At 70.6% G+C, this 57,671-nt stretch carries 44 protein-coding genes and 1 rRNA gene (1 of these 45 running past the window's edge); 12 read left to right on the top strand and 33 right to left on the bottom strand.

Annotated elements, in window-relative coordinates:
* The 4 genes from ACZ63D_RS40530 to ACZ63D_RS40515 all read right to left on the bottom strand — a co-directional run.
* Window positions 1-953 carry the 5' portion of an aldehyde dehydrogenase (NADP(+)) gene (locus ACZ63D_RS40530; RefSeq protein WP_465359638.1) on the bottom strand. The gene continues 502 nt to the left of window position 1, outside the view, so the window shows 953 of its 1,455 coding nt (coding positions 1-953); its start codon is at window positions 951-953; its stop codon lies off the left edge, out of view.
* Between the two features lie 607 nt (window positions 954-1,560).
* The gene (locus ACZ63D_RS40525) at window positions 1,561-2,709 is read right to left on the bottom strand and encodes a hypothetical protein (RefSeq protein ID WP_465359637.1); all 1,149 of its coding nucleotides are present in this window, start codon (window positions 2,707-2,709) and stop codon (window positions 1,561-1,563) included.
* 4 nt (window positions 2,710-2,713) lie between these two features.
* The gene (locus tag ACZ63D_RS40520; RefSeq protein WP_465359636.1) at window positions 2,714-3,970 is read right to left on the bottom strand and encodes a glucarate dehydratase family protein; all 1,257 of its coding nucleotides are present in this window, start codon (window positions 3,968-3,970) and stop codon (window positions 2,714-2,716) included.
* On the bottom strand, window positions 3,970-4,896 hold the full coding sequence (locus ACZ63D_RS40515) for a 5-dehydro-4-deoxyglucarate dehydratase (RefSeq protein WP_465359635.1): 927 nt from the start codon (window positions 4,894-4,896) through the stop codon (window positions 3,970-3,972). The genes ACZ63D_RS40520 and ACZ63D_RS40515 overlap by 1 nt, the downstream gene beginning before the upstream one ends.
* Window positions 4,897-5,025: 129 nt before the next feature.
* Here ACZ63D_RS40515 and ACZ63D_RS40510 point away from each other — a divergent pair, with 129 nt between their 5' ends.
* The 5 genes from ACZ63D_RS40510 (at window position 5,026) to ACZ63D_RS40490 (ending at window position 11,357) form a co-directional block, all read left to right on the top strand.
* Window positions 5,026-5,823 carry an IclR family transcriptional regulator gene (locus ACZ63D_RS40510; RefSeq protein ID WP_465359634.1) on the top strand — a complete coding sequence of 266 codons (798 nt, stop codon included), beginning with the start codon at window positions 5,026-5,028 and terminating at the stop codon, window positions 5,821-5,823.
* Window positions 5,824-5,872: 49 nt separating this feature from the next.
* Window positions 5,873-6,697 carry an NAD-dependent epimerase/dehydratase family protein gene (locus ACZ63D_RS40505; protein ID WP_465359633.1) on the top strand — a complete coding sequence of 275 codons (825 nt, stop codon included), beginning with the start codon at window positions 5,873-5,875 and terminating at the stop codon, window positions 6,695-6,697.
* Between the two features lie 41 nt (window positions 6,698-6,738).
* On the top strand, window positions 6,739-7,620 hold the full coding sequence (locus ACZ63D_RS40500) for a helix-turn-helix domain-containing protein (protein WP_465359632.1): 882 nt from the start codon (window positions 6,739-6,741) through the stop codon (window positions 7,618-7,620).
* 94 nt (window positions 7,621-7,714) lie between these two features.
* Window positions 7,715-9,640 carry a maleylacetate reductase and hydroxyquinol 1,2-dioxygenase domain-containing protein gene (locus ACZ63D_RS40495; protein ID WP_465359631.1) on the top strand — a complete coding sequence of 642 codons (1,926 nt, stop codon included), beginning with the start codon at window positions 7,715-7,717 and terminating at the stop codon, window positions 9,638-9,640.
* The gene (locus tag ACZ63D_RS40490) at window positions 9,627-11,357 is read left to right on the top strand and encodes an FAD-dependent oxidoreductase (protein WP_465359630.1); all 1,731 of its coding nucleotides are present in this window, start codon (window positions 9,627-9,629) and stop codon (window positions 11,355-11,357) included. Before ACZ63D_RS40495 ends, ACZ63D_RS40490 begins: the two co-directional genes overlap by 14 nt.
* Window position 11,358: 1 nt before the next feature.
* On the opposite strand, the gene ACZ63D_RS40485 is transcribed toward ACZ63D_RS40490, so the two are convergent.
* The 7 genes from ACZ63D_RS40485 to cmk form a co-directional block, all read right to left on the bottom strand.
* Complete coding sequence (locus ACZ63D_RS40485) at window positions 11,359-13,647, bottom strand: glycosyl hydrolase family 95 catalytic domain-containing protein (protein WP_465359629.1); 2,289 nt, start codon at window positions 13,645-13,647, stop codon at window positions 11,359-11,361.
* A gap of 20 nt (window positions 13,648-13,667) precedes the next feature.
* A complete protein-coding gene (locus tag ACZ63D_RS40480; RefSeq protein ID WP_465359628.1) occupies window positions 13,668-15,962 on the bottom strand; it encodes a glycosyl hydrolase family 95 catalytic domain-containing protein in 2,295 nt (764 codons plus the stop codon).
* A gap of 631 nt (window positions 15,963-16,593) precedes the next feature.
* Window positions 16,594-17,949 carry a M1 family metallopeptidase gene (locus ACZ63D_RS40475; protein ID WP_465359665.1) on the bottom strand — a complete coding sequence of 452 codons (1,356 nt, stop codon included), beginning with the start codon at window positions 17,947-17,949 and terminating at the stop codon, window positions 16,594-16,596.
* An 82-nt stretch (window positions 17,950-18,031) separates the two neighbouring features.
* Window positions 18,032-21,883, bottom strand: coding sequence for a Pls/PosA family non-ribosomal peptide synthetase (locus ACZ63D_RS40470; RefSeq protein ID WP_465359664.1), 3,852 nt, complete (start codon window positions 21,881-21,883; stop codon window positions 18,032-18,034).
* 310 nt (window positions 21,884-22,193) lie between these two features.
* Window positions 22,194-23,675, bottom strand: coding sequence for a ribosome biogenesis GTPase Der (gene der / locus ACZ63D_RS40465; RefSeq protein ID WP_465359627.1), 1,482 nt, complete (start codon window positions 23,673-23,675; stop codon window positions 22,194-22,196).
* A gap of 15 nt (window positions 23,676-23,690) precedes the next feature.
* Window positions 23,691-24,347, bottom strand: coding sequence for a lysophospholipid acyltransferase family protein (locus ACZ63D_RS40460; RefSeq protein WP_465359626.1), 657 nt, complete (start codon window positions 24,345-24,347; stop codon window positions 23,691-23,693).
* Window positions 24,344-25,069, bottom strand: coding sequence for a (d)CMP kinase (gene cmk, locus ACZ63D_RS40455; protein ID WP_465359663.1), 726 nt, complete (start codon window positions 25,067-25,069; stop codon window positions 24,344-24,346). The genes ACZ63D_RS40460 and cmk overlap by 4 nt, the downstream gene beginning before the upstream one ends.
* 193 nt (window positions 25,070-25,262) lie before the next feature.
* Between cmk and ACZ63D_RS40450 the strand changes: the two genes are divergently transcribed.
* From ACZ63D_RS40450 to ACZ63D_RS40440, 3 genes are read left to right on the top strand one after another with little or no spacing between them, the layout of a single operon-like run.
* Window positions 25,263-25,631, top strand: coding sequence for a DUF4267 domain-containing protein (locus ACZ63D_RS40450; RefSeq protein WP_465359625.1), 369 nt, complete (start codon window positions 25,263-25,265; stop codon window positions 25,629-25,631).
* Between the two features lie 36 nt (window positions 25,632-25,667).
* On the top strand, window positions 25,668-26,150 hold the full coding sequence (locus ACZ63D_RS40445) for a cation:proton antiporter regulatory subunit (RefSeq protein WP_009079551.1): 483 nt from the start codon (window positions 25,668-25,670) through the stop codon (window positions 26,148-26,150).
* On the top strand, window positions 26,150-27,340 hold the full coding sequence (locus tag ACZ63D_RS40440; protein ID WP_465359624.1) for a cation:proton antiporter: 1,191 nt from the start codon (window positions 26,150-26,152) through the stop codon (window positions 27,338-27,340). Before ACZ63D_RS40445 ends, ACZ63D_RS40440 begins: the two co-directional genes overlap by 1 nt.
* A 154-nt stretch (window positions 27,341-27,494) precedes the next feature.
* Here ACZ63D_RS40440 and ACZ63D_RS40435 read toward each other — a convergent pair whose 3' ends face one another.
* The 9 genes from ACZ63D_RS40435 to ACZ63D_RS40395 all read right to left on the bottom strand — a co-directional run bounded on the left by ACZ63D_RS40435 (window position 27,495) and on the right by ACZ63D_RS40395 (window position 37,038).
* Window positions 27,495-29,399: a Xaa-Pro dipeptidyl-peptidase gene (locus ACZ63D_RS40435; RefSeq protein ID WP_465359623.1), complete on the bottom strand. Its 1,905-nt coding sequence runs from the start codon at window positions 29,397-29,399 to the stop codon at window positions 27,495-27,497.
* 88 nt (window positions 29,400-29,487) lie between these two features.
* Window positions 29,488-30,240: a pseudouridine synthase gene (locus ACZ63D_RS40430; protein ID WP_009079554.1), complete on the bottom strand. Its 753-nt coding sequence runs from the start codon at window positions 30,238-30,240 to the stop codon at window positions 29,488-29,490.
* On the bottom strand, window positions 30,230-31,147 hold the full coding sequence (gene scpB, locus ACZ63D_RS40425) for an SMC-Scp complex subunit ScpB (RefSeq protein ID WP_465359622.1): 918 nt from the start codon (window positions 31,145-31,147) through the stop codon (window positions 30,230-30,232). The genes ACZ63D_RS40430 and scpB overlap by 11 nt, the downstream gene beginning before the upstream one ends.
* Complete coding sequence (locus ACZ63D_RS40420; protein ID WP_465359662.1) at window positions 31,144-32,124, bottom strand: segregation and condensation protein A; 981 nt, start codon at window positions 32,122-32,124, stop codon at window positions 31,144-31,146. Before ACZ63D_RS40420 ends, scpB begins: the two co-directional genes overlap by 4 nt.
* 23 nt (window positions 32,125-32,147) lie before the next feature.
* Window positions 32,148-32,558, bottom strand: coding sequence for a cobyrinic acid a,c-diamide synthase (locus ACZ63D_RS40415; protein WP_465359621.1), 411 nt, complete (start codon window positions 32,556-32,558; stop codon window positions 32,148-32,150).
* A complete protein-coding gene (locus ACZ63D_RS40410) occupies window positions 32,555-33,604 on the bottom strand; it encodes a ParA family protein (protein WP_465359620.1) in 1,050 nt (349 codons plus the stop codon). Before ACZ63D_RS40410 ends, ACZ63D_RS40415 begins: the two co-directional genes overlap by 4 nt.
* Window positions 33,605-33,736: 132 nt before the next feature.
* The gene (gene xerD, locus ACZ63D_RS40405; RefSeq protein WP_465359619.1) at window positions 33,737-34,669 is read right to left on the bottom strand and encodes a site-specific tyrosine recombinase XerD; all 933 of its coding nucleotides are present in this window, start codon (window positions 34,667-34,669) and stop codon (window positions 33,737-33,739) included.
* A 39-nt stretch (window positions 34,670-34,708) separates the two neighbouring features.
* The gene (locus ACZ63D_RS40400) at window positions 34,709-35,341 is read right to left on the bottom strand and encodes an NUDIX domain-containing protein (RefSeq protein ID WP_465359618.1); all 633 of its coding nucleotides are present in this window, start codon (window positions 35,339-35,341) and stop codon (window positions 34,709-34,711) included.
* On the bottom strand, window positions 35,338-37,038 hold the full coding sequence (locus ACZ63D_RS40395; RefSeq protein ID WP_465359617.1) for a CTP synthase: 1,701 nt from the start codon (window positions 37,036-37,038) through the stop codon (window positions 35,338-35,340). Before ACZ63D_RS40395 ends, ACZ63D_RS40400 begins: the two co-directional genes overlap by 4 nt.
* 97 nt (window positions 37,039-37,135) lie before the next feature.
* On the opposite strand from ACZ63D_RS40395, the gene aroA reads away from it, so the two are divergent.
* Window positions 37,136-38,422, top strand: coding sequence for a 3-phosphoshikimate 1-carboxyvinyltransferase (gene aroA, locus ACZ63D_RS40390; RefSeq protein WP_465359616.1), 1,287 nt, complete (start codon window positions 37,136-37,138; stop codon window positions 38,420-38,422).
* On the opposite strand, the gene ACZ63D_RS40385 is transcribed toward aroA, so the two are convergent.
* A complete protein-coding gene (locus tag ACZ63D_RS40385; protein WP_465359615.1) occupies window positions 38,415-39,260 on the bottom strand; it encodes an alpha/beta fold hydrolase in 846 nt (281 codons plus the stop codon). The two genes, aroA and ACZ63D_RS40385, sit on opposite strands and share 8 nt — an antisense overlap.
* Window positions 39,261-39,360: 100 nt before the next feature.
* On the bottom strand, window positions 39,361-40,062 hold the full coding sequence (locus tag ACZ63D_RS40380) for a GntR family transcriptional regulator (protein ID WP_465359614.1): 702 nt from the start codon (window positions 40,060-40,062) through the stop codon (window positions 39,361-39,363).
* A gap of 115 nt (window positions 40,063-40,177) precedes the next feature.
* Between ACZ63D_RS40380 and ACZ63D_RS40375 the strand changes: the two genes are divergently transcribed.
* Both ACZ63D_RS40375 and ACZ63D_RS40370 read left to right on the top strand, forming a co-directional pair.
* Window positions 40,178-41,605 carry an NCS1 family nucleobase:cation symporter-1 gene (locus tag ACZ63D_RS40375; protein WP_465359613.1) on the top strand — a complete coding sequence of 476 codons (1,428 nt, stop codon included), beginning with the start codon at window positions 40,178-40,180 and terminating at the stop codon, window positions 41,603-41,605.
* Window positions 41,605-42,357, top strand: a complete 753-nt coding sequence (locus ACZ63D_RS40370) for an aspartate/glutamate racemase family protein (protein ID WP_465359612.1) — start codon at window positions 41,605-41,607, stop codon at window positions 42,355-42,357. The genes ACZ63D_RS40375 and ACZ63D_RS40370 overlap by 1 nt, the downstream gene beginning before the upstream one ends.
* Window positions 42,358-42,381: 24 nt before the next feature.
* Here ACZ63D_RS40370 and ACZ63D_RS40365 read toward each other — a convergent pair whose 3' ends face one another.
* Window positions 42,382-43,518 (bottom strand): acyltransferase, encoded by a 1,137-nt coding sequence (locus tag ACZ63D_RS40365; protein WP_465359611.1) that lies wholly within the window; start codon window positions 43,516-43,518, stop codon window positions 42,382-42,384.
* Window positions 43,519-43,909: 391 nt separating this feature from the next.
* On the opposite strand from ACZ63D_RS40365, the gene ACZ63D_RS40360 reads away from it, so the two are divergent.
* Window positions 43,910-45,811 carry a glycosyl hydrolase family 18 protein gene (locus ACZ63D_RS40360; protein WP_465359610.1) on the top strand — a complete coding sequence of 634 codons (1,902 nt, stop codon included), beginning with the start codon at window positions 43,910-43,912 and terminating at the stop codon, window positions 45,809-45,811.
* A 733-nt stretch (window positions 45,812-46,544) separates the two neighbouring features.
* Here ACZ63D_RS40360 and ACZ63D_RS40355 read toward each other — a convergent pair.
* The 10 genes from ACZ63D_RS40355 to rrf form a co-directional block, all read right to left on the bottom strand.
* On the bottom strand, window positions 46,545-47,492 hold the full coding sequence (locus tag ACZ63D_RS40355) for a copper transporter (RefSeq protein WP_465359609.1): 948 nt from the start codon (window positions 47,490-47,492) through the stop codon (window positions 46,545-46,547).
* A complete protein-coding gene (gene steA, locus ACZ63D_RS40350) occupies window positions 47,489-48,673 on the bottom strand; it encodes a putative cytokinetic ring protein SteA (RefSeq protein ID WP_465359608.1) in 1,185 nt (394 codons plus the stop codon). Before steA ends, ACZ63D_RS40355 begins: the two co-directional genes overlap by 4 nt.
* Window positions 48,674-48,775: 102 nt before the next feature.
* Window positions 48,776-49,924 carry a DUF1266 domain-containing protein gene (locus tag ACZ63D_RS40345; protein ID WP_465359607.1) on the bottom strand — a complete coding sequence of 383 codons (1,149 nt, stop codon included), beginning with the start codon at window positions 49,922-49,924 and terminating at the stop codon, window positions 48,776-48,778.
* A 10-nt stretch (window positions 49,925-49,934) separates the two neighbouring features.
* Window positions 49,935-51,719, bottom strand: coding sequence for a DNA repair protein RecN (gene recN, locus ACZ63D_RS40340; protein WP_465359606.1), 1,785 nt, complete (start codon window positions 51,717-51,719; stop codon window positions 49,935-49,937).
* Between the two features lie 96 nt (window positions 51,720-51,815).
* Window positions 51,816-52,736: an NAD kinase gene (locus ACZ63D_RS40335; RefSeq protein WP_465359605.1), complete on the bottom strand. Its 921-nt coding sequence runs from the start codon at window positions 52,734-52,736 to the stop codon at window positions 51,816-51,818.
* Window positions 52,733-53,560, bottom strand: a complete 828-nt coding sequence (locus ACZ63D_RS40330) for a TlyA family RNA methyltransferase (RefSeq protein WP_465359604.1) — start codon at window positions 53,558-53,560, stop codon at window positions 52,733-52,735. Before ACZ63D_RS40330 ends, ACZ63D_RS40335 begins: the two co-directional genes overlap by 4 nt.
* Window positions 53,561-53,565: 5 nt before the next feature.
* Window positions 53,566-53,772: a hypothetical protein gene (locus ACZ63D_RS40325; RefSeq protein WP_009079580.1), complete on the bottom strand. Its 207-nt coding sequence runs from the start codon at window positions 53,770-53,772 to the stop codon at window positions 53,566-53,568.
* Between the two features lie 16 nt (window positions 53,773-53,788).
* Window positions 53,789-54,766, bottom strand: a complete 978-nt coding sequence (locus ACZ63D_RS40320) for an HAD-IIA family hydrolase (RefSeq protein WP_465359603.1) — start codon at window positions 54,764-54,766, stop codon at window positions 53,789-53,791.
* Window positions 54,759-57,377 carry a tetratricopeptide repeat protein gene (locus ACZ63D_RS40315; protein WP_465359602.1) on the bottom strand — a complete coding sequence of 873 codons (2,619 nt, stop codon included), beginning with the start codon at window positions 57,375-57,377 and terminating at the stop codon, window positions 54,759-54,761. Before ACZ63D_RS40315 ends, ACZ63D_RS40320 begins: the two co-directional genes overlap by 8 nt.
* A 208-nt stretch (window positions 57,378-57,585) precedes the next feature.
* Window positions 57,586-57,671 (bottom strand): 5S ribosomal RNA (rrf, locus tag ACZ63D_RS40310); the annotation flags it as partial.

The following is a 57,671-nucleotide window of genomic DNA, read 5'->3' as shown; positions in this document are numbered from 1 at the left end:
CCCGACACCGCGCGCAGGTCCGCGAGCTTCCGCGCGAACCCGGCCGCGATGCGGTCGTTCAGCATTTCCTGCTGCGCCACCGCGCCGACCGCCTCGCGCAGAGCGTCGTCCAAGCCGTGCCCCTCGGGCAGGAACAGCAGACCCGGCTTGGTGCAGAACTGACCCGCGCCGAGGCTGAACGACCCCGCGTAGCCCTTCGCCACCGCCTCGCCGCGCGCGGCCACCGCACCCGGCGTGACGACGACCGGGTTCACGCTGCCCAGCTCGCCGTAGAACGGAATCGGCGTCGGCCGCGACACCGCGATGTCGAACAGCGCCCGCCCGCCGGGCACGGAACCGGTGAACGCGGCGGCGGAAATTCGCGGGTCCTTGAGCGCCGTGACGCCCTGCTCGACTCCGTGGATCACCGCGAACGCACCCTCTGGCGCACCGGCGGCGACCAGCGCCCGGGCGACGATCTCGCCGGTCCGCGTCGAGAGTTCTTCGTGCCCGGGGTGCGCTTTGAGCACCACCGGACATCCGGCCGCCAGTGCCGAAGCGGTGTCGCCGCCCGCGACGCTGAACGCGAACGGGAAGTTGCTCGCGGCGAACACGAGCACCGGCCCGATCGGAACCAGCACGCGACGCAGGTCCGGCCGCGCGCCCATCGGCCAGTCCGGGTCGGCGTGGTCGACGGTCGCGCCCAGGAACTCTCCGTCCCGCAGCACTTCGCCGAACAGCCGCAGCTGGAACGTGGTCCGCGCGAGTTCGCCCTTCAACCGCGGCGCGGCGGGAAGGCGGGTTTCCTGGTGCGCCAGCGGAATCAGCTCGTCGGCGGCCGCGTCGAGCGCGTCCGCGGCGGCGGTCAGCCACTCAGCCCGCTCGGCTGGCGTGCTTTCGGCGAACGGCCGGGCGGCTGCCGCGGCGGCGGCCAGGACGCTTTCCAGTTCCGTGGCGGAAGTTTCGCGGCTCAATGGATCTCCTCGTCAAACAGATTTCAGGACGCCGAGCGTGCGGTGGCCGACAGCCACCTGGCCCGCTCGGCACGCGTGCATACAGCGAGCAGCCGAGTGACAGCCAGCACGCCTTCCCACTCCAGAGCGGAAGATTCGCGACTCAACGCATCTCCCCATCAAACAGGCTCCCGGACACCGACCGCACAGCAACCGACAACCACCCGACCCGCCCGACACGCACGCATACAGCGAGCAGCCGAGGGACAGCCAGCACGCCTTCCCACTCCAGGGCAGAAGATTCGCGACTCAACGCACCTCTCCATCAAACAGAGTCCCGGACGCCAAGCGCTCAGCAACCGACAGCCACCCGACCCGCTCAACACGCACGCATCCAGCGAACAGCCGGGCAACAGCCAGCACGCCTTCCCACTCCAGAGCGGAAGATTCGCGACTCAACACATCTCCCCATCAAACAGGCTCCCGGACGCCAAGCGCTCAGCAGCCGACAACCACCCGACCCGCCCGACACGCGCGCATCCAGCGAACAGCCGAGCGACAGCCAGCACCCTTCCCCACTCCGAAACGGAAGTCACGCGGCTCAACGCATCTCCTCGTCAAACAGCTCTCAGGACACCGACCGCGCAGCAGCGGCAGCAGCGCGCAGGTCCGGCCACCGCGCGGGCCCGGCGAGGCCCAAGTGGTACAGGTGCAGTTCGGCCGCACCGGCTTTGGCCAGCTCGGTCACGTACGCCTCGATGTCCGGCACCGCGTTCGCCGCGACCGCGGTGATGTAGCTGCCGATCGCGACCCGTTCCGGCAACGCCTGCCGGGCGGCCGCGACCGCGTCGACGCTGCCCTGGCCCGGTGCCCAGTTCTGCAGCACCACCGTCTCCGCGTCCTCGGCGGCCGTCGGGGTCAAGCCCGGCAGCGCGCCGGTGACCCACGGGTCGAGCGCGCCGTGCAACACGATCCGCGTGCCCGGCTCCAGTACGGCCAGAACTGCGGCACGCAAAGCATCGGTCGACCGCTGCCGTCCGGAAAGCAGTTTTTCCTTCAACTCATCCGGAAGTCTATCCTCGGCCACCGACAAATCCGCCGTCGCGATCAACCGCCGCACCTCAGCACGCAGGGTTTCCCGGACGTCCGACGGATCGAGACCTGTCCAGCCCTCCGCGCAGGCATCGCAGCAGCAGATCGACAACAGCCGCGCAGTAGCCGGGGCCCACACGCCGTCGGTCTTCTCGTGCTGATGCTGGTGCACCCCGCCGAGCGGGCCGCACGCTTCCAACAGAACGGACGAAAGCTTCAGTCCCGCAACGGATTCCGCGGTCAGCGTCGCCGCGTACTCGCGTACCGCTGGCTGCGCCGGGCACAACGCCCACGGGTACGTCTCGCCAAAGCAGTTGCGCACGGCATACTGCGGAAACTCCGTGCCCAGCTGCGAGTTGTGCGTGAGCACGATCCACGCCGCAGCGGGGATTCCCGCCGAGTTGAGCCGCCGGACCGCGTCGCCGCCGCTGTCCTGCGCGGAGACCCAATCCGGTGTCGCCGGGACGAGATCCCGGCCCGACCAGGCTTCCGCGCGCACCGGCCGGTAGAGCGCGGCGGTCCGCGCGACCACCGACGTCCGCTCGGCCGACCACGGCGTCGCGGCTCGGGCACTGTGGTAGGCCAAAGCCACCGCGACCTCGTCCACGCCGAGGTCCCGCACCCGATCGACGAACGCGGCGTCGTCTAGCACGTCCCACGGATACGCGTATCCGGTCACCTTCACCGGCTCACCACCTCGCCGTGTTCGGCTCGAAGCCGGGCGTGTACTTGCGCATGTAGGTCACATCGTCCCGTTTGGTCAGTCCACATCGGACATAGTCCTCGTGCGCCCTGGCGAGCGCGTCCTGGTCCAGCGTGATCCCGAGGCCCGGCCGGTCGGGCACCGCCACCGCTCCGTCGACGAAATTCAGCACGCCCGGCTCGATCACGTCGGCGGTCTTCCACGGCCAGTGCGTGTCGCAGGCGTACGTCAGATGCGGGGTCGCCGCCGCGACGTGCACCATCGCGGCCAGGCTGATGCCGAGGTGGCTGTTGGAGTGCATGGACAGCCCGACACCGAAGCTCTCGCAGGCCACCGACAACGCCTGGGTGTCGCGCATCCCGCCCCAGAAATGGTGGTCGGACAGCAGAACGCCGATCGCCCGCGCCCGGAAGGCGGGCTCCAGGTCGCCGAAATTGACCACGCACATGTTGGTGGCCAACGGCATGCTCGCCTCGCGCGCGACCCGCGCCATGCCCTCGATCCCCGGCGTCGGGTCTTCGAGGTACTCCAGCACGCCGTCGAGTTCGGCCGCCACGCGGATGCTCGTTTCCGGCGTCCACGCCGCGTTCGGGTCGATGCGCAGCGGGTGCCCGGGGAACGCCTCGGCGAGCGCGCGAATCCCGTCGATCTCTTGCTCTGGCGGGAAAACTCCGCCCTTGAGCTTGATCGAACGGAAGCCGTACTCGTCGACCATCCGCTTCGCCGAACCGACCAGCGCCTCCGGCGTCAGGATGTCGCCCCAGCTGTCCTCATCCGCACCAAGGTGCGCGCCGTATTTGTAGAACAAGTACGCGGAGAAGTCGACGGCGTCGCGGGCCTTGCCACCGAGCAGGTCCGCGACCGGACGGCCGAGGAACTGTCCTTGCGCGTCCAGGCAGGCGACCTCGAACAGCGAGTACACGCTGGCGATCGTCTTGCGGATGGAGAACCCGCCGATCAGCCCGTGTTCGTCGGTCAGCACGGTTCCGGCCAGCTCGCGCGCGATGATCCGCTTGAGGCCGGGCAGGTCGAAAATGTCGTGTCCGGCCAGTTCCGGCAGCACCTTGCGCACCTCGCCGAGGAACGCCGCGTCGCCGTACGACTCGCCCAGGCCCACTACGCCGTCGTCACACACCACCTGGACCACGCTGCGCAACGCGAACGGCTCGTGCACGCCCATCACGTTGAGCAGCGGTGCGTCCGCGAAGGCGACCGGGGTCAGCACCACGTCCCGGATCTTCATCAGAGGCCTTTCAGCACGGCGAAACCGTTCTCGACGACCTTGCCCAGCCGGTCGATCTGCTCGGGCGTCGGCTCGATCAACGGCGGCCGGACGGTGCCGACCTTGTCTCCGCGCAACCGGGCGGCCGCCTTCACCAGCGACACCGCGAAGCCAGGCGTCTCGTCGCGCAACGCCACCAGCGGCAGGTAGAACCCGGCGAGCAACGCGTCCATCGTCGCGTCGTCGTTCTCCGCGAGCGCACGGTGGAAGCGGTGCGCGATCTCCGGCGCGAAGCAGTGCACCGCCGAGGAGTACCGCGCGACGCCAATCGCCTCGTACGCCTTCGCGGACACCTCGGCGGTCGGCAATCCGTTGAAGAACAAGAAATCCGCGGACCGCTGGGTGCCGAGCGCGCGGATCGTCGTGACGATCCGGGTCATCGCTTCGACGTCGCCGTAGCCGTCCTTGAGCCCGACCACCGACGGAATGTCCAGCAGCTTCGCCGCGGCCGGCGCGGTGAACACGCCGGTGCTGCGGTGGTACACGATCACCGGCACCGAGGTGTCGCCGATCGCGTAGCGCACGTAGTCGACCAGCCCGTCCTGCGGCCCGGTGACCAGATACGGCGGAAGCAGCAGCACCCCGTCGGCATTCCCCGCCTGCGCCGCCGCGATGCCCGCGCGCGCACCCGCCGCGCCGCCGCCCGCGCCGACCCACACCGGCACGCGGCCGTTCGCGACCTCGCGCGCCTTCGCCAGCAGCGCGGCGACCTCGTCGACCGACAGCGAGCTGAACTCCCCGGTGCCGCACGCGACGAACAGCGCGCCCGCACCGGCGGCGATGTGGCTCTCCGCGTTCTCCGCGAACCCGTCGAGGTTGAGCTCGAGGTCTTCGGTGAACGGGGTCAGCGGGAACGCCAGCAAGCCGTCCAGCTCGATCTGTGCCATCAGTGTTCGCTCCAATGTTCACATTCTTGAATGGAGTCTGCTATCGTGACTATGTTCACCCACAAGAACGTTGTTCGGGACGCTAATATGGCCGGACTCACAAGTCAACGGCCCGGTTGGAGGACGCGCATGGCGCAGAAGACGGACCCCGCCACCGCTCCCGCGGAGTCCGCGGGCGTGAAGTCGGCGCGGCGCGCCATCGACCTCATCGAGACGTTCGCCGCGAACGACGTGTGGCTGTCGCTGTCCGATCTGCATGCGCGCACCGGGTTCCCTCGCTCCAGTCTGCACGGATTGCTGCGCACTCTGCTGGACGCGGGCTGGCTGGAGGCTGACGCGAACTCCGCGCGCTACCGGCTCGGCGTGCGCGCGCTGATCTGCGGCACCGCGTACCTCGACCGCGACGCGATCGTCCCCTACGCCACCGAAGCGTTGGAACGCATCCGCGAGAAGACCGGCTTCACCGCGCATTTCGCGCGCCGCAACGGGACTGAGGTCGTCTACCTGGAGACGCGCGAGTCGCAGCACTCCACGCACCTGATCTCGCGCGTCGGGCGCACGCTGCCCACGCACGCGACCGCGCTGGGCAAGGCGCTGCTCGCCGAGCTGACCCACGAAGAGGTCGAGGCGCTGATGCCGGAAGAGCTGATCGCGCTCACCCCGAACACCATCACCACGCTCGACGCGCTGCACGCCGACCTCGCGCGCACCCGGGAACGCGGGTATGCCGCCGAGGTCGAAGAGGGCACGCTCGGCGTCCGGTGCGTGGCCGCGGTGATCCCGTACCGCATCCCCGGCACCGACGCGATGAGCTGCTCGATGCCGCTGGGCAAGGTCACCGACGCCGACGTCGAGCGCGTCGGCGAGCTGCTGGCCGAAACCACCGCCGAGCTCGGCGAGCAGCTGCGCCGCGCCGGCATCCGCTGACCGCCGCCATCCGTGTCGCCCGCCCGCGGGCTTTCCTGAGAGGAACTCCATGCCAGACCAGCGTGTGCTGATCACCGGATCGGCCGGCGTCGTCGGCACCCTGATGCGGCCGCGGCTGCGCCGTGAAGGCCGGGTGCTGCGGCTGCTCGACCTCGCCGAGCAGCCGTCCGCCGAGGACAGCGAAGCGGTCGAGATCGTGACCGGCTCGGTCACCGACCCCGAGGCGATGGCGGCTGCCTGCGCGGGCGCGGACGCGGTGCTCCATCTGGGCGGGCTCAGCCGCGAGGCGTCGTGGAAGGACACGCTCGACGTCAACATCAACGGCACGCACACCGTCCTCGAAGCCGCGCGCGAAGCCGGGATCCGCCGGGTGGTGCTCGCGTCGAGCAACCACGCCGTCGGCTTCCGCCGCAACGACGAGGCAGGCGAGAACGGCCACCCCGCCGACTCCAGTCCCCGGCCGGACACTTATTACGGCGTAAGCAAAGCCGCGATCGAAGCGCTGGGCAGCCTCTACGCGTCGCGCTTCGACATGGACGTCATCGTCATCCGCATCGGCTCGTGCTTCGAGACGCCGCTGCCGCTCGGCCCGCGCGGGCTGTCCACCTGGCTGTCCCCGGACGACGGCGCCCGGCTGTTCGAGGCCTGCTTGAGCGCGCCGTCGCCGGGTTACCGGCTGATCTGGGGCGTCTCGGACAACACCCGCCGCGTCTACTCGCTCGCCGAAGCGGAAGCGCTGGGCTACAAGTCCCACGACAACGCCGAGGTCTACGCCGAGCAGCTGGCCGGCAAGCCCGCGCCGACCGGGGTGGCCGCCGAATACCTGGGCGGGCCGTTCTGCACCGCTCCGCTGGGAGTGTTCAACCCGCTCTGAGAGGTACCCTCGCCCACGGGACCCTCGAAGAGGAGGACGCCGTGGGCGAGCTCGGGCCTGCCGACACGAACGGCATCCTTTCCCTGCCGTGGATCCGCCCGGAACGCACCAGCGCGGGTCTCGGCTGGGACCGGATCTATCTGTCCAAACAGCGCGAACGGCCGTATCGCGCGGAGTTCGGGCCCGCCCGCACACATCAGCTGATCCTGCACCTCGCCGGTCCGATCACCGTCCGCCGCGGTGTCGGGTCCCCTGGCGAGCGCAGCCGGAGGATCCCGGCGGGCGGGCTCTTCCTCCAGCCGTCGCACCAGGAACTGTCCGTCGAACTCGGCGGCGAGCTGGACACGCTGCACGTGTACCTGCCGGATTCGGCGGTGCAGGAGGCCGCCGGATCGGACGCTCCGGTCCGGCTGGCCGATGAACTAGGCAGCGTCGACCCGCTGCTCGAACAGCTCGTTCTCGCGCTCGACAGCGTCGTACGGGAGTGGGAGCCGGGCGCTCGCGCGTATGCGGATCAGCTCGGCGCGCTCGTCGCCGCGCAACTCGCGCGCCAGCACCGGGCCGGTCGGAGCGCACCCGCTGCGGCGCGGCCGGTCGAGGCCCTGACGGACCGGCAGTTCGCCCAGGTGCGCGAGCTGATGGACGAACGCCTGGCCGAACCGCTCGGGCTGGCTGAACTGGCCGCTGCGACCGGGTTGAGCGTCAGCCGGTTCGCCCGGCGGTTCAAGGCCCGCACCGGGCTGCCGCCGCACCGCTACCTGCTGCGGCTGCGCGTGGACCAAGCCGGGTTGCTGCTGCGCACGGGGACCGAACCGATCGCGGACATCGCCGTGCGCTGCGGGTTCTCCCACCAGGAACACCTCACCCGGGTCCTGCGCGCCCAGCTCGGCACGACGCCCGCCGCGCTTCGCCGGGACGGCTGACGCGCGCGTTTCGTGCAGCCCGCTCAGCACGTCTGTGCAGGCGCCCGGCCTTCGCCACCCGGATACTCGACGTACCCGCGTGGAAGGACCGTCGATGTTCACCTACACCGCCAACCCGGCCCGGGTCGTGTTCGGCAGCGGCACGCTCGCGATCGTCCCCGAGGAGGTGCGACGGCTCGGGGCCAGCCGGGTGCTGCTGGTGGCCGGAAAGTCCGCCACCGCGGCCGCCGACCAGACCGCGGCGGCACTCGGCCCGCTGCTCGCCGCACGCTTCGGCGAGCCCACGATGCACACCCCGGTCGAGGTCACCGAACGTGCGCTCGCCTTGGTCGCCGAGCATTCCGTGGACTGCGTAGTCGCGATCGGCGGCGGATCCGCGACCGGACTGGCCAAGGCGCTGGCTCTGCGCACCGACCTCCCGCAGCTCATCGTGCCCACCACCTATGCCGGGTCCGAGATGACGCCGGTGGTCGGCGAAACCGCCGACGGGCGCAAGACCACCCAGTCGTCGCCGAAGGTGCTGCCCGAGGTAGTCGTCTACGACGTCGACCTCACTCTCGGCCTGCCCGTGCCGACGTCGCTGACCAGCGGCGTCAACGCGATGGCACACGCCGTCGAAGCACTCTATTCGGCGCAGGCCAACCCGATCGTCGACCAGTTCGCGCTCGAAGCGATCCGGCTGCTGGCTTCCGCGCTGCCGCGGATCGCCGCCGATCCGTCCGATGTGGACGCTCGGACGGACGCCTTGCGCGCCGCGTGGCTGGCCGGTTCGTGCCTCGGCTCGGTCGGGATGGGCTTGCACCACAAGCTGTGCCACACCCTCGGCGGCAGTTTCGGCTTGCCGCACGCGGAAACGCACACCATCGTCCTTCCGCACGCCATGGCGTACAACGCTCCGAACGCTCCCGAGGCGATGCGGCGGATCGCCGAAACGCTGGGTGCACCGGACGCGCCGACGGCGGTGTTCGATCTGATCGCCAGCCTTCCGGTGCCGCATTCGCTGGCCGAAATCGGTCTCGCCGAGGGAGATCTCGCCAAGGCCGCCGAGCTGGCCACCGCCGCGCCGTATCCGAATCCCCGCGAACTCACCCGGGACGGCATCGAAGACCTGCTGCGGCACGCGTGGTCCGGCACCCGTCCAGCCCCGGCGCAAGGCACTCCGCCGGATTTGCGCGGGCTCACGCAAGAGGTCGTGGACAGTTTCGCTGCCACGCCGGACCCGAGGCTGCGCGAACTGCTGTCCGAATTGGTCCGCACATTGCATTCCTACGTCGTGCGCACCGATCTCACCCAGGAGGAGTGGGAATACGCGATCGGCTTCCTCACCCGCACCGGGCAGATCAGCTCGGACACCCGGCAGGAATTCATTCTGCTGTCGGACACCCTAGGCGTTTCGAGTGTGGTCGACGTGCTCACGAACTCGCGCACGCCGGACACCACACCGTCGGCGGTGCTGGGTCCGTTCTACGTCGAAGGGCCGCCGGAAACCGAACAGGGCGCGGATCTCGCCGAAGGACTGCCTGGTACTCCACTGTGGACCGATGTCCAGGTGACCGAACCGGACGGAACCCCCGTGCCCGACGCGGTCGTCGACGTGTGGCAGTCCAATGAGGACGGTTTCTACGACGTTCAGCTGCCCGACGTGGACGGACCCGTGCTGCGCGCCCGGTTCCGCACCGACGCCGAGGGCAGGCTTCGGTTCTGGACGATCGTGCCGTCGGCGTACCCCATCCCGGACGACGGCCCGGTCGGCGGCATGCTGGCCGCCACCGAACGGCATCCCTACCGCGCCCCGCACATCCACTTCATGATCGCCAAACCGGGCTACCGCACGCTGGTGACCCAGCTGTTCGTCCGCGGCGGCGACTACCTCGACTCGGACACCGTGTTCGGCGTGAAGGACGGCTTGATCGTCGACTTCGCCGAGCAGACCGGCCCCGCGCCGGACGGGCGCGAACCCTGGCGCCGCCTCGACTTCACCTTCCGCATCTCCCCCGGGACCAGCAATGACCAGCTTTGACACCGATGTCCTCGTGGTCGGCAGCGGCCCGGCAGGCGGTTCCGCCGCGCTGCTGCTCGCGACCTACGGCGTGCGCACCGTGCTCGCGACCAAATACGGCTGGATGGCGCACACGCCCCGCGCGCACATCACCAACCAGCGGACCATGGAGGTCCTGCGCGACCTCGGCATCGAAGACCAGGCGCTCGCGCAAGGCACTCCCCCGGAGCTGATGGGCGACACCGTGCTGTGCACGTCGCTCGCCGGGGACGAGATCGGCCGGATCGCCAGCTGGGGCACCGCGGACCGCTCCGCCACCGAGTACGCCTCGGCAAGCCCGTGCCACATGATCGACCTGCCGCAGACCTACCTGGAACCGATCCTGGCGACGAACGCCGCCGCGCGTGGAGCGAAACTGCGCCTGGACACGGAATTCCTCGACTTCACCCAGGATGCGGACGGAGTGACCGCACGGTTGCTGGACCGGGTCCGCGGCGACGAGTTCACTCTCCGCGCCCGCTATCTGATCGGCGCGGACGGTGCCCGCAGCCGCGTCGCTGAGCAGGCCGGACTGCCGATCGACGGCCAGTCCGGCAAGGCCGGCAGCATGAACATCACCTTCACCGCCGACCTTTCCAAATACGTCGCGCACCGGCCCAGCGTGCTGTACTGGGTGATGCGTCCGGGCGCGCACCTCGGCGGCATCGGGATGGGTCTGGTGCGAATGGTCCGGCCGTGGAACGAATGGCTGCTGACCTGGGGTTACGACATCGCACAGGCACCGCCCGAAGTGGACGGAGCCGAAGCGGCCCGGATCGTGCGGGACCTGGTCGGCGATCCGGACCTGCCGGTGGATATCACCTCGACTTCACTGTGGACGGTCAACCACAGCTACGCCACGCGGTACTCGTCTGGCCGCGTTTTCTGCGCGGGCGACGCGGTGCACCGGCATCCGCCGTCCAACGGGCTCGGGTCCAACACCTCGGTCCAGGACGCGTACAACCTGGCGTGGAAGCTCGCGATGGTCGTTCGCGGCGAAGCGGGCGAAGGACTTCTCGACAGCTACAGCGACGAACGAGCGCCGGTCGGCAAGCAGATCGTGGACCGGGCGAACCTCAGCCGCGACCAGTTCGCGCCGATCTTCGCCGCGCTCGGCATCGACGGCGACACCGATTCGGACGCCATCGCCGCCGGTCTCGCCGCCTGCACCGCCGCGACCGAAGACGGCGCTCTCCGCCGGAAGCAGTTGCGGGAAGCCATCGAACTGAAGAACTACGAGTTCAACGCGCACGGCGTGGAGATGGACCAGCGCTACGTGTCGAACGCCGTGCTCCCGGATGGCACCGAGCCGGCGGCGGTGCGGGATCCCGAGCTGTACCACCGGCCCACGACCACTCCGGGCGCGAAACTGCCGCACGTCTGGCTCGTCGGAACGGACGGCCGTCGAGTGTCCACACTGGATCTTGTCGGCCGCGGCCGCTGGACTGTCCTCACTGGACTCACCGGCGGCACCTGGTGCGACGCCGCCGCGAAAGCCGGTGCGGACCTCGGACTGGACCTGAGGACGGTGACCATCGGTTCGTCCGAGGCCCGCGACTCCTACGGCGACTGGGCACGGATCAGCCGCATCGAGGAAGACGGCTGCCTCCTGATCCGGCCGGACGGCTACATCGCCTGGCGGCGCGCGACCGCCGGAACCGGCCTGATCGAGGCGCTCCGCAGCCTCCTCGACCGCTAGCTCACGGCATCCCCCACGGATCGCTCGCCCCGCCCGGCGCCACCGGCCGGACCGTGAAGTCCGGCCGGTCGCCGCGGCGGTACACATACGCGTCCTGACCGCGGGCGAGATCGACCTGTACATCGCCGTTCGCCAAGCGTCGCCATCTCCGGGGACGGCCGTGCGAGTCCGTCACCGTCAACTCGCCGTCGATCCCCGGCCGCAGGACACACGGCGCACCAGCCTCGCTGTGCACCTTCAGCCAGCGCGTTTTCCCGCCAGAACGGGAAGCGCTGAGCAGGAACGCGCCTTCGGTCCGAAAGTCGCGCAACGCGATGTCGCCCCACGCCTCCGGTACCGCCGGGAAAAGCCGGAGGACGCCGCCCCAGCTCTGCACCAGCATGTCCTGCATGGATTTCGCCGCGGACAACGGCGTTTCGATGACCGGGCCGGATTCCTTGTACATCGTATTCGGCTGGATATAACGCTTCTGGAGTTCGCCGAGGTAATACGCGGCTTTCTCCCCGCGGAGCATCTGCGCCGAGATCGACGCGGCACCGGTGAAGGTGTAGCCCTGCAACGCGCCCTCGAAGCCGACCCAGTGGTTGAGCGACGTTTCGATGATCTGGCGATGCTCCGGCTGTTCCCAGGTGATTTCGTACAGCGGGTAGATCTGCAGCAAATGCGAGTAGTGCCGGTGCGATTTCGCGAACGGGACGCCCGCACCGATCATGTAGCCGTTCTCGTCGGCCGGGTAATCGGTGAGAGTGGCGAGCACCTGCTGCCACTTCCCCGCCAGCGGATCGGCGAGGCGCAACTCGCGTGCGGTGTCCAGCAACGTCTTGCAACCCCAGCGGATCAACGCGAGGTCGTAGTTGGTGTCCGGCGCGTTCACGCCGTACTCCGGCGAGAAGGTCGCCGGGAGATGCAGTCTTCCGTCCGGGCCTGGGGTGAGGAAATGGAGATAGTAATTGATTGCCTTGCGCAGCAAGGGGAACAGTGTGTCGCGCAACAGCTGGCGGTCCATGGTGTGCCGGTAGCTCAGCCAGACGTTGTGCAGCGCCCAGGTGAGGTTGCCGACCTCGGGTGTCGGAGTGTCCTTGCCCGGGATGCCGACCGGGTACCCGCTGGTCGAATCGGCCAGGCCGTTGAGCAACGTCATGTCGGTGGTGCGCGGGATGCCCGCGGAATCGGCTTGGTACGGCTGCGCGACCTGGCTGGTCAGCCGGTCCCGGTACTTGCCGAGCGCGTAGCTGACCGCGTCGAGTTCGAGATGGTTGGAACCTTGGATGAGCCAATACTCCAGCTGCACGTTGAGGTTCCACCACGTCGCGGGCCACGGCGTGTTTTCCAGCCACGGCCCCGAAGTCGCCATGACCGGCGCTTCCCGGCGCGCGGCCGACGCCACCTTGTACAGCTGGATCCAATAGAAACTCTGGAGCCGAGTGTCTGGAATGGACAGAAAGCTGCGCTGGTAATAGTCGTGCCACCAGCGGCGGTGGTCCCACGTCAGCACGTCCAGCGCACTCGCCCGCCGCACCGTGTGCAGCGCCCGGGCCGCCGAGGTCTTCTCCGGATGCGACCACGCGACCGACGTATACAACGTCCGCGCGCTGCCCCGTGCGACCTCGCGCCAAGCTGTCACGTGCTCGCCGCCCGCCAGCAGCGGCTGGACCGCGAGATTCGCGTCGCCCGCCTGGCGCAGCTGAACCGGCGGGTTCTCCAGGTATCCGTCCGGCGGCGGTTTCTTCCAGACCGGATCAGCCCGCGGGCTGATCGCCTTCGCCGGATGGAACACCCATCGGAAACCGCGTTCGCCTTCGGACGGCCGCACTTCCACCGCCAGCAGCGATTGTCCGGTGTGGACGATCGCGCGCAGCTCCAGACTGCCGGCCGCGGTGGTGATCGTGCCGGTCAGCTCGGCGTTCCAGAGGTCGAGCCGCCAGTCGAGACCGGTGATCGCGCCGACCGGTTCGAGCGTGAAATACCCGATCGGCAGCCGCGCCAAGCCGAACAGCGAGCCGAACTGCGGCCGGTGGTCCTGCACCTGGCTGTGCTGAACGTTGAAGCGGACCGCGTTGCGCCCGGGTTCGGCGTAGATGCCGGAGCCGAGGAAACCGTTGCCCAGGAACGGTCCCTCGTACCAGGTCGTCGGCATCCGCCGCCAGCGCAGATCCGCCGTCGCGAGGAAATCCGCCCAATCGACGCCATCGCGGCTCAGTTCCGCCGCGCTCGCCTGCGGCAGCCCGACCGCTCCGGCGGCAATGCCCGCGAGCGCTCCGCCGAGCACCGTCCGGCGCGAGATGTCCATGTCCGCCAACCTCCTCGTTTCTAGTCAGGCAAACCCCAGGCCGGAACAGCACCGAGCGAAGGAACATCACGCGGCGCGAAGTCGGGCCGCGCACCACGCGGGACAACTGTGACCGTGCTGCCCCGCCGCAACGCCAACGTGATCCGTCGCGGTCCGACCGCCCGCCACGACAACCGCCGACCCCACTCGTCGCGCACGTCGATGTCCCCGTTGATCCCGTGGTCAAGCACCAACGGCGCACCGGCTTCGCTGTGCACCCGCACGAACTCCGTCGCACCATTCCGCCGCGACGCGTCCACCAGAAACGCGCCCTCGGTCCGCAATCCGGCGATCGACGCGTCCGGCCACTTCGCCGATACCGACGGGAAGGCCTTCACCACTCCCCCGGACCCTTGCAGCAGCATGTCCACAACGGACTGTGCCGCAGTGATCGGGCTTTCGATAGCGAAGTTCGAACCCTCCCGGTACATCGTGTTCGCGGTCAGCTCGGTGTCCGCGACGATGTTCCGGTCGAGGAAGAACTTCAAGTACCGCAAGGCTTCCTCAGGCTGGTCCATCACCGAACTCATCGACGACGCGGCCGCGTAGCTGTACCCGTGCCAGGCCGACTGGTCGGCTGACCAATGCCGGAAGGTCCGCGTCATGATGTCGCGATCGCCCGGCCGCTCCCAGTTCCGCTCCCGCAACGGATACAGCCAGAGCAGATGCGAGAAATGCCGATGCGAATCAGCGAGCCGGACTCCGTCGCCGATCAGCACGCCGTCGGCCGGATCCTCATGGTACGGAACGAGTTTCGCCGCGATCTCCCGCCACATCGGCACGCGCGGTTCGTTGATCCGCAAGATGCGCGCCGAATCCGCCAACGTCGTCGCCGCCCAGCGGATCAACGACAAGTCATACGTACAGTCGGCCGCGTCGGCGTACTCCGGCGACCGCGTGAGCGGCAGGTGCAGGAGCCCGTCCGGGCCGGTGAACAGGAAATGCCGGTAGAAGTTGAGCGCCTTCGCCAGCGTCGGGTACAGCACGTCGCGCAGCACCGACTGATCGAGGTGATGGCGGTACGCGAGCCAGACGTTGTGCAAGCCCCACAACAGATTCCCGGTCTGGTCCGTTTTGGACGTCCTCCCCGGAACCCCGACCGTCCGAACGCCGCCCGGCCGCAGCCGCCAATCCCCCGGATGCGAGAGGGCGTAGGTATCGCCGTCCCGGTAAGCGGGCGGCACCGACACCTCCAGATTCGCGTGATCACGGCGGAACGTCTCGGTCACCGCGTCCAGCTCCGGATGGTTCGTCGCGTTCACGATCGGATACGTGACCTGGACGTTCAGGTTCCACCAGACCGCCGTCCAGCTGTTACCGACCTCCGGGAACCACGGCCCCCACTCGGCGGTCACCGGCCCGTCCTTGCGGGTCGCCGAGGCGATCTTGTACAACTGGATCCAGTAGAACCGCTGTACTTGCTTGTCCGGCACCGACACGAAACTGCGCTGATGGAAGCCGTTCCACCAGCGGCGATGCCAAGCGAGCAGCAGATCCGGGTTCATCGACAGCGTCCGCTCGACCAGCGACACCGCGTCGCGCGTATGCGTAGCCCGCGGGAACGAATACGCGACCGCCGCCGCGAACAACCGCTTCGACCCGACCCGCTTCTCCCGCCACGCCGTCGTATACCCGCCACCGGCGATCAATGGCTGCGCACAGTAGCCATTCGCCTGCTCCGGCTCCGGATTCGCCGTGTACTCCGGCGGTTTGCGCACCGTCCGAGTCGTCGCCGACACCAACGGCGCGAAGCCCCACGCCGCCCCGGCTTCGCCCGCACTAGGATCGAGCGAGACGAGCAGCACGCCGAGATCGTTGTGCACCACAGCGGAAAACGCGACCTGCCCGCGCGTGGTGGTGATAGTGCCACCGAGCTCGGCGTTATAGAGGTCGAGCGTCCAGTCGACGCCGGTGATCGCCCCCGCGAGGCTGAGCGTGATCGCGCCGATCGGCAACCGCGACAACCCGATTCCGGCTTCCCACTGAACGCGCTGATCCTGGACCTGAGTGTGGCTGAGCATGAACTTCAGCACCTGCGGCGTCTGCCCGGCATAAACCTGAACGCCAAGGAACCCGTTGGCCAGGAACGGCGCCTCCTGCCAGTTCTTCGGCAACCGCTGCCAACGCATCCGCGCATCCATCGCGACATCCCGATGCGGGCCGCGCTGCGCGGCCAATCCCGGCGGCGCACCCTGCGCCCACAACCCGCCGAACGCCGCCGCTCCGGCTGCGATGGACACGGATCGAAGCACCGTCCGCCGCGACACTCCGACCATGGACAGCCTCCGGATTCATATTACGTTTCGCCCTCGCTAACGCGAGGTGAGCGGAATATATCCAGACAGAGTAGGCGAAAGCCAGGGTTGTTCACCCGGAAAGCCGCACAGACATCCGATGACTGGGATCAGCCGGGCGCGCGTTCAGATACCTGAAACCCGTGAGGGGAACCCAGAGGGAGTCAGATTCCCTCAGGGTTCCCCTCACGAACACTCGCGCCGCTGCCCCGCCTGCCGGACACCACACCCGTCACCAACACCCCAATGCGGCACTGGCTGCGCCAGACGCACCCAATGTGGCGTTCGGCGCGCGGCACGCACCCAATGCCACATCGGGGCGCAGCCCCTCCCTAAAACCGCCACCGCCCCACCCCAGCGACCCAGGCAGCCACACCCGCCCCTGCACCCCGATACGAAGCCTCCCCTGCGGTTCGGGGGTGGTTGTCAAGGCACGCTTTCCCGCCTTGACAACCACCCCCACCCCACCCTCCCCCCTGGCTTCTGGGTCGCCCCACCCCAGCGACCCAGGCAGCCACACCCGCCCCTGCACCCCGAACCGTCAGCACACTGGGCTTCGGGGTGCCCCAAACTCGCCCACGGCAATGTCGCCGCCAGGCGACGAGCCGCGACCTCACAGCGACGGCAAAGCCACCCGCTCCAACCACCCGGCGAAAAACCCCCGCAACACCCGCCCCGCGTAAGACTCCGCCAGCCCGACAAACTGCTCGGTAGTCACAACCCCATGCCGATTCTCCACCGCCCAAGCCTTCACCAGCGCGAAAAACGCCGGATCCCCCATCTCCCCCCGCAACGCGTGCAACGTCAACCCGCCCCGCTTATACACCCGCTCATCAAACATCCGCCCCACCCCAGGATCCCCGATAGCCACATCCGCAGGCTTGGCCCGCACCCGCGCATGCCAAGCCCGCGCCAGCGCCTCCGTCGACTCGCCCCCAGCCCGCTCCGACCACAACCACTCAGCGTAAGTAGCGAACCCCTCATTGAGCCAAATATGCCGCCAGTCCGCGACAGTCAAGCTGTTCCCGAACCACTGATGCGCCAGCTCATGCACCACAAGCCGCTCATACGTACGCTTGCCATCCACATGGTTGGCCCCGAAGATGGCCATCCCCTGCGCCTCGATCGGGTCGTCCAGGTCGTCGTCCGTCACGACCACCACGTACTCGCCGAACGGATACGGCCCGAACCACTCCTCCAGCGCGTCCATCATCCGGCCCTGGCGGCCGAAGTCCCGCGCGAACGCCCGCCGCAGCCGGGGCGGCACCGCGGCCCGCTGCACCACGCCGCCCGGCCGGTCGACCGCGATCTCCGGAACCCAGGACCCGGAAGACAGTTCCAGGTCCTCGTACCGGCCGATCTGGACGCTCATCAGGTACGTCGAGGTCGGCTCCGGCCGTTCGAACACCCACTTCGTCGTGCTCGCCGACTGGTACCGCGACACGAGATTCCCGGTCGCCGCAACGAGATACGGCGACGACGTGGCCACCGCGACCCGGTAGCTCGCCTTGTCCGCGGGATGGTCGTTGCACGGGAACCACGACGGCGCGCCCACCGGCTGGCTCGCCACCAGCGCGCCGTCGGTCAGCTCGTCCCAGCCGATGTCGCCCCACCGGCTGCGCACCGGCCGCGGGTTGCCCGCGTACCGGACCTCGACCTGGAACACGGTCCCGGCCGGTACCGACCGCGCCGGTTTGACCTGCAGTTTCAGCCCGCGCCGCACGTACTTCGCCGGTTTGCCCTCGACCAGCACGCGCGACACCCGGAACTCGCCGAAGTCGAGCGTCAGCCGGGAGAGCGCCTGGGTGGCCTCGCAGGTGAGCACCGCGGCGGCGGTCAGCCGGTTCGGCCCGATCCGGTAGTCGAGATCGAGGTCGTAGTGCCGGACCCGGTAGCCGCCGTTCCCGTGCGCGGGGAGGTACCCGTCGCCCGAGGTCTCCGCTCCGGGCGCGGCCGCTTTCCCGTTCACCCGCACCGAAACCCGCCTTCGCCCGCCGCCGTGATCTTTTCCAGGATGCGGCGCCCGGACCTGGTCCGCAATGGTCGTGCCCTCACCGCCGCCAGGCCGAGATCGGATTGCCGAGCCAGCGCGAGTCCGCGGGCACCGCGTCGCCGCGCGTGACGAGCGAGCCGGGGCCGACCGTGGTGCGCGCGCCGATGCTCGCGCCCGGCAGGACGATCCCGTGCGGGCCGAGCGTCGCGCCCTCTTCCAGCTTCACCCGCGACATGGTCATGATCCGGTCGTGGAACAGGTGCGTCTGGACCACGCAGCCGCGGTTGATCGTCGCGCCGTCGCCCAGTTCGACCAGGTCCGACTCGGGCAGCCAGTAGGTGTCGAGCCAGACGCCGCGGCCGATCTTGACGCCCATCGTGCGCAGCCACGCGGGCAGCAGCGGCGTGCCGCCGAGCGACCCGATCAGCCACGGCACCGCGAGCGCCTCGACGAACGTGTCGGCGAGCTCGTTGCGCCACACGAACGAACTCCACAGCGGGTGGTCGATCTCGCGGAACTTGCCGACCAGCAGCCATTTCGCCGCGGTCGCGGTGAGCGCCGCGACGATCCCGGCGGCCAGCAGCACCGGCCCGGCCAGCAGCGCGGCGGCCCAGAAGCCGCCCCACGCCGCCAGCGCCAGCAGCGCGAAGGCGACGCCGACGGTCAGCGCGACCGCGCACATCACCGGAATGATCCGGCACAGCTCGACCAGCGCGCGGGCCGCCTTGAGGTGCAGCGGCGGCGTGTACGTGCGGCTGGTGTCGCTCTCCCCCACCGCGCGGCGCACCGGCAGCGGCGGCATGCCCAGGTACGACGAGCCCTTCTTCGCCTTCGCCGGCGTCGAGGACAGCACCCCGACCAGACCGCGCTTCGGCACCGAACGGCCCGGCGCGGTCATCCCCGAGTTGCCGAGGAAGGCCTGCTTGCCGATCCGCGCCGGGGCCGCGTGCAGCCAGCCGTAGCCCAGTTCGTAGGTGGCGACCATGGTGTCGTCGGCCAGGAACGCGCCACTGTCCACTTTGGTCATCTTCGGCAGCGCGAGGACGGTCGACGCCTCCACGTTACGGCCGACCTTCGCGCCGAGCAGCCGCAGCCACACCGGCGTGAACAGGCTGGCGTACAACGGGAACAGGCCTTCGCGGGCCATCCCCATCAGCCGCTCGGTGGCCCAGACCTGCCACGCGACCCGGCCGTGCACCGGGTGGTAGCCCTCGACCATGCCGACGCCGAGCGCGCGGACCCCGGCCAGCACCAGCAGCGCGTACGTCAGGAAATAAGCGACGGTCGCGACCGGCGCGAACAGCAGCGCCTGACCCAGCGCGGCACTCAAATCAGAGGTGCCAGCGATCGCGTACCCGATCACCGCGACGCCCGGCAGCGCGGCGATCCCGGGCAGCAGGCCGAGGAACACCGAAGTCGCGCCGTACACCGAAGCCCAGAACCGCGACCGCGGCGGGCGGCTCGACGGCCACTTGAGCGCGTCCTTGCCGTCCGACCGCACCGCGGGCGAACCGGCCCAGCGCTGGCCCGCCGGAACCGCGCCGCGCACGGTCGACCCGGCGGCGATCTCCGCGCCCTTGCCGATCCGGGCGCCGGGGAACAGCGTGCTGCGCGCGCCGACCCGGGCCTCCGCCCCGATCCGCGTCTTGCCGATGTGCACGACGTCGCCGTCGACCCAGTGGCCGGACAGGTCGACCTCGGGCTCCACCGCGGCGCCGCGGCCCAGCTTGAGGAAACCGGTGACCGGCGGCGGCGAGTGCAGGTCGACGTCCTTGCCGATGCGCGCGCCCAGCGCCTTCGCGTACGTCGTCATCCACGACGCGCCCGCGACGCTGTCCGCGCCGCTGAACTCGGCCAGCTTCTCGGCGGTCCACAGTCGCAAGTGGACACTGCCGCCGCGCGGGTAGGAGCCGGGGCGCACCCCGGACAGCAGCACGCGCGCGCCGCCCGCGGCGATGGCGATCCGCCCCGCCGGGGTGAACAGCACCAGGTAGGCGAGCACCAGCCACGCCCAGTTCAGCGTCGGCGCCCAGGAAACGCCCAGCAGCGCCAGCACGTTCGAGCAGGCGGCGGCGAGCGTCGTCCAGCGCAGGCCGACGAGACCCATGAGCGGGACCATCAGCAACGACTGCACGAGCCCGGCGCGGCGCGGCGTCGGCGCGATCTCGCGGCGCTCGGTCTCCTCGCCGCTCAGCGCGTCCAGCTTCGCGGCGAGCGCGCCGAGCTTCGGGTTCTGGTAGATGTCGCTGACCGACACCTCGGGGTGGCGGGTGCGGATGCGCGCGATCAGCTGCGCCGCGGTGAGGCTGCCGCCGCCGTTGGTGAAGAAGTCGGCACTGGCGTTGCTCACCGACACGCCGAGGATCTCGCTCCAGCCCTCGGCGAGCCACGCCTCGGTGGGCGACAGCCCCGCCGCGCTCGCGTCCACAGTGGACAGCGGCCACGGCAGCGCGGCGCGGTCGACCTTGCCGGACGTGCGAGTCGGCAGGTCGTCGATCGTGGCGAGCAGCGGCACCAGCGCGGCGGGCAGCTGCGCGCGCAGCCGGGTCGCGGCGTCGTCCGTGTCGAGCTTTTCGCCCTCCTCCGGGACGATGTAGCCGACGAGGACCTGGTTGCCCGCCTTGGTGCGGCGGACGGCCGCGGCCGCGCCGCGCACCCCGGGCAGCGCCTGCAGGGCCGCGTCGACCTCGCCCAGTTCGATGCGGCGTCCGCCGAGCTTGATCTGCTCGTCCATCCGGCCGAGGAACAGCAGGCCTTCCGGCTCCGCGCGGACCATGTCGCCGCTGCGGTAGGCGCGCTCCCAGCCCATCGACGGCAGCGGCGCGTACTTCTCCGCGTCCTTTTCGGCGTCGAGATACCGGGCCAGCCCGACGCCGCCGATGACCAGCTCGCCGGTCTCGCCCATGGCGACCGGTTCGCCCGCTTCGTTCACGACGACCAGCTGCCAGCCGACCAGCGGCAGGCCGATCCGCACCGGGCCGTCGCCGGTCATCTGCGCGGCGCAGGCGACGACGGTCGCCTCGGTCGGGCCGTAGGTGTTCCACACTTCGCGGCCTTCGACGGCCACGCGTTCGGCCAGCTCCGGAGGGCAGGCTTCGCCGCCGAAGATGAGCAGGCGCACGTCTTCCAGCGCGTCCGCCGGCCACAGCGCGGCCAGCGTCGGCACCGTCGACACGACGGTGATGCCCTGCGCGACGAGCCACGGGCCGAGGTCGACACCGGTGCGCACCAGCGCGCGCGGCGCGGGCACCAGGCAGGCGCCGTGCCGCCAGGCCAGCCACATCTCTTCGCAGGAGGCGTCGAACGCGACGCTCAGCCCGGCCAGCACCCGGTCGCCGGGGCCGATCGGCTCGTCGGCGAGGAAAAGCTGGGCTTCGGCGTCCACGAAGGCCGCCGCCGAGGCGTGCGTGACCGCGACGCCCTTCGGCTTGCCGGTGGAACCGGAGGTGAAGATGATCCACGCGTCGTCGGCCGGGCCAGGACGGCCTTCGCGGCCGCTCGGCGTCCCGGCGACGGCGATCTCGCCGTCGGTGGCGATCGCGGCGACCCCGGCCTCGCCGAACACCAGCTCGGCGCGCTCGTCGGGGTCGTCGGCGTCGACCGGCACATACGCCGCGCCGACCGAAAGGGTCGCCAGGATCGCGACGTACAGCTCGGCGGTGCCGGAGGAGATCCGGATGCCGACGCGGTCGCCGAGGCCGACGCCGTGCTCGCGCAGCTTGCGGGCGTACGCGTCGATCTCTTCCATCAGCCTGCGGTAGCTGAGCGGGCCGGTGCCGTCGTCGAGCGCGGCGGCGTTCGGGTGCCGCTCCGCGGTCGCGGTCAGGATGTCCAGGAGGGTGCGCTCGGCCGCCGGAGCGGCGGTCTCGAACAGAGCGGGCGAGAGCGCGGCTTCGACGGCGAGGGTCAGGGCGTCGGCACTGCCGGAATCGGCGGTCAGCGTCACCGGGCCACCTCGGCGGCCAGGCGGGTTCCGGCATTCCGGAACGATGCGGGCAAGGTCGGACTGTGGGCGCGCAAGCCCATCACTCACCTTTCGCGAGCGTCATTCGGGCTGGCCATCCGAATGAGGCGCCCGTAGCGACCGTCTACCTTACGCGGCAATCAAGCCCAGGTCGCGCCTGGGTAACGCCCGCGTGTCGGAGGTCACGGACCGCAGGTCCGGCAAGGGAATCCCGGGAAATCGGATTCGCCGGGAATTCCCTTGCCGGGAAAAGGAATCAACGGTTGCGGGCCGCTTTTCCGCCTGCCTTCGGCTTCTGCTTCTTTTCGCGGACGCGCACATTCACCCGGACGGGACTGCCCGCGAAGCCGAACTGCTCGCGGAATTTCCGCTCGATGAACCGGCGGTATCCGGCCTCGAGGAACCCGGTGGTGAACAGCACCAGCGTCGGCGGGCGGATGCCCGCCTGCGTCGCGAACAGCACCTTCGGCTGCTTGCCGCCGCGCACCGGCGGCGGCGTGGCCGCGATGAGGTCGGACAGCCAGCCGTTGAGCTGACCGGTCGAGACGCGCTGGTCCCACGACGCCAGCGCGGTGCGCAGCGCGGGCGCGAGCTTGCGCACCGCGCGCCCGGTGAGCGCGGAGACGTTGACCTTCTCCGCCCACGGCACCCGCACGAGGCCGCGGTCCAGCTCGCGCACCATGGCGTGCCGGCGGTCCTCGTCGACCAGGTCCCATTTGTTGAACACGAGCACGCACGCGCGGCCCGCCTCGACCACCATCGTCAGCACCCGCAGGTCCTGTTCGGTCAGCGGTTCGGAGGCGTCCAGCAGCACGAGCGCGACCTCGGCCGCGTCGATCGCGGTCTTGGTGCGCAGCGAGGCGTAGTACTCCGCGCCGTCGGCGAAGTTGACGCGCTTGCGCAGGCCCGCGGTGTCCACGAACCGCCAGACCTCGCCGTCCAGCTCGACCAGCGAGTCGACCGGGTCGACCGTGGTGCCCGCGACCGAGTCGACCACCGAGCGCTGCTCGCCGGAAAGCCGGTTGAGCAGGCTGGACTTGCCGACGTTCGGCTTGCCGACCAGTGCGACGCGGCGCGGCCCGGCGGAGACCGTGCCCGCCTCGCGCGGGGCCTCGGGCAGTGCGGCCATGACGGCGTCGAGCAGGTCGCCCGAGCTGCGCCCGTGCAGCGCGCTGACCGGGTGCGGCTCGCCGAGGCCCAGCGACCACAGCGACGCGGTGTCGGCCAGCAGCCGGTCGTCGTCCACCTTGTTCGCGGCCAGCAGGACCGGCTTCTTGGAGCGGCGCAGCACGCGTGCGACGGCCTCGTCGGTGGCGGTGGCCCCGACCGTCGCGTCGATGACCAGCAGCACCGCGTCCGCGGTCTGCATGGCCAGCTCGGCCTGCTGCGCGACCGAGGCCTGCAGGCCGGTGGCGTCGGGCTCCCAGCCGCCGGTGTCGACGAGCGTGAACCGGCGCCCGGCCCAGAACGCGTCGTAGGCGACCCGGTCGCGCGTCACGCCCGGCACGTCCTGCACGACCGCTTCCCGGCGGCCGAGGATGCGGTTGACCAGCGTGGACTTGCCCACGTTCGGCCGCCCCACCACGGCGAGCACCGGCTGCGCGGCGGCCGCCCGGCCGTCGGCCTCCTCGGCCTCGATCTGCGCGTCGAGCGCGGCGAACTCGGACTCGTCGGACCAGCTTCCGTCGACCTCGCCGAGACCGTCCACCGCGCTGTCGGCGGCGTCAAACCCTGTCATCGTTTCCCACTTCACCTACGGCGTGGCGAACCCGTGTTCGCCGCGCCAGTCGTCCAAAGCCTGTACGAGCGCCGCGAGCTGCGTACGCAGCTCTTCAGTGCCCTGGTCGAGCCCTTTCCGGCCCGGACCGACCTTCAGCGCGAACGGCTCCCCGAAGAGGAGGTCCACGCGCGGCCGCCACCGCCGTTTGCCGTCGGCGGGCTTGCGCGTTCCGCGGATCGCGATCGGCAGCACGGTGGCTCCCGAAGCGCGCACGAGCCACGCCGCGCCGCGTTCGGCGGCCCCGACGTCGCCCTCGCCTCGGGTGCCCTCCGGGAAGATCCCGACCGCCCCGCCCGCCTTGAGCACCCCGACCGCCGTGGTCAGCGGCGTCCGGTCGATCTCGCCCCGGCGGACCGGGATCTGGCCGATCGCCCGCAGGAACCGGCCTCCGATCCCCGTGAACAGCTCGGCCTTGGCCAGGAACGCGCTGCGGCGCGGAAGCATTCCGATCACCAGCTGCGGATCGACGTTCGAGCTGTGGTTCGCGATCACCACGAGCGGCCCGTCGGCGGGCACCCGGTCGCGGCCGTGCACCCGGATCCGGAACGCCGGACGCAGATAATACCGGCCCGCCGTCCGCCCGATGTCGAGCAGGAGGCCGTTCGCCCCCTCGGGGAGGGCGCCGCTCACCGGCTGCCCCCGGCCCCGGCGGCGGCCGGTTCGGCCGGGCAGTCGCCGAGCAGCCCGCGCCCGCGGGCGAGTTCGGCCAGCGCGACGATCACCTGGTCGATCGTCAGCTCGGAGGTGTCCACCTGGACCGCGTCCCCGGCCGCGCGCAGCGGCGAGGCCGCGCGGGTGGAGTCGATCCGGTCGCGGCGCTCCACCGATTCGCGAGCGGCTTCGACGCTCGAGGCCCGGCCCGCCGCGGAGTCCTGGGTGTTCCGCCGCGCGGCGCGGACCTCGGCCGAGGCGGTGAGGTAGACCTTGAGCGGCGCGTCCGGCGCGACGGTGGTGCCGATGTCGCGGCCCTCCACGACGATCCCGCCGTCGTCTTCGACCGCGTCGGCGATCATCCGGCGCTGCCGGGCGACGAGCACCTCGCGCACCTGCGCCACGGCCGACACCGGCGACACCGCGCCGGTCACCTCGGGGCCGCGGATCTCGGCGGCCACGTCCTCGCCGGCGAGCCGGACGTCCGGCTGCTCCGGGTCGGTGCCGAGCGAGAAGTCGACGTCGTGCGCGAGCGCGCCGACCGCGTGCTCGTCGGCGAGGTCGATCCCGGCCCGCAGCACGGCCAGCGTGACGACGCGGTACATCGCTCCGGTGTCGAGGTAGCGGGCGCTCAGCCGTCCGGCGAGCTTGCGCGCCACCGTGGTCTTGCCGGTTCCCGACGGGCCGTCCAGCGCGACCACCCCACGTAGGGCTCCCGTCACCGATGTTCTCCTCACGTTCGTCCCGCACACCCGGTCCGGTTCATTCTGCCCGCCGCCCGTCGCGGCACCTCAGGCGGTGTCCCCGGCGCAAGTTCAGGCAGTGCTAGACAAGCTAGCGTCGCTAAGTTAGCGTTGCACTTGTTCCTAGCACTGCTAACTCACTGGGGTTCCCATGCTGACCGCCGCTTACGTCCTCGCCGCCATCCCCGTCCTCGGGATCATCTACGTCGGGTTCACCTATCTGTTCGCCCCGGCGAAGACCGCCGCCACGTTCGGCCTGCGGGAGATCCCGACCGGGTCGACGGCGTTCTTCGAAATCAAGGGAGACCGCGACCTGGGCACCGGGCTGATCCTCGGCGTCGCGATGCTCGCGGGCAGCGCGCACCTCTTCGGCTGGCTGCTGCTGGCCGCGACCGTCATGCCGGTCTGCGACATGCTGATCATCCTGCGGCACAAAGGGAAGAAGGGGATGGCCTACGGCGTGCACGGCGCGACCGCCGCTTTCATGGCCGCCACCGCGCTCTTGTTCCTGCTGGGCTGAACTCCGCGAATCGGACAATGAGTTACCGTGGCTGGCGTGAACGTCGAAGTCACCCCCCTTCCCGGAATCGGTGTCCGCAAGGACTTCGCCACCCGCGCGGGCCGCCGCATCGGCGTCGTGACCCAGCGGGACGGCAAAATCGAGCTGATCGTCTCCAAATCGGACGATCCGGACGCCTGCCTCGCGTCGCTGCCGCTGACCGCGGACGAGGCGGGCGCGCTCTCGAACCTGCTCGGCGCGCCGCAGCTGGTCGCGCAGCTGAACGAGGAGCACCGCGAGCTGCCCGGCATCAACACCAAGCAGCTGCCGATCACCGCGGACAGCCCGTTCGACGGCCGTTCGCTCGGCGACACCGCGATGCGCACGCGCACCAGCGTGTCGATCGTCGCGGTGATGCGCGCCGGGCAGGTGCACCCGTCGCCGACGCCGGACTTCCTCTTCACCGCGGGCGACCTGCTGGTCGTGGTCGGCACGTCCGAGGGCCTGGAAGCCGCCGCCAAGATCCTCAAGCACGGCTGATGGATCACACCGCTCTTTCGCTGATCGAACTCGGCGCGGTCTTCTTCGTGCTCGGCGCACTGGGCAGGCTCGCCGGCCGGATCGGCCTCTCCCCCATCCCCCTGTATCTGCTCGGCGGCCTGTGCTTCGGCTCCGGCGGCCTGATCCCGCTCGCCGACATCGGCGATTTCGCCCACCTCGCCAGCGAAATCGGCGTGGTGCTGCTGCTTCTGCTGCTCGGCCTGGAGTACTCCGCGGCCGAACTGTTCACCGGCATGCGGCGGTCGTGGACCGCCGGTCTCGTGGACATCGTGCTCAACGCCGCGCCCGGTGCCGCGGTCGCACTGATCCTGGGCTGGGGCCCGATCGGCGCGATCGTCATGGCCGGCGTCACGTACATCTCGTCGTCCGGGATCATCGCGAAGGTCCTCGGCGATCTGGGGCGGCTCGGCAACCGCGAAACGCCGGTGGTGCTGTCGATCCTCGTGTTCGAGGACCTGGTGATGGCGCTCTACCTGCCGATCCTCACCGCGGTCCTCGGCGGGGTCAGCCTGCTCGGCGGGCTGGAAGCGGTCGGCATCTCGCTGCTGGTGATCACCGTGGTGCTGGTGATCGCGCTCAAGTTCGGCCGGTACGTCTCGGCGCTGGTGGACAGCGACGACCGGGAAGTGTTCCTGCTCAAGATCCTCGGCGCGGCGCTGCTGGTGGCCGGGATCGCGTCGGCGCTGCAGGTGTCCGCGGCGGTCGGGGCGTTCCTGCTCGGCATCGCGGTGTCCGGCTCGACCGCGCACAACGCGACCCGGCTGCTGGAACCGCTGCGGGACTTGTTCGCCGCGATGTTCTTCGTGGTGTTCGGGCTCAACACCAACCCGTCGTCGATCCCGCCGGTGCTCGGATGGGCCGCGGTGCTCGCCGTGGTGACGACGCTGACGAAGGTGGCGACCGGATGGTGGGCCGCCCGCAGGCAGAAAATCGGCAGGCTCGGCCGCGCCCGGGCCGGGGCGGCTTTGGTGGCGCGAGGCGAGTTTTCGATCGTCATCGCCGGGCTGGCGGTCGCCGCGGGCGCGGTGGACGGCGAACTCGCCGCGCTGGCCACCGCTTACGTGCTGCTGATGGCGATCCTCGGCCCGACCGCGGCGCGCGTGGTCGAGCCGATCGCGAAAGCCTTGCAGCGCAAGGCAGCCGCGAAAGAAACCGTGACCGCCAACTGAGGCACGTCCGTGAAGGGCTGCTTGCCGGGATCTGATTCCGGCAAGCAGCCCTTCACGGCTTTCAGGCGGTTCCCGTCCGTGAGGGCCACCCTCACGGACCCGGGGTTCCCTCACGACTCGCAGCCGGTCGTGAGGGGAACCTCCACGGGCTTTGTCAGCGCAGATCGAACCGCGCGGCAGCCGGAACGTGCGCGAGCGCGTCTGCCGGTGCCGACTCGGCGGTCCGCGGACGCGCCGGAACCACGCCGACCAACGGAACCTGGGCCGAGGTCTTGGCCAGGTCGATGGTCAGCTTCGGCGGATTCGCGGGCGCGGTGATGAAATTGGCGTCCGTCCCGCCGATCACCAGCGCGAGCCGGTGCCCGGCCGGGACGATGTGGTCCGTGCTCGCCAGGCGGAACGTCATCGTGTACGCCTTGCCTGGCGTGAGCCGCGCTTCCCGGCTCAGGGACTGGTAGTTCGCCAGGTCCGCCCAGCCTCGGCTGATGATCGTGTAGTCCACGTTCTTCGTGTCCGCGCTGGTCACCTTGTAGCAGGCGCTGTCGCCGTCGGTGCTCGAACCCCAGCAGGTGCGGTCCGTGCCGGTGACGATTCCTTCGCCGGGGCCCGAGAAATTGCGGATGGTCGCGGGGCCGTAGTCCACCAGCATCGCCGACAGGTGCGCGGTGGAGGTGCTTGGCGTGGCCGTCACGGTGATCGACGAGGTGCCCGAGACCTGCACCGGCGACGTGAGCGCGCCGGTGCTGTAGATGACGCGGTTCGCCGACGTGGCCGACGGATTCGCCGCCCACTCGTTCTCCCCCACTTTCGGGTTGTCGGTGAACGACGCGGTGCCCCGGCCGCCCACCGTGCCGAGGGTGCCGACGCCCGGCGTGCGGCCCGGCTGCGGACGCAGCACGGTGGCCTTCGTGCCGGGGGCCGGGTAGGTCGCTTCGTTGACCCATTGGTCCGGCTGCCGTTCGACGGTCGCCATCGGTTCCTTCTCGATGCCGTTGTCGATGCCCATCAGGTAGTGGTCGAACCACCGGTGCAGGGTGTCGACCCATTCGGTACGGCGGTAGTCGAACGGGTCGACGTGGCCGGTCTGGGCGAGCCAGATCTTGCGCTGCACGCCCTTCGCGGCGAGCGCGTCCCACCATTGGCCGTAGTTGATCGGCATGACGTTCAAGTCGTTCACGCCGTGCGAGACGAACACGCTGGCGCGCACGTTCTTCGCGTTCGCCACGTAGTCGCGCTCCGCCCACAGCGGACCGTAGTCGCCGTTCTCGGTCGCGCCGTCGGCGAGTTTCTGGTTCTGCGCCGAGCAATCCTGGCCGCCGTTGCGGCGCTCCACGGTCTGCGCGAGCCCGTCGGGGTTGAAGCCGAACGAGACGCCGTCCGAGCGGTAGTAGTCGTACCAGGAGCTGATCGCGGAGATCGGCACGATGGTCTTGAGGCCCTCGACGCCGGTCGAGGCGACGCCGTTGGCGATGGTGCCGTCATAGGACTTGCCGATCATCCCGACGCCGCCGTCGCTCCAGCCCGCCGACATCGTCGTGCCGCCGGTTTTCGCGGTGTAGCCGGTCGCGCGGCCGTTCAGCCAGTCGATGACCTTCTTCGCCGACTGGACGTCCGAGTTGCCGCCGACGTCCACGCAGCCGGTCGACCGGTTCGTGCCCGCCAGGTCCACGAGCACCACCGCGTACCCGCGCGGGACGAAGTAGTTGTCGTAGAACAGCGGGAAGCCGACCGGGCGGCCCTGCGCGTCGTACGTCTTGAACTGGGTTTCGTTGCCGCGCCCCACCGAGGAGTAGTACGGGCTGGCGTCCATGATCACCGGGATCTTCTTGCCCGCCTCGGCCGGTTCCTTCGGCCGCACGATGTCCGCGGCGACCCGGTCCGGCACGCCGTCCCCGTCGCCGTCCCGGCCGAGGTCGACCCACACCGTCTCGCGGATCGCCCCGGCGTAGTCGTACTGCGGCTCCGTCGCGGTTCTGGCCGGTGCGGCCGTCGCGGCCGCCGGCACCACCACTCCCGCGGCCAGCACCGCGGCGGCGCACAGCCCTGTCAGCACACGCATTCCCGTCGCCCTCCAGAGTCGTCGTCGGGTACCGACAACTCAACCGGGGCGGCGGGGCCCGGCATCAGGGCCGAAAGTGGGGAACCGGTCAGAGTCCCACGGTGCGGTACAGCGCGCCGACCTCGCCGCGGTTGAGCCTGCGGATCGTGCCCTGGCGCTGGTTGCCCAGCTGCACGTCGCCGACCGCGGTGCGCACCAGCTTGCGGACCGGGTGCCCGGTGGCCGCCATCAGCCTGCGCACGATGTGCTTGCGGCCCTCGTGGATCACCAGCTCGATCATGCTCCGGCCGGAATGCATGTCCTTGACCCGGAACTGGTCGACCTTCACGATCCCGTCCGGCAGCTCCCAGCCCGCGCGCAGCTCCTTGCCGAGCCCGCGCGGCACCAGGCCCTCGACCTCGGCGAAATACGTCTTGAGCACCCGGTAGGACGGGTGCATCAGCCGGTGCCCGAGGTCGCCGTCGTTGGTCAGCAGCAGCAGGCCCTCGGTGTTCTCGTCGAGCCGCCCGACGTGCACGACGCCCGGGGTCTCCTCCCACCGGCCGCGCAGGTAGTCGCCGACGCACGGGCGGCCCCGGTCGTCCGACATCGTCGAGTGCACGCCCTTGGGCTTGTTGAACGCGAGGTACACCAGGTCGTCGCGGAGGTTGACCCGCGTGCCGTCGACGTGGATCACCGCCTCGTCCGGGTGCACGCGCCGGCCCAGCTCGGTGACGACCTCGCCGTCCACCTCCACCCGGCCGGCCGCGATCAGGTCCTCGGCGGCCCGGCGCGACGCCACGCCCGCCTGCGACAGGACCTTCTGCAGGCGGATGCCGTCGGGGTGCTGCTCAGATGTCATCGATGGTGTCCACTTCGGGTAGCAGCGGAGCGATCGGGGGCAGGTCGTTCAGCGACGACAGCCCCAGTCGCTCCAGGAACAGCTCGGTCGTCACGTACAGCGTGCCCGTGGTCTCCGGGTCGGTGCCCATCTCCTCGATGAGCCCCCGCGCCAGCAGGGTCCGGATCACGCCGTCCACGTTCACCCCGCGCACCGCCGCGACCCGGGCCCGGGTGACCGGCTGCCGGTACGCGATCACGGCGAGGCTCTCCAGCGCGGCCCTGGTCAGCTTCGACCGCTGGCCGTCCAGCAGGAGCTTCTCCACGAACGGGGCGTAGGTGTCCCTAGTGTAGAACCGCCACCCTTCGCCGACGCGCCGCAGGTCGATCCCGCTGGCCCGCTCGGTGAACTTCTGCGCCATCGTCCGCAGCGCGACGGTCACCCGCGCGACCGGCTGGTCCAGCGTTTCGGCGAGCGAATCCTCCGCGATCGGCGAGTCCACGACGAGCAGCAGCGCTTCGAGAGCGGCTTCGAGCGCCTCGTCGTCCTCGACGCTGGGCAGGCCGTTGTCCACGGCGACCAGGCCTTCGTCGTCGGTCGGCTCGGCTTCGGGAGCGGCTTCCGCCTTTGGGGAAGCTTCGGCTTCGGCGGTTTCCGGCTCGGCTGGCTCCGCGGCGTCGGCCTCCGGCTCAGTTTCCGGCTCGACGGCTTCGCCGGGCTCGGCCTCGTTTTCCGGCTGCGACGCGGTTTCCGGCTCCGTCTCCCCAGCCGGTTCCGTCTCCCCGGCTCGCTCGACCGGCTCGTCCTCAGCTTGCCCAGCTGCGGCCTGTTCGGCCTCGACCTGAGCCTCTTCCGCCGGAGTTTCCTCGTCCGCCGCAGCGGCCGGAGTCTCCTCCGGCTCCGGTGCGCGGTCGTCTTCGGTGCTCACCCGTATTCCTCCTCCTCGGCCGCCGCGCGGTCCTGCTCGGCGGCGGCGGACGCCTCGGCCACGCTGCCGCCGGTCCAGCGGACGTGCAGCTCCGCCAGTGCCTCCAGCTGGTCGAACTGCACCGACGATTCGCGGTAGAGCTCCAGCAGCGCGAGGAACCGGGCCACGATCTCCACCGTGTGCTCGCAGTCCGAGGTCAGTTCCTTGAACGTGGCCTGCCCGGCCTCGGCGAGCTTCACCCGCAGCAGCGCGGCGTGCTCGCGCACCGACACGCGGCCCATGTGGATGTGCGCGATCGACACCTGAGGCGGCGGTTTCGGCCGGAACACCGCGACCGCGATCTCCGCGAACCGCTCCGGCGTGACGCCCAGCATCACCTCCGGCAGCAGCCCGAGGTACCGCTCCTCCAGCGCCACCGACCGCGGGTACCGGCGCAGCGCGCCTTCCTCGAGTTCGCCGAACAGCGCGGCCACCTGCTTGTACGCGCGGTACTGCAGCATTCGCGCAAACAGCACGTCGCGGGCTTCCAGCAGGGCCAGGTCGTCCTCGTTCTCGACCTCGGCCGCGGGCAGCAGCCGGGCGGCCTTGAGGTCGAGCAGGGTCGCCGCGATCACCAGGAACTCGGTGGTCTCGTCGAGGTTCCAGTCCGGGCCGAGCGCGCGGGTGTAGGCGATGAAGTCGTCGGTGACCGTGTGCAGCGCGACCTCGGTGACGTCCAGCTGGTGCTGCGAGATCAGCTGCAGCAGGAGGTCGAACGGGCCCTCGAAGTTCTGCAGCCGCACCTTGAACTTCGAGGAGCCCTCGTCGGCGGCGTATCCCTCGGGGATGGTGCCGCCGTGCACCGTCTGGTGCTCGGCGGGAGTCTCCGGGGAGTCCCCGGCGGCCTCGCCCGGAACTTCCGCGTTGTCCCCCGCCGTGCTCTCGGTGTTCTCGGTGTTCTCGGTGGCGTCCGTGGCTGCCGCTTCCGGCTCCGGCAGCTCGGCCGATGCCGGTTCGTCCATCAGCCCTCGGTTCCGCCGTCCTCGCCGCTCGCCCGCAATCGCTGCACCAGCACGGATTCCTCGCCGCGCTGGTCGAAGTCGGCCAGCAGCACCGCGACCGCCTCGCGGACCAGCCTGCCGCGGTCGACGACCAGGTCGTGCTTGGCGCGGAGGTTCAGCCGGGCCTGCTCCATCGCGAGCAGTTCCTCGCCGGACACGTAGACGGTGATCTTCGCGTCGTGCTTGGTGCGCCCGGACCCGCTGCGCGCCGCGCGGACCAGCTGCTCGGTGTCCGCGGGAGCGCTCGGCTCGCGCGGGGCGACCGGTTCCGCGGGCGCGGGCACGGCGGGGCGTTCGAGCGCGGGGGGCGCCGGGCTGGAGGTGAGGCGGAAGAGCTCCGACGCTCCGGGCAGGGAAGCGCGCCTGCTCACCGAGCGATCACCTCGCGGGCCAGCGCGCGGTAAGCCGCGGCGCCGGCGGACTTGGGGGCCCAGGTCGTGATGGGTTCGCCCGCGACCGTCGTCTCGGGGAACCGCACGGTGCGGTTGATCACCGTGTCGAACACGGTGTCGCCGAATGCCTCGACCACGCGCGCCATGACCTCCTTCGAGTGCAGGGTTCTCGGGTCGTACATCGTGGCGAGAATCCCCGTGATGTCCAGTTTGGGGTTGAGGCGTTCCTGCACCTTCTCGATCGTGTCGATCAGGAGCGCGACGCCTCGCAGACTGAAGAACTCGCACTCCAGGGGGATGATCACACCGTCCGCGGCGGTCAATGCGTTCACCGTCAACAGGCCGAGCGAGGGCTGGCAGTCGACAAGAACATAGTCGTAGTCGTTCATCACCGGACGAAGGACCCGTAACAACGTGTGCTCGCGCCCTACCTCAGCGACGAGCTGGACCTCCGCCGCGGACAGGTCGATGTTGCTCGGCAGCAGGTCAACGCCGTCGACGCGGGTTTTGCGGAGCACGTCCTCGATCCGCACCGAGCGCTCCATGATCACGTTGTAGACCGTCTGGTCCAGTTCGTGCGGCTGGATGCCGAGCCCGACCGACAGCGCGCCCTGCGGGTCGAAGTCGACCAGCAGCACGCGGCGGCCGCATTCGGCGAGCGCGGCGCCGAGGTTGATCGTGGACGTGGTCTTGCCGACCCCGCCCTTCTGGTTGCACATGGCGAGCACCTTCGCCGGGCCGTGCCGCTCCAGCGGCGGCGGCTCGGGGATCTCGCGCAGCGGGCGCCCGGTCGGCCCGATCCCGCTCTCCGCGCGCTCCTTCGCCCGCATCCGGGCGCGTTCGGCGCGGGTGAGCGGCCGTTCCGGCTCGTCGCCCTCGTGGTCCGCCGGCGTGGCGATCCGCGCGTGCTCGAGGTTCGCCGCGGCCGAACCGGAGGACCCGGGGGACCCTGCGGACGCTTCCGGCCCGGCTGGTCCGGCGGACGCTGCCGGGTCCTCCGGCTGGTTCGGGGTCGGTGTCGACATGGCGCGAAAGCTCCTTGTTCGGCGGGGTCGGGCGCAGCCTATGCGGATTTCCGGAGCCCCGGCAAAGCGCCGCGCCGGGCCGCACGGGCCGAGTCACCGCAGCGTGGGAAGGCCCTTGACCGCGTCGAGCGGTCAGCCGAGCGCGCGCGGATGCGCGGTGGCGTAGACCTCGCGCAGCGTCGTGACCGTGACGAGCGTGTACACCTGGGTCGTGGTCACCGACGCGTGGCCGAGCAGTTCCTGCACCACGCGGACGTCCGCGCCGCCTTCGAGCAGGTGGGTCGCGAACGAGTGGCGCAGGGTGTGCGGCGAGACCGCGGCGGTAATCCCGGCCCGCTCCGCGGTGTCCTTGAGCACCTGCCACGCGCTTTGCCGGGAAAGCCGGCTGCCGCGGGCGTTGAGGAAGATCGCCGAGGTGCCTCTCCCGTTCGCGGCGAGCGCGGGGCGGGCGCGGACCAGGTACGCGTCGAGCGCTTCCAGTGCGGGACGGCCGATCGGCACCAGCCGTTGCTTGCCGCCCTTGCCGTCGAGCAGGACGGTGCGCTCGGTGTCGTCCACGTCGTCCACGTCGAGCCCGACCGCCTCGGAAATCCGGGCTCCCGTCGAGTAGAGCAGTTCCAGCAGCGCACGGTCGCGTAAGGCGCGTTCGCCGTCCGGCGGCGGGGTGTCGAGCAGCTTGAGGACGTCCCCGACCGGCAGCGCCTTGGGCAGCCGTTTCGCCGCGGCAGGCGGACGGACGTCGCGCGCCGGGTCGTGTTCGGTGAGCCCGTCCGCGTGCGCGAACTTGTGCAGCCCTCGCACCGCGACGAGCGCCCGAGCGGCCGACGACGCCGCCAGCGGCCGGTGTTCCTCGTCGCCCTCGCGCAGCGCGGCCCCGAAGGACGTGACGTGCGCGGGCGTGACCTCGGTCAGCCGCTCGACCCCCGCCGCTTCCAGATGGGCGGCGTAGCGACGGAGGTCGCGGGAGTAGCTGTCGAGGGTGTTGCGGGCGGTGCCGCGTTCCACGACGAGGTGGTCGAGGTACGTGGCGATCGCGCCCCGCACCTCGACCCCCGCATCATTCACGCCGCCACTCTAGGACGGCGCACCGACAGAACCGGGAATTCAGCCCTCGGCCAGTCGGCGAGCGAACCGCGTCGGCCGGTCCTGCCACGGCGCGTCGGCCGGGCGCGTCTCCGCCGCCCCGGTCACAACCGCGTGCGCCGACAGCACGCCCGAGACGGTCGCGCCGTTGACCAGTTCGCCCGCCAGCGCCATCCGGACCGCCTCGGCGAGCGGGAACTTCCGCACCACCAGGTCGGCCTCTTCCTCGCCGAGCATCTCCCGGTCCACTTCGGACAGATCGCGCGCGAGGAACACGCGCACCACCTCGTCGGTGAACCCGGGCGAGGCAGCGACGTCGACCAGGGTGTCCCAGCGGGCCGCCGCCAGCCCGGCCTCCTCGGCCAGCTCGCGCCGGGCCGCGTCGACCGGGTCCTCACCCGGCTTGTCGATCAGCCCGGCGGGCAGCTCCCACAGCCTGCGCCCGAGCGGATGCCGGTACTGGTGGACGAGCGTGAGGTTGCCCTCGCCGTCCAGCGCCGCGATCACCACTGCGCCGAGGTGCTCGACCACCTCGCGCTTGGCGGTTTCCCCGCCGGGCATCACGACGTCGTCGACCCGGAGGCCGACGACGCGTCCCACGTGGACGACCGTGCTGCCGGCGACGGAGAACTCGTGCGTGCCGGGCGCGCTCACCGGGCCGCCACGGGCGTCTCGGGCAGTTCGACCGGGAGCCGCTCGGCGACCTTGCGGTCCACGACCGCCTTCACGAACGCGCTGAACAGCGGGTGCGGCCGGGTCGGGCGGCTCTTCAGCTCGGGGTGCGCCTGGGTGCCCACGAAGAACGGGTGCACGTCCGCGGGCAGTTCGACGAACTCGACCAGCCGGTCGTCCGGCGAGGTGCCGGAGAACACGAGGCCCGCGTCGCCGATCTGCTTGCGGTAGGCGTTGTTCACCTCGTAGCGGTGCCGGTGCCGCTCGGACACCTCGGTGGTGCCGTACGCCTTGGCCACCTGCGAACCGGCCTTGAGCTTCGCCGGATACGCGCCGAGCCGCATCGTGCCGCCCATGTCCCGCTCGCCCGCGACGACGTCGCGCTGGTCGGCCATGGTCGAGATCACCGGGTGCTTGGTGGTCTCGTCGAACTCGGCCGAGTTCGCGTCCTTGATGCCGGCCAGGTTCCGGGCGCTTTCGATGACCATGCACTGCAGGCCGAGGCACAGGCCCAGCAGCGGCACGCCGTGCGTGCGCGCGTAGTGGATCGCGCCGACCTTGCCCTCGATGCCGCGGATGCCGAACCCGCCCGGGATCAGCACACCGTCCACATCGGACAGCACGGACGCCGCGCCGGATTCGGTCTTCGCGTCGTCCGAGGCGACCCAGACGATCTCGACCTTGGCGCGGTGCGCGAACCCGCCCGCGCGCAGCGCCTCGGTGACCGAGAGGTAGGCGTCGGGCAGGTCGATGTACTTGCCCACCACCGCGACCCGGACGATCTCGCTCGGGTTGTGCACCCGGTCGAGCAGGTCGCCCCACACCGTCCAGTCGACGTCGCGGAACGGCAGGCCCAGCCGGCGCACCACGTAGGCGTCGAGCGCCTCGCGGTGCAGCACCTTCGGGATGTCGTAGATCGAGCGCGCGTCCGGGCAGGCGATGACCGCCTCGGTGTCGACGTCGCACATCAGGCCGATCTTGCGCTTGAGGTCGTCCGGGATCTCCCGGTCCGCGCGGCACACCAGCGCGTCCGGCTGGATGCCGATGTTGCGCAGCGCGGCGACCGAGTGCTGGGTCGGCTTGGTCTTGAGCTCGCCCGAGGGGGCGAGGTAGGGCACGAGCGACACGTGCAGGAAGAAGCACTGGTCGCGGCCGACGTCGTGGCGCACCTGGCGGCACGCCTCGAGGAACGGCAGCGACTCGATGTCGCCGACCGTGCCGCCGACCTCGGTGATCACCACGTCCGGCGCGACGCCGTTCTCGTCCGGCCCGGCCGCGGCGGTGATCCGCGCCTTGATCTCGTCGGTGATGTGCGGAATCACCTGGACGGTGTCGCCGAGGTACTCGCCGCGGCGTTCCTTGGCGATCACCTCCGAGTACACCTGCCCGGTGGTGACGTTCGCCTTGCCGTCGAGAGAGCGGTCGAGGAAGCGCTCGTAGTGCCCGATGTCGAGATCGGTCTCGGCGCCGTCGTCGGTGACGAACACCTCGCCGTGCTGGAACGGGTTCATCGTCCCGGGGTCGACATTGAGGTACGGGTCGAGCTTCTGCATCGTGACGCGAAGTCCGCGCGAAGTGAGCAGCTGTCCGAGGCTGGACGCCGTCAGACCCTTACCCAGAGAGGAGGCAACGCCTCCGGTGACAAAGACATACTTGGTAGCCCGCGACTGAAGTCCCACGGGCCGCCAGCATATCCCACTCTCGCCGGTTCGCTCGCCGACGTCTCTTCCCGGCGCGGCGGAATCGGCCCGCCCGCCGCGCGCTAGGCTGCGCGCCGTGACGAACATCCGCGATGACCACTGGACCGCCCCCGTCGCGGGCGCCTCGCTGGACGCCGCGGTGCGCGTCCCCGGATCGAAGTCGATCACCAACCGGGCCTACGTGCTCGCCGCGCTCGCGGGCGCGCCCACCCGGGTGCGCCGTCCGCTCGATTCGCGCGACACCCGGCTGATGCTGGCCGCGCTCGCCTCGCTGGGCGCGCTTTCGGAAGAGACCATCGACGGCTTTCTCGTCCACCCGCTCGGCACCATCAGCGGCCGCGGCGACGAAACGGCCGTCACCCTCGGCAACGCCGGGACTGTCGCCCGGTTCACGCCCGCGCTCGCCACCCTCGGCGACGCCTCGGTGCTGTTCGACGGCGACGAGGCGATCCGCCGCCGCCCGATCGGCCCGCTGCTGGCCGCGCTGCGCAAGCTGGGCGCGCGGATCGACGACGGCGGCCGCGGCGCGCCGCCGTTCACCGTGCACGGCAGCGGCGGCCTGCCCGGGGGCCGGGTGGACCTCGATTCGTCGGCCTCCAGCCAGTTCCTGTCCGCGCTGCTGCTCGCCGGTCCCGCGTTCGAGAAGGGCGTGACGGTGCGGCTGGTCGGCGGAGCACCGCCGAGCGAACCGCACATCGCGATGACGCTCGACATGCTGCGCCGGTTCGGGGCCACGGTCGAGCGTTCGGGCGCAGAATTCCACGTGGAGCCGGCGAAGCTGTCTTGCCCGGAGTACGTCGTGGAGCCGGATCTGTCCACCGCGGCCCCGTTCGTGGCCGCCGCGGTGGTCGGCGGCGGGTCCGTCCGGGTGCACGGCTGGCCGAAGCAGACCACGCAGCCGGGCGACTGGCTGCGCGGCCTGGTGACCGAACTGGGCGCGAAGGCGGAACTGGACGACGACGGCCTGGTCGTCACCGGCGGCGGCGCGTTTCCCGGCATCGACCTCGACCTGCACGAGGTCGGCGAGCTGACCCCGGTCATCGCGGCGATGCTGTGCTTCGCCGAGGGTCCGTCGAGCATCACCGGCGTCGCGCACCTGCGCGGCCACGAAACCGACCGGCTCACCGCGCTGGCGACCGAGCTGTCGAGCCTGGGCGCTGATGTCACCGAGCTCGAAGACGGCCTGGAAATCACTCCGGCTCCGATGCACGGCGGCGTTTTCCACACTTACGAGGACCACCGGCTGGTGATGGCCGCGGCGGTGCTCGGGCTGCGCGTGCCCGGCGTGCTGGTCGAAAACCCGGAGACGGTCGGCAAGACGTTCCCGGGGTTCGTCGAGACGTGGAGCGAACTCGTCAGCTGAGCAACCGGCGGATCTCCTCCGCCACCACACCGGGTTCGGTGACCGGCACCAGATGTCCGGACTTCTCCGCGATCCGGTGCCGTCCGCCGGACGAAACCCGTTGTGCGTGCGCGGCATTCGCTTCCGCGCGCACCGCGGCGTTCATCCCGTCGCCAGCTCGCCCGCCGGACACGACCGTCACCGGGTGATCGCCGGACGCGGGCGGGTTCGTCCGCCAGGCCGCCAGCTCGTCCAGGAACGTCCGCGCCTGCTCGGTCTGGGTGCGCAACACTTGCGGCGTAAAGCCTTCTCGCACCAGATCGCGCCGGACGTCCTCCGGCGCGGCCCGCACCATGGGCCGGTACAAGAACTTCAGCAAGCCAGCCGCCGCCAGGATCCGGCCAGTGCGCAGGAAAACCCTTTCAGCACTGCGGAATCGAGGCGAGAACAGCACCTCCGCCGCTTCGTCGGTCGGATCGACCAGAACCAGGCCCGCCACCTTCGCTGCCGTCCGCGAGGCAGCGAGGCGCACGATCGGTCCCCCGGCGCTGTGCCCGACGAGCAGGTACGGCCCCGGCCCGAAATGGGCCAGCACGTCGACGAGGTCGCCGGCCATCCGGTCCAGCGTGCGCCCGGACGGATCCGGCGCACTGCGGCCGAGCCCGGACCGGTCGTACGCCACCGCCCGCGCGAACTCGCCGACCAGCGGCTGCACGAGCCCCCACGACGACCGGCTCGCACCCGCTCCCGCCTCGAACACCACCGTCGGCCCGGTTCCGGGGCCGGGCAGCACCGTCGCGTACAGCCGTCGTCCGTCCCTTGTGGACACCCACTCCGGCTCGCCCTGCACGTGCGCCACGCGGCGACCCCCTCCACTCGAAGTTAGGGTCACCTTATCCACGGGGCCTTGTGAGTGCTGGCACCGGTTCTCACCGGCATCGCCACTCACGACCCCCGGCTCAGCCCGCCGGCCGCTCGCCCCGCTCGTCGTCGCCGAACAGATCGCGCAACGTCACCGCGCGGTTCACCCGGACGTGCTCGGCGGCGTACTCGCGCGCCCGCTCCACGTCGCCGGACCCGATCGCCTCCACCAGCCGGCGGTGCTCGTCAAGCAGTTCGGCCCAGTGCTCGTTCTGGCTGGTCAGCCACTGCAGCTGGCCTTCGAGCGGATGCAGCATCGTGGTGAGCAGGCGATTGCCCGCGATGGCGATGATCTCGTCGTGCAGCCTGCTGTTGGCCTCGGAGATCCGCGCGCCATCGCCACCCTGGGTGACCCGTGCGGACTCGGCGAGCAGCCGCTCCAGCCTGCGCATCTCCGGCTTCCCCGCCCGTTCCGCGGCGCGCGCGGCGGCGAGGCTTTCCAGCGCCTCCCGGACGTCGAACAGCTCCTCGACGTCCACCCGGGCCAGCTGCCGCACCACCACCCGTCGCGGCGAGGGCACGACCACGAACCCCTCGGCCTCCAGGCTGCGGATCGCCTCGCGCACCGGCACCCGCGACACCCCGAGATCCTCGGCCAATTCGCGTTCGACCAGCCGGTCCCCCGGCTTCAGCCGCCCGGTCAGGATCCGCTCGCGCAGCTCGTCGAGCACCCGGGCGCGCGTCGCCGCGAGCGGCTGCCGCTCCTGCGTGACGCCCACCCGTCCCCCTCTCGTCGGCATCGGACAATCGCAGAGTTTATCGGCACGAGGGTTGACGCAGCAGCTTCACCGGGCGATATTTGGGATTCCAAATTTGGGATACCAACGCTGCCGGCACGTCGACCGGAGGTCTGCCATGACGCACGCCCCGTCCACCGAAACCAGCGCGACCATCCAGACCGAACCGGACCCTCGGCTGTGGAACGAGGACCTCGCGCCCGCGCGGGAACGGCGCTGGAAGGTGTACGACATCTTCGCGCTCTGGATGTCGGACGTGCACAATCTCGGCAACTACACCTTCGCCGCCGGGCTGTTCGTGCTCGGCCTGTCGGCCTGGCAGGTGTTCACCGCGCTGCTGTTCGGGTTCGTGATCATCTTCTTCGGGATGAACCTGATGGGCCGGATCGGCCAGCGCACCGGCGTCCCGTTCCCGGTGGTCGCGCGGATCAGCTTCGGCACGTTCGGCGCGAACCTGCCCGCATTGATCCGCGCGGTGATCGCGATCTTCTGGTACGGCATCCAGACCTATCTCGCCAGCGTCGCCATCACGCTGCTCGTGCTGGCGATCGACCCCGGCCTGAAACCGTTGACCGAGCACAGTTTCCTCGGCCTGCACGCGCTCGGCTGGATGTGCTTCGTCGCGCTGTGGCTGGTGCAGGCGCTCGTGCTGACCCGCGGCATGGAGGCGGTGCGGAAATTCCAGGACTGGTGCGGCCCGCTGATCTGGGTCGTGATGATCGCGCTCGCGGTGTGGATCCTCGCCGCGAGCCACTGGCACCTTTCGTTCACCAGCAGCCCGCGGCATCTCTCCGGCGGCGAGCAGGTGCGCCAATGGTTCGGCGCGGCCGGGCTGATCCTGTCCACCTACGGCACGCTGATGCTCAACTTCTGCGATTTCTCCCGCAACGCCCCGGACCAGAAAACGGTGCGGCGCGGCAACTTCTGGGGCCTTCCGGTGAACTCGACGGCGTTCGCGCTGCTGTCGGTGATCGTCACCGCGGGCAGTCTCCAGGTGTTCGGCGAGGCGATCACCGACCCGGCCGAACTGCTCGCCCGCGTGCACAACACCCCGGTGCTGATCGTCGGCGCGCTCACCTTCGCCATCGCCACCATGGGCGTCAACATCGTCGCGAACTTCGTCTCCCCCGCCTACGACCTGGCCAACATCTGGCCGAAGCGGATCTCGTTCACCGTCGGCGGGATGATCAGCGCCGTCGCCGCGTTGTGCGTGCTGCCGTGGAAGCTGTACTCGTCGCCGGTAGTGGTCAACTACTTCCTCGGCGGGCTCGGCGCGTTCCTCGGGCCGCTGTTCGGGATCATGATCGTCGACTACTACCTGATCCGCCGCGGCAAGGTCGACGTCGAGCAGCTGTTCGTCCGCGACGGCGCGTACCCCAAGGTGAATCCGCGCGCGATGGCCGCGTTCTTCCCGTGCGCCGTCCTGTCCGCGGTGATCGCGCTGGTGCCGTTCTTCGCGCCGGCCGCGCCGTACTCGTGGTTCCTCGGCACCGCCAGCGCCGGGTTGCTCTACTACGCCGTTTCGTACCGCCAGCGGAGGGCTTGATGCGGATCCTCGTCACCAACTGCAACACCACCGAGGCCATGACGAAGGAGATCGAGTCCGGGGCGCGGGCGGCGGCCAGCCCCGGCACCGAAATCGTCGCCTTGACGCCGAAGTGGGGCCCGGAATCGGCCGAGGGCTGGCTGGACAGCTTCCTGTCCGCCGCGGCCGTGCTGGACCTGTTGCGCACCACCGAGGAACCGTTCGACGCGGTCGTCCTCGCGGGTTTCGGCGAACACGGCCGCGAGGGCGCGCGGGAACTGCTGGACGTGCCGGTAGTCGACATCACCGAGGCCGCGGCGCATCTCGCCGGGCTGCTCGGCCGCCGGTACGGCGTGGTGACGACGCTGGACCGCACGTGCGGCCTGATCGAAGACAGCCTGCATTCGGCCGGGGTGGACCGGAACTGCGTCGCGGTCGTCGGCACCGGGCTCAGCGTGCTGGAGCTGCGCGACCAGGAACGCACCGAATCCGCCCTGCTCACCGCCGGTTTGCGAGCCCGGGAAGCCGGAGCCGAGGTGCTCGTGCTCGGCTGCGCCGGAATGACCGGACTGGACCGCACGATGTCGGCCAAGCTCGACGTTCCGGTGGTCGACGGCGTCGCCGCCGCGGTCCGGCTCGCGGAAACCCTGGTGGCGCTGGGATTGCGCACCAGCCGGGCCGGGTCCTATGCCCGGCCGCTCGACAAACACCGCACCTGGCCGGACGTCGCAAGCAGTTCCGCGGTCCGTGAGGGGAACCTTCACGGACTCTGATTCCCTCACGGCTGCGATGGCACCTCAGCCGCGCACCGGCACCCGAGCTCGCCCGGTGAGCGCCTTGCTCCACGGCAGCCGCCGCAGCACCTCGACGATCGCGAAGGTCAGCGCCACCGTCGCCGGGTAGGCCACCAGCGTCGTCCACGGCGCGCCGTAGCGGTCGCCGACGAACACGAACAGCGGGTCCAGCAACGCGATCGCGAGCGGATGGGTCAGGAACACCGCGAACGACCGGTTCACCGCCCAGGACACGAACCGCCCGCCGCGCTGCCTGCTCTCCGCCCAGCGCGCGCCCGCCAGGTAGATCCCGGCGATCACCGCGACGAACCACGGGATCAGATACGGGCGGAAGGCGTCCGAGGCCATCTCCGGCCACTCTCCAAAGTGGACACTCAGGAAGTAGCCGGTTTCCGCGACGGCCAGGCCGCCCGCCATCGCCAGCAGCACCCAGCGCGAATGCGTGCGCAGCCAGGCGTGCATCGCCTCGAAGTGCACCGCCGCCGCGGCGCCGAGCAGCATGTAGAACTGGTACACGACGAAAGTCGCGAAGAACTTGCTGACGAAGCCGTAGCCCAGCGCGGCGGGCGGGTAGCTCATGAAGACCGCGACCGCCGCCTGCACCGTGCCGGACACCGCCAGCACGGTCCACGGACGGCGGCGGATCAGGCCGATCACCTTCACCAGCAGCGGGAACAGCAGGTACACCTGGAGCGTCACCAGCATGAAGTACATGTGGTACCAGGCGTTCCCGGTGAGCAGGTCCAGCCCGAGCGTCCGCAGCTGCGCGCCGGCGGAGCCGAACGGCTGGTCCGAGGTGATCAGCGAGTAGCCCCGGTAGACGACCGTCCAGACCACGTACGGGATCGCGACCAGCGGGAACCGCTTGCGCCAGAACTTCCCGGGCTGCAGCGGGCGGTCGCGGTACTGGAACACGAGCACGAACGCGGTCAGCGCGAAGAACGCTTCGCGGGTGAGGTGCAGCGGCGTCTGGATCGCGTCGGCGACGACGTCCTGCGGGAGCGTGGTGGAGCCGATCACGTGGATGAGGATGACCATGCCGAAGGTCATGACCCGGTACAGATCGAGCTGACGCAGGTGCGGCGATCTGGCGGGCGCGGGCTCGTCCGCGCGGACGAGCGGGATCTCGGTAGTGGTCATCGTTCGGCCGTGCTCCCGGGGTCGTTGGCGCTCATCGTGCCAGGCTCTCGTGCGCAGCTGTGAGCCACCCATGATCTTCCTGAGACGCGCCTGATGCCGCGCGAGACGGGTGTCGGGTCAGCCACACCCGTACGGGTGAACCAGTGCCGTTCGGCGGTCCGGACCACTCGCCCCGCTTGGAACAGGCCGTTCGTCGGGCCTTTCCGGACACTTCACCACAAAACGCCCCGGCGCGGAAATTGGTCTAGTCCACAGTATTGACTCCGGCTGTGCCCTGGTTCACATTCGACTACGGGCCGGCCCCCGCTCCTGCAGTGATCACCCGATGTCCGACGCTTGCCGCGCATTCCGGTGCGGCAAGCGGACTTCGCTTGTGCGAGGGAGAACTCCTATGCCCCACCGGACCTTGAGACCGCTGGCCGTGGCCTGCGCCGCCCTGGCCGCCGTGGTCGTGGCCGGTCTCACCATCCTGGCCCGGCCCGCCCCGGCCACCGCGACGCCCGCGCCCTCCTCGGGCGGCATGCGCATCGCCTATTTCGACCAATGGAGCATCTACCAGAACGCCTATTACCTCAAGAACGTCGACAAGATCGCCGACAACATCGACTACCTGCTCTACGACTTCGAGAACATCGACCCGACGAACCTCACCTGCTTCGAGACGACCAAGGCCACCACTCCCGACCCGGGCGGCGAGGACGACCCGAACGCGGGCGACGGCGCGGGCGACCAGTTCGCCGACTACCAGAAGTCGTTCGGCTCGGACATCAGCGTCGACGGCTCCGCCGACACCTACAACATGCCGATCGTCGGCAACTTCCACCAGCTGCAGGAACTCAAGGCCCGGCACCCGAAGCTGAAGGTGCTGTTGTCGCTGGGCGGCTGGACCTACTCGAAGTACTTCTCCGACGCCGCGGCGAGCGACGCCTCGCGCAAGAAGTTCGTCAGCTCCTGCATCGACATGTTCATCAAGGGCAACATCCCGGCCGCGGGCGGCTTCGGCGGCCCCGGCACCGCCGCGAACATCTTCGACGGGTTCGATATCGACTGGGAGTACCCGGCGCACCCCGGCGGCCACACGGGCAACCACTACAGCCCCAACGACACGCAGAACTTCACCTCGCTGCTCGCCGAGTTCCGCGGCCAGCTCGACGCGCTGGGCAAGCACTACGCGCTCTCGGCCGCCCTGCCCGGCGGCCAGGACAAGATCGCGAAGATCCAGACCGACAAGATCCACCAGTACATGGACTTCGCGGACCCGATGACCTACGACATGCACGGCGCGTGGGACAAGACCGGTCCGACGAACTTCCAGGACCCGCTCTACCCCTCGCCGAACGACCCGTCCACGCCCATTCCGCCGGGCACCGAGAAGTACACGATCGACCAGGTGATGAAGGCCTACACGCAGGGCGACCCGGCGTACGGCATCCCCGGCGGGTTCCCGGCTTCGAAGCTGACCTTGGGCATCCCGTTCTACTACCGGGGCTGGACCGGCGTTCCGGCCGGCTCGAACCACGGGCTGTACCAGACGGCGACCGGTCCGTCCGCGCCGCATCCGTTGAGCGGCAACGTGCCCGGGGTCGCGATGTACAAGGAACTCTCCGGCGTGGTGGACAACCCGGCGACCACGTTCTGGGACCCGACAACGCAATCCGCGTGGTTCTACGACGGGACGAGCTTCTACGGCGGTTCGTCGAAGCAGTCGATCAAGGCGCGCACCGATTACATCCATTGCAACGGCCTCGGCGGCGCGATGATGTTCTCGCTCTACGACCTCGATCCGGATTCGACGCTGTTCCACGCCGTGGTGGACGGGCTCGCCGCGCCGACGGAGGGCTGTTCCGGTCCGCCGCCGACCACCCCGACGACGCCCACCACTCCGACCACCCCGACTACTCCGACGACGCCCACGACCCCGACCACTCCGACGACCCCGACCACGCCCACCACTCCCACGACTCCGCCGGGCGGCCAGTGCACGGCTCCGGCCTGGGATTCGGGCAAGGTCTACAACGGCGGCGCGGTCGTGTCGTACAACAACCACACCTGGACGGCGAAGTGGTGGACGCAGGGCGAGCAGCCCGGCACCTCGGACGTCTGGTCGGACAACGGAGCCTGCTCCGGCGGCGGCGGTCCCACGACCGCGTGCCCGGCGGCGTGGAGCACAACCCAGTCCTACAACGCTGGCGCGGTGGTGTCCTACAACGGCCACCGCTGGTCCGCCAAATGGTGGACCCGGGGCGAAACGCCCGGCAGCGCGGCGGTGTGGGCCGACAACGGCGCCTGCTGACCCCACGGCAGGAGCCTGAATGATCGGCGGCGGCACCGGATTTCCCACCCCGACAGGAACCGGCGCCGCCGCCGAGCCACGTTGTCCACAGTGGACAGGATCGCCGCGGCCGGGGAGTCGCCCCGCCCGCCGCGGCAGGCACACGAAATCGGCGGCGGTGCTGAATTCCCTCACCCACGAAGGAATCCGGCACCGCCGCCGAATCCGCGTTGCCCACAACGAATGACATCGCCGCGGCCGAGGCATCCCTTGCCCACCCCTGCAAACGCACGAAATCAGCGGCGGTGCTAAATCCCCGCACCTACGTAGGAATACGGCACCGCCGCCAAATCCGCGTTGTCCACAACGGATGACACCGCTGCGGCCAAGCTGTCCCGCGCCCGCCCCGGCAAGCACACGAAATCGGCGGCGGTGCCGAATTCCCTTACCCACGAAGGAATCCGGCACCGCCGCCGAGCCCGCGTTGTCCACAACGGATGACACCGCTGCGGCCGAGCCGTCCCCCGCCCACCGCGACAAACGCACGAAATCAGCGGCGCTGCTGAATTCCCTCCCCCACGAACGAATCCAGCACCGCCGCCGAGCCCGCGTTGCCGCAACGGATAACCACCGCCACAGCCGAGACGTCCCCCACCCCTGCAGCGCACGAAATCGGCGACGGCACCGAAATCCCTCACCCACGAAGGGAACCCGGCACCGCCGCCGATTTCGTGCGGGAGGCGGAAAGCCTGTCTCAGTTGCCCGACGTCGCCACGCCCGGCGCGATCGCCTGCGCGTTGCCCGCGATGCCGTACCGGCCCGAACCGCCGTTGAGCTGTTCCTGCAACGCCAGGATCGTCGCCACCCGGCCCGCCGCCGAATCCGCGTTGTCCACAGTGGACAGGATCGACGTGGCCGAGGTGTCCGCGCGCACCACCCCGATCGGGCCGGTGCCCTCGGCCGAACCCGGGTCCCCGGCCAGGACGGCGCCCGCGCCGGAGCGGTCCATCTGCGCCGCGAACCGCGCGATCGTCGCAGCCCGGTCTCCCGCGCCGTCGCCGGTCTGCTGGGCCCCGGTCAGCACGATCGCCAGCTGCGCGGGCTGCACGCCCTGGCTCGGCTTCACGAAACCGCCGTCGGTGAGCCCGCCGAGCGCGGCGGCGAGTTCGTCGCCGCTCGACTGCGGTTTCGCGCTCGCCTTGTCCAGCAGCAGCACCGAACCGAGCAGCGCGCCGGCGAGCGTGCCGGAATCGCCCGCGGTCGGGAACTTCGCCCCGGCGGGCTGCAGCCGCGTGACGACGTCGCGCAGCTGGTCGGCCTTCGCCGGGTCGGTGAACGCGGCGGTGAGCTGGAGTTCGCCGGTCACCGAGGCTCCGGACTGGCCGACGAGCTTCTTGAGCGCGTCGCGGTCGGCCGGGCGCGCGTCCTGCGTGGTGACGATGACGACGCTGCGCTTGTCTAGCGCGCCCGCGACGACCTTCGGGCCCATCGTGCCGGCGAAGGCGTCCGCGTCGGACAGCCGCGCCTTGAGGTTGTTCCGCTGCGCCTCGAGGTCGGACACCTGCGTGCCGAGGTCTTTTTTCTGGTCCGCGAGCCCGGACAGCAGCGATCCGTTGAGCGCGGTCGAGCCCAGCACCACGCCGACGGCCAGCGCCAGGAAGCAGGCGGTGATGGAAACGATGTGGTAGCGCAGGGAAATCACGTGAAGAGACCCTTCACCCAGGCGACGAACGTGGACCAGGTGTGCTGGATCCACTCGAGATAGACGGAGCCGACGTCGGAGACCAGCAGCGCGGCGATGACGACGACGATGGCGGCGAGGACGAGCAGCGCGACCGCGCCGAGCGACACCCGGGCCCGGTGCAGCGTCGCGACGGCCTTGCCGTCGACCAGCTTCGTGCCGAGCTTGAGCCGCGTGAGGAACGTGGACGGATTCGACCCGGACCGGCCGTGGTCGAGGAACTCCCGCAGCGTGGCCTGGAACCCGACGGTGACCACGAGGCTCGCGCCGTGCGCGTCGGCCAGCAGCAGGGCGAGGTCCTCGGCGTTGCCGGACGCGGGGAACGTGACCGCGCCGATGCCCAGGTCCTGGATCCGCTCGACGCCCGGCGCGTGCCCGTCCGGCTGCGCGGGGACGACGACCTCGCCGCCGCTGCGCAGCGTCGCGGTGCCGATCCCGGTCGGGTCGCCTACCATGACGTCCGGCTGATAGCCCTGCGCGCGCAGGGTGTCCGCGCCGGCGTCGACGCCGATCAGCACCGGCCGGTGCTCGCCGATGTACTTCTTGAGCTTCTTGAGGTCCTCGGCGTGCCCGTTCCCCGCGGCGACGACCAGCACGTGCCGGTCGCGCACCGGGACCTTGAGCTCCGGCACGCCGACGCCGTCGAGGATCAGCGTCCGCTCGCGGCGGAGGAACTCGATCGTGTTGGCGGAGAAGGCTTCCAGCTGGGTCGACATCCCGGCCTTGGCCTCGATCATCTGGTCGGCGACGCTTTCCGCGGTCTGCTCGACCCCGGACGCGAGCTGCCGCTCTCCCAGGTACACCGCGCCCTCGTGCACGCGCAGCTTCGTGCCGTCCTTGACGCTGCGCAGCAGGTCGCCGCCGACCGAGTCGACGAGCGGGATGCCCGCCGCGACCAGGATTTCCGGGCCGAGGTTGGGGAACCGGCCGGAAATCGACGGGGACGCGTTGACCACCGCGGCGACCTCGGCGGCGACCAGCGCGTCGGCCGTGGCCCGGTCGAGGTCGAGCTGGTCGAGCACGACGATGTCGCCGGGGCTGACCCGGCGCAGCAGCTCCCGCGTGCGCCGGTCGACCCGCGCGACACCGATGACGCCGGGGAGGGCTTCTTGGTTCCGCGCGAGAAGACCAGTGAGCTTCATGTGGCTGATGGTGACAAATTTGTGCGTGCCGACAGAGCCGACGCGCCGAAGCGGACATGACTCGTTGTGGTGAGCCATGTCGCGCGCAGTGCCGGGCCGGGGTTAACTGTGCGGTCCGCCCGCCTCGAAATCCAGGTTGGACCAGGGGCTCGCGGGATCGTTCAGCAGCCGGTGGCGGACCCGCGCGGCCGAGACGTATTCCGGGCCGAATTCCTCGCCGTCGAGCGCGAGCAGCCTGCCCAGCACGTATCCGGTGGACAATTCCGCCCACGAACCGTGGTAGCGCCGCGCGATCGCGCCCGCCTCCAGCACCATCAGCTCGGCGGTGAGCGAGTCGCAGTACCCGACCGCCACTCCCCAGCGCACCAGTTCGACCGCGCGGCCGACGTCCCAGCCGATGATGCTGTCCACCACGCCGTCCGGCGCGAGCAGGCCGTCGGCGCGGAACCGCTGTTCGTACCGGACGATCCGGCGCACCGCGTCGATGAGCGGCCCGGCCTGGTCCTCGGCGTCGTTGTCCGAACACCATTGCCGGACCAGCTCGACCCAGCCGTAGACATCCAGCGCCAGCCCGCTGCGGGCGCGCAGCACGAGCACGAGGTTTCCGGTGGTGAGCTGGTAGGAATCGCCGAGCAGCCGGTCCATCGCGGCCCGCCAGCCCGCCGCGTCCGCGACGCCCCACCAGTCCCGCAGGCCGCGGACTTCGGCGACGTAGTCGTGGTAGCGCGCGTCGAGGACGTTCCACGGTTCGGCCGACAGCACCGCCTGGTGCGCGCCGCACGCGAGCGCGTGCGCGACCGGGCCGTCGAGAACTCCGTACCGCGCCGTGTAAAGCCGTTCTACCTGCTGCTCCACCGCGGTGACCCGGTGCGGGTTCGCGCTCACCCAAGGCAGCACCGCCGCCGCGCTGACCCGCCATTCGCCGAGCGTGCCGCGGTTGAACACCACCTGCTCCCCCGGGCCGAGACCGTGCGTGGCCCAGTCGAGGTCGCCGCTGAGGAAGACCACGTCCGCGCCGAAATCCGGCAGCGCGCCGCGGGTGAACACCTGCAGCGAGGGCTCGCCGCCGTGCGCGCAGCAGACTTTCGCGGGCGACCAGGTCCGCTCCTGCGCGAGACGCTGCGCCTCGTCCCGGTGGATCGGCACGAACAGCTCCTCGTCGCCGAGGAGTTCGAGGAAGCGGTCGAGATCGTCCTCCCGCCGCGCGCGGGCGAGTTCGGCTTCGACGTCGGCCAGCGTGGCCCAGGTCATGGGATCCGCCTCAGCCCTTCTTCGCGCGCTTGCGCTTCGGACCGGTGTTCTTCGCCTTGTCCTTCTCCGCGGTGGCGAGCAGTTCCTCGGCGTGCGCGCGGCCGGTTTCGGTGCCGTCCATGCCCGCGAGCATCCGGGCCAGCTCGCGCACCCGGTCGTCCTGGTCGAGCGTCTTCACGCCGCTGCGCGTGACGCCGCCGCTGGTTCCCTTGTCCACCACCAAATGCTGGTCGGCGAACGCGGCGACCTGCGGCAGGTGCGTGACCACCAGCACCTGGTGCGTGCGCGCGAGCTTGGCCAGCCGCCGCCCGATCTCCACCGCGGCCCGGCCGCCGACCCCGGCGTCGACCTCGTCGAACACCAGCGTCTGCACGGTGTCCGCGTGCGCCAGCACGACCTCGATCGCCAGCATCACGCGCGACAGCTCACCGCCCGAAGCGGCCTTGTGCACCGGCAGCGGCGGCGCGCCGTTGTGCGCCCGCAGCAGCAGTTCCACTTCGTCGACGCCGTCCGGGCCCGCGTGCACGGCGTGCCCGTCGATCGCGAGCGCCTGCCGGTCGCCGTGCTCGGCGGGCTTCTGCTCGACAGTGATCTCCAGCTCCGCCTGCCCCATCGCGAGACCGGACAGTTCCTTGGTGATCGCCGTCGCGAGTTCAGCGGCCGCCTTCCCGCGCGCGGCGGAGACCTCGGTGGCGTGTGCGACCAGCTCGACGGCCAGCTCGTCCCGGCGCAACGCCAGCGCTGCTAGTGCCTCCTCGGAGGTGTCCATCGATTCGAGCCGGCGGCGCGCGTCCTCGGCCCACGCCAGCACTCCGTCGACATCCGCGGCGTACTTGCGCGTGAGCCGCTTGAGATCGGCCTGGCGGGCGAGCACCTTCTCCAGCAGCGCCGGGTCGGCGTCCAGATTCTCGACGTAGCTGCCCAGCTCCGCGCCGACGTCGCTCAGCAGCGTGGAGGCTTCCTCCAGCCGCGGCACGAGGTCGCGCAGCACGGCGTCCTCCGCCGAGACCAGCCGCCGCACCGCCTCGCCGACCAGGCCGAGCGCGCCGGGGGCGTCCGGATCGCCGTCCTGCGCGCCGGACACCGCGGCGTGCGCTTCGGTGGCCATCGCGCGGAGTTCGTCGACCGCGGCGAGCCGTTTGATCTGCTCGGTGAGCTCGACGTCCTCGCCGGGTTCGGGCGCGACCGCGTCGATCTCGTTCAGGCCGTGTTTCAGCAGGTCCGCCTGCTGCGCCATTTCGCGGGAGCGGTTGGACCGCTCGCTCAGCTCGGTGAGCACGGCCAGCCATTCCTCGCGGACCCGGCGGTACTCCGCCAGCGGCCTGCCCACCGCGTCGCCGGCGAACCGGTCGATCACCGCGCGCTGCTCGGCCGGGCGCAGCAGCCGCAGCTGATCGTTCTGCCCGTGCACGGCGATCACCTGCTCGGACAGCTCGGCCAGCACCCCGACCGGCACCGACCGGCCGCCCAGGTGCGCCCGAGAGCGCCCGTCGGCCGCGACCGTGCGCAGCGCGATGACGCTGCCGTCCTCGTCGACGTCGGCCCCCGCGTCGGTGACGATGCGGGCGGCCGCGTCGTCGTCGCCCACGGTGAACCGGCCCTCGACGAATGCCTTCAGCATCCCGTTCCGGACCTTCGACGCCTCGGCCCGTCCGCCCGAAAGCAGATGCAGCCCGGTGACGACCATGGTTTTGCCCGCACCCGTCTCACCGGTGACCACGGTGAAGCCCGCGTGCAGTTCCAGCAGGGCTTCCTCGATGACTCCGAGGCCCTGGATGCGCATCTCGGCCAGCACGACGCATACGGTAGCGGCCCGCACCGACGTTCTGTGCGCCCGAGGCCCGCTAACTCTTCTTTTCGCTGGTCGAACACTTGTGCGGGCGCGTCGCGCTCAGCGGTCTCCCGAGCGCCGGTCGCGCCAGCTGCGCACCGGGAGGCCGAACTTGTACACCAGCCGGTCGGTGAACACGCCGTCCCACAGCCGCACCAGCCGCACCGGCTGCTCGCCGCACACGACGCGCACCAGCGCGCCCGGCGGCAGGTCGAACGACCGCAACCCGTCGCAGGTCAGAGCCGCTTTCGGGCCGGTCGGATCGATGCCTACGGTGATCACCGAATCCGGGGACACGACCAGCGGCCGGGAGAACATCGCGTGCGCGTTGCTCGGCACCACGAGCAGCGCCTCGACGTCCGGCCACAGCACCGGCCCGCCCGCGGAGAAGGCGTACGCGGTGGAGCCGGTCGGCGTCGCGCACAGGACGCCGTCGCAGCCGAAGGACGACACCGGGCGTCCGTCGACCTCGATCAGCGCGTCGAGCACCCGCTCGCGGCTGAACTTCTCGACGCTGGCCTCGTTGAGCGCCCAGGTCCGGTAGATCTCCGCCCCGTCGGCGGTGACCGTGACGTCGACGGTCATCCGGTCTTCGACGTGGTACTCGCGATCGACCACGCGCTGCACGGCGTCGGCGAGCGCGTCCGAATCCGCCTCGGCGAGGAAGCCCACTCGGCCCAGGTTCACGCCGAGCACCGGGACTCCGGCCGGACGGGCGAGTTCCGCCGCGCGCAGCAGGGTCCCGTCGCCGCCGAGCACGAACACGAGTTCGGCCCCCTCGGCCGGATTGTGCTCGGGCGCGATCACGGTGCACGGCATGGCCATGCAGCCGTCCGGGTCGATCAGCCGGAGCACGTCCTCGTCGAGCACGCGCAGCCGGATCCCGGCCTTCGCGAATCGCTGGGACACCTCGCGGGCGGCCTCCCGCGTGGTGTCCCGGTCGGGGTGCACCACGAGGAGCACTTCACGTTCGGCGGTCACTGGGGTCCTTCCTGGACTGCGGCGCGCACGAGCCGCTCGGCGTCCCCGGTGTCCGGGGCGCCCGGGTCTTCCGGCTCCGTTTTGCGGAGCCAGACGAAGTATTCGACGTTCCCGGAAGGCCCGGGCAACGGGCTGGCGACGACCCCGCGCAGCGACAGGCCGAGCTTCGCGGCCTCGGCGAGCACGCCCAGCACGGATGCGACGCGCAGTTCCGGATCGCGCACCACGCCGCCGCTGCCGAGCCGGTCCTTGCCGACCTCGAACTGCGGTTTGACCATCGGCACCAGGTCCGCGCCGTCGCGGGCGCAGTCCGCGAGCGCGGGCAGCACGAGTTTGAGCGAGATGAAGGAAAGGTCGCCGACGACGAGGTCGACCTGGCCGCCGAGCACGTCCGGCGTCAGGTTGCGGACGTTCGTGCGGTCGAGGACCACGACGCGGTCGTCGGTCTGCAGCTTCCAGTCGAGCAGCCCGCGCCCGACGTCGGCGGCGATGACCTTGTCCGCGCCGTGGCGCAGCAGCACATCCGTGAAACCGCCGGTGCTCGCGCCCGCGTCGAGACACCGGCGGCCCTCGACGATCAGCCCCTCGGGGCCGAACCGGTCAAGCGCGCCAAGGAGTTTGTGCGCGCCGCGCGACGCCCAGCCTGGGTCGTCCTCGTCCTTCACGACGATCGGCGCGTCGTTTTCCACGCCGGTGGCGGGTTTCGTGGCGACCATGCCGCGCACGGTGACCTTGCCGCCGGTGATGAGTGCGGAGGCTTGTTCGCGGGAGCGGGCGAGTCCGCGCCGCACGAGTTCCGCGTCGAGCCTGGCCCGTTTGGCCACGCCGGTCAGACCTTGTCGATGCTGGACAGGGCGACGGTCAGCTCGGTGTGCACGGCCTCGAACCGGTCCACGTGCTCGGCGGGAGGCAGCGTGTCGAGGTCGTCGAGCCCGGCGACGGCTTCGTCGATGCCCGCTCGCGGGTCAGTCTGCTGCGGGCCGGGTCCGGGGATCGGCGGGGGTCCGGGAACCGGCCGCGGAACGTTCGGGTGCACCGCCCCAAACTACCAGTCAGGCCAGCCCGAGCCCGGCTACTGCCGCCGCGGCCGCGTCGCCGTCCGCGCGCACCTTCGCTACGCCGGTGCGCCATGCCGCGTCGCACAGCGCGCGCAGCAGGTCGAGCTTGTCGCCTTCACCGCGAACGGTCAGCACGTCCCCTTCGCTGATCTCCCAGCCGGGCCGCTTTCCGACGCGCAATTCGTCGGCAGGCCGCGCGAGCGCGGTGATGTCCGCACCCAGATGGGTGGGTCGTTCCGCGGGAATCGCGGTGAGCAGTGTCGCCGGAGTCGTGATGCCGGTGAGCACGCACAGCGAGTCGAGCCCCGCCGCGACCGCCCCGGCGATATCGGTGTCGAGCCGATCCCCGACCACCAGCGGACGCTCCGCCTTCGCCGATCGCGCCGCCGTTTCGAACAGCAACGGCTGCGGTTTTCCCGCGACCTCCGGCTCCGCGCCGGTGGCGATCCGCAACGCGCCCACCATCGACCCGTTGCCCGGCATCAGCCCGCGCTCGGTGGGCAGCGTGGTGTCGGTGTTCGTGGCGACCCACAGCCCGCCCGCGCGGATCACGATGCTCGCCTCGGCGAGGTCCGCCCAGCCGGTTTCCGGCGAATGTCCTTGCACCACCGCGGAAACGTCGCCGCCCGCGGTCCGCACCGGCTCCAGTCCCGCCGCGGAGACCTGGTCGCCGAGCGAGGCGGTGCCGACGATGAGCACCTTCGCCCCGGCGGGCAGCCGGTCCCGAAGGAGCGCGGCTGCCGCCTGAGCGCTGGTGTGCACCTCCTCGGTGTCCGCGGAGATCCCGAGGTCCCGGAGGTGCTGCGCGACCGCGGCCGGGGCCTTGGACGCGTTGTTGGTCACGAACCGGACCGCCGTGCCCTGCTCGCGCACGGCGGTCACGGTTTCCGCGGCCCCTTCGATCACCTGCGGCCCGTGGTAGACGGTTCCGTCGAGATCGAACAGCAGCGCGTCGTAGGCCACGTCAGTCATCCGACTCGTTCGGCTCGGCGGACCCCTTCGCCTCGTTCTCCTCGTTCGACGCGTTCGCCAGGTCCGCGGCGCGCTCGGCGGCGTCGGTCTCGTCCTCGGCGTCGGCCTCGGCGGCGTGGAGGAACCACTGCACGGCTTCTTCCTTGCGCCCGGCCGCCTCGAGGTTGTCGGCGTAGGCGTAGAAGAGACGCGCGCTCCACGGGTCGCGCTTGTTCGCCTGGAGGTCCGGCCCCTGCAGGGACACGACCGCCGCGTCCAGCTGGCCGAGGTCGCGCCGCGCGCCGGCCGCGACGATCGCCAGCTCGACCTGGGTCGCCTTGGTGAGCCGTTCCTTGTCGGTCTCCTTGGCGAGGTCCAGCGCCCGCTCCGGACGGCCGAGCGCGCGCTCGGCGTCCGCGATGATCGCGATGTGCTCGTCGCTGCGCGTCATCCGCCGGACGGCGCGCAGTTCCGACAGCGCCTCCTGCCAGTTGCCCGCGTGGTAAGCGACCAGCCCGAGCCCTTCGCGGACGATCGGCACGCGCGACGCCTTGGTCTTCGCGTACCGGGCGTGCTCGAGCGCGGCCTCCGGGTCCTCGTCGACCAGCCCGCCCGCGGCGACCAGGTGCTTCCCGACGGTCTCCGCGAGCCCCTTCGGCAGGGTCCGCAGCTCGCGGCGGACTTCTTCGTCGAGGTCGGAGAACTCAATGTCCTCGGGCAATTCCGGCGCTTCGAGCAGCTCGCGGGCCAGAGCGGCGTCCTGCTCTTCAAGGGTCACCGGCCGCTTGGTGCGCGGACGGTCGTCCCTGCGGTCGCGACGGTCGCCTCGATCACCACGGCTGTCCCGACGGTCGCCGCCACGGTTGTCACGCTCGCTACGCCCGCCACGGTCTTCGCGGCTGTCGCGCTCCTGGCGGTCTTGCCGCTCGTCCCGCACTCCACGGTCTTGCCGGTCGTCGTGCTCGTCACGATTCTGCGACCCTGTCGCGTCACGCCGTTCCTGGCCCTCAGCGGCCTCGTCCCGTCCGGCCCGGTCTCCCGCGCCCGATTCGACGCCAGCGCCGCCGTGCTCGACTGCCGGGCCCGTGGTCGCCTCTTCGGCTACCGCGGATTCCTCGACCACGGCCGACGTGGTCTCCTCGACCTCGTCCCGCCGCCCGCGGAAACCGGCGTCCTGGCGCTCGTCGCGCTCGTCCTTCCGGAACCCGCCCGAACGCTCGTCCCGACGATCCCCGCCAGCCTGCGCTCCACCGGCCCGGTCGTCGCGACGGAACCCGCCGGAGCGCTCGCCCCGGTAGCCGCCCTCGTCCCGACGGTCGTTGCGGAACCCGCCGGAGCGGTCGCCACGCTGACCGCCTTCGTCCCGGCGGTCGTTGCGGTATCCGCCCGACCGGTCGTCACGCTGGTTGCCGCGGAACCCGCCAAAGCGGTCGTCCCGCCGATCCCCGCGATAACCGCCTTCGTCACGCCGCTCGCCGCGGAATCCGCCGGACCGGTAGCCGCCTTCGTCCCGACGATCGTTGCGGAATCCGCCCGGACGGTTGTCCCGCCGCTCGTCGCGATCGTTGCGGAACCCACCGGAACGGTCGCCACGCTGACCGCCTTCATCCCGACGGTCATTGCGATACCCGCCAGACCGGTCGTCGCGCTGGTTGCCGCGGAACCCGCCGGAACGGTCGTCCCGCCGATCCCCGCGGTAGCCGCCCTCGTCCCGGCGGTCGCTGCGGAATCCGCCCGGACGGTTGTCCCGCCGCTCGTCGCGATCGTTGCGGAACCCGCGGTCGTCGCGCCGCTCGCCCCGGTTGCCTCCGGACCGGTCGTCTCGGAATCCGCCGGGTCCCCGGTTCCCGCCCCGGAATCCGCCGTCGCGCGGGCCGCGGTCGTCCCGGTAGCCGCCGGGCTTTCCGCCGCGGTCGTCGCGGGAACCGCCGCGCGAATCGCGGTTGTCCCGGTTGTCGCGGTCGTTGCGGAATCCGCCGGATCCGCGCCGGTCGTCGCGGAAACCGCCGCCCTGGGAGTCTTTGCCGCGATATCCGCCCGGACCACGCCGGTCGCCGCCGCGGTCGTCGTTCCAGCGCCCGCCGGACCGTTCCCCGTAGGAGGATTTCCCTTCCGGCCTGCCCGAACGGTCCCCGTACGACGGTTTGCCGCCGGGACGTCCCGAACGATCGCCGTAGGACGGCTTACCGGAGCGCTCGCCGTAAGAGGAGCGCCCTTCCGAACGGTCGCCGTAGGACGAGCGTCCCTCCGGACGTCCGGAGCGGTCGCCGTAGGACTTGCCGCCGGGTCCGCCGGAGCGGTCGCCGTACGATTTGCCCTGCGGGCGGTCATAGTCGCGCTTGCCACGGGGGCGGAAGTCGCGGTCGTCGTCGCGCTTGCCGGCGTATCCGCGGTTTTCGCGGGGCCCGTCGCCGTGGCCGGGGCGGCCGGCGAAGCCGCCGGATCCGCGCGCGCCGCGGTCGTCCCGACGGGGCCGGCCCTGGTGGGCGCTGTCCCGTCCGCCGCGGTCCTGCCGCGCGCCGCGCCGGTCTCCCCGGGGCGCGTCGGACCGTCCGCCGCGGGAGTCCTGGTCGCGGCGAGCCGACCGACCGGACCCCTCATCCGCTGAGTCTCGTCGACCGAACTCGGACACGTGGCCTCCTGCCATAGACAACTCTGGAATTCTGAAGTCGGCCCCCCATCCGAGGGCCGATTGACTATCCTACGGGCCCGTTCGGAGCAACCTCGCGCGGGCGGACCTGAGCCGGCCCGGCGCGCGGCCTGAGCGGACGCGAACATGAGTCTGGGCCCCGGGAGAACCTCAGGGGTTCTCGGACCGGGGCCCAGACTTCTCATGTTGAGTTCGGCGGTGTCCTACTCTCCCACAACCCTTCGGTTGCAGTACCATCGGCGCAGTCAGGCTTAGCTTCCGGGTTCGGAATGGGAC

Source organism: Amycolatopsis sp. NPDC104775 (assembly GCF_055583325.1).
This window is presented reverse-complemented; position numbering and strand designations above follow the sequence as displayed.

Coding starts and splice junctions, on each gene's coding strand:
- ACZ63D_RS40520 (WP_465359636.1), bottom strand. CDS start 3,970: ATGAAGATCCGGGACGTGGTGCTGACCCCGGTCGCCTTCGCGGACGCA.
- ACZ63D_RS40515 (WP_465359635.1), bottom strand. CDS start 4,896: ATGGCACAGATCGAGCTGGACGGCTTGCTGGCGTTCCCGCTGACCCCG.
- ACZ63D_RS40510 (WP_465359634.1), top strand. CDS start 5,026: ATGGCGCAGAAGACGGACCCCGCCACCGCTCCCGCGGAGTCCGCGGGC.
- ACZ63D_RS40505 (WP_465359633.1), top strand. CDS start 5,873: ATGCCAGACCAGCGTGTGCTGATCACCGGATCGGCCGGCGTCGTCGGC.
- ACZ63D_RS40495 (WP_465359631.1), top strand. CDS start 7,715: ATGTTCACCTACACCGCCAACCCGGCCCGGGTCGTGTTCGGCAGCGGC.
- ACZ63D_RS40490 (WP_465359630.1), top strand. CDS start 9,627: ATGACCAGCTTTGACACCGATGTCCTCGTGGTCGGCAGCGGCCCGGCA.
- ACZ63D_RS40485 (WP_465359629.1), bottom strand. CDS start 13,647: ATGGACATCTCGCGCCGGACGGTGCTCGGCGGAGCGCTCGCGGGCATT.
- ACZ63D_RS40480 (WP_465359628.1), bottom strand. CDS start 15,962: ATGGTCGGAGTGTCGCGGCGGACGGTGCTTCGATCCGTGTCCATCGCA.
- der (WP_465359627.1), bottom strand. CDS start 23,675: ATGACAGGGTTTGACGCCGCCGACAGCGCGGTGGACGGTCTCGGCGAG.
- ACZ63D_RS40450 (WP_465359625.1), top strand. CDS start 25,263: ATGCTGACCGCCGCTTACGTCCTCGCCGCCATCCCCGTCCTCGGGATC.
- ACZ63D_RS40440 (WP_465359624.1), top strand. CDS start 26,150: ATGGATCACACCGCTCTTTCGCTGATCGAACTCGGCGCGGTCTTCTTC.
- ACZ63D_RS40435 (WP_465359623.1), bottom strand. CDS start 29,399: ATGCGTGTGCTGACAGGGCTGTGCGCCGCCGCGGTGCTGGCCGCGGGA.
- ACZ63D_RS40430 (WP_009079554.1), bottom strand. CDS start 30,240: ATGACATCTGAGCAGCACCCCGACGGCATCCGCCTGCAGAAGGTCCTG.
- ACZ63D_RS40410 (WP_465359620.1), bottom strand. CDS start 33,604: ATGTCGACACCGACCCCGAACCAGCCGGAGGACCCGGCAGCGTCCGCC.
- ACZ63D_RS40380 (WP_465359614.1), bottom strand. CDS start 40,062: ATGCCGACGAGAGGGGGACGGGTGGGCGTCACGCAGGAGCGGCAGCCG.
- ACZ63D_RS40375 (WP_465359613.1), top strand. CDS start 40,178: ATGACGCACGCCCCGTCCACCGAAACCAGCGCGACCATCCAGACCGAA.
- ACZ63D_RS40370 (WP_465359612.1), top strand. CDS start 41,605: ATGCGGATCCTCGTCACCAACTGCAACACCACCGAGGCCATGACGAAG.
- ACZ63D_RS40365 (WP_465359611.1), bottom strand. CDS start 43,518: ATGACCACTACCGAGATCCCGCTCGTCCGCGCGGACGAGCCCGCGCCC.
- ACZ63D_RS40360 (WP_465359610.1), top strand. CDS start 43,910: ATGCCCCACCGGACCTTGAGACCGCTGGCCGTGGCCTGCGCCGCCCTG.
- steA (WP_465359608.1), bottom strand. CDS start 48,673: ATGAAGCTCACTGGTCTTCTCGCGCGGAACCAAGAAGCCCTCCCCGGC.
- ACZ63D_RS40345 (WP_465359607.1), bottom strand. CDS start 49,924: ATGACCTGGGCCACGCTGGCCGACGTCGAAGCCGAACTCGCCCGCGCG.
- ACZ63D_RS40320 (WP_465359603.1), bottom strand. CDS start 54,766: ATGACTGACGTGGCCTACGACGCGCTGCTGTTCGATCTCGACGGAACC.